The organism is Massilia sp. ST3 (genome assembly GCF_018119405.1).
GTDB lineage: Bacteria > Pseudomonadota > Gammaproteobacteria > Burkholderiales > Burkholderiaceae_D > Telluria.
In genome coordinates this window covers 1-55,681 of record NZ_JAGPWC010000008.1, presented here as the reverse complement: position 1 = coordinate 55,681, position 55,681 = coordinate 1, and the positions used below count along the sequence as shown (strand labels likewise).

General features: G+C 67.7%; 51 protein-coding genes and 1 pseudogene (1 of these 52 cut by a window edge). 28 read left to right on the top strand and 24 right to left on the bottom strand.

Annotated elements, in window-relative coordinates; all coding sequences use genetic code 11:
- From KBW98_RS04420 to glf, 3 genes are all read right to left on the bottom strand, one after another.
- Positions 1–277 carry the start of a hypothetical protein gene (locus KBW98_RS04420; RefSeq protein WP_211518919.1) on the bottom strand. Its footprint begins 458 nt before the window's first position, so the window shows 277 of its 735 coding nt (coding positions 1–277); its start codon is at positions 275–277; its stop codon lies beyond the left edge, outside the window.
- Positions 274–1,038 (bottom strand): hypothetical protein, encoded by a 765-nt coding sequence (locus KBW98_RS04415; RefSeq protein WP_211518918.1) that lies wholly within the window; start codon positions 1,036–1,038, stop codon positions 274–276. Before KBW98_RS04415 ends, KBW98_RS04420 begins: the two co-directional genes overlap by 4 nt.
- 142 nt (positions 1,039–1,180) lie before the next feature.
- Positions 1,181–2,335: a UDP-galactopyranose mutase gene (glf, locus tag KBW98_RS04410; RefSeq protein ID WP_211518917.1), complete on the bottom strand. Its 1,155-nt coding sequence runs from the start codon at positions 2,333–2,335 to the stop codon at positions 1,181–1,183.
- 196 nt (positions 2,336–2,531) lie between these two features.
- Between glf and KBW98_RS04405 the strand changes: the two genes are divergently transcribed.
- A complete protein-coding gene (locus KBW98_RS04405) occupies positions 2,532–3,215 on the top strand; it encodes an SOS response-associated peptidase (RefSeq protein ID WP_211518916.1) in 684 nt (227 codons plus the stop codon).
- Between the two features lie 3 nt (positions 3,216–3,218).
- Here KBW98_RS04405 and KBW98_RS04400 read toward each other — a convergent pair whose 3' ends face one another.
- Complete coding sequence (locus tag KBW98_RS04400; RefSeq protein ID WP_211518915.1) at positions 3,219–4,250, bottom strand: DUF4380 domain-containing protein; 1,032 nt, start codon at positions 4,248–4,250, stop codon at positions 3,219–3,221.
- A gap of 154 nt (positions 4,251–4,404) precedes the next feature.
- Here KBW98_RS04400 and KBW98_RS04395 point away from each other — a divergent pair, with 154 nt between their 5' ends.
- The 3 genes from KBW98_RS04395 to KBW98_RS04385 all read left to right on the top strand — a co-directional run bounded on the left by KBW98_RS04395 (position 4,405) and on the right by KBW98_RS04385 (position 7,054).
- Complete coding sequence (locus KBW98_RS04395; protein ID WP_229428970.1) at positions 4,405–5,064, top strand: zinc ribbon domain-containing protein; 660 nt, start codon at positions 4,405–4,407, stop codon at positions 5,062–5,064.
- Between the two features lie 50 nt (positions 5,065–5,114).
- On the top strand, positions 5,115–5,588 hold the full coding sequence (locus KBW98_RS04390) for a nuclear transport factor 2 family protein (protein ID WP_211518913.1): 474 nt from the start codon (positions 5,115–5,117) through the stop codon (positions 5,586–5,588).
- Positions 5,589–5,683: 95 nt separating this feature from the next.
- A complete protein-coding gene (locus tag KBW98_RS04385; RefSeq protein ID WP_229428969.1) occupies positions 5,684–7,054 on the top strand; it encodes a GDSL-type esterase/lipase family protein in 1,371 nt (456 codons plus the stop codon).
- Here the strand turns inward: KBW98_RS04385 and KBW98_RS04380 are convergent.
- Complete coding sequence (locus tag KBW98_RS04380) at positions 7,032–7,739, bottom strand: MOSC domain-containing protein (RefSeq protein WP_211518912.1); 708 nt, start codon at positions 7,737–7,739, stop codon at positions 7,032–7,034. The two genes, KBW98_RS04385 and KBW98_RS04380, sit on opposite strands and share 23 nt — an antisense overlap.
- A 27-nt stretch (positions 7,740–7,766) precedes the next feature.
- Here KBW98_RS04380 and KBW98_RS04375 point away from each other — a divergent pair, with 27 nt between their 5' ends.
- On the top strand, positions 7,767–8,927 hold the full coding sequence (locus KBW98_RS04375; RefSeq protein WP_211518948.1) for a Gfo/Idh/MocA family protein: 1,161 nt from the start codon (positions 7,767–7,769) through the stop codon (positions 8,925–8,927).
- Between the two features lie 3 nt (positions 8,928–8,930).
- On the opposite strand, the gene KBW98_RS04370 is transcribed toward KBW98_RS04375, so the two are convergent.
- Positions 8,931–10,373 carry a M28 family metallopeptidase gene (locus KBW98_RS04370; protein WP_211518911.1) on the bottom strand — a complete coding sequence of 481 codons (1,443 nt, stop codon included), beginning with the start codon at positions 10,371–10,373 and terminating at the stop codon, positions 8,931–8,933.
- 221 nt (positions 10,374–10,594) lie between these two features.
- Between KBW98_RS04370 and KBW98_RS04365 the strand changes: the two genes are divergently transcribed.
- Both KBW98_RS04365 and KBW98_RS04360 read left to right on the top strand, forming a co-directional pair.
- Positions 10,595–11,692: a sensor histidine kinase gene (locus KBW98_RS04365; RefSeq protein ID WP_211518910.1), complete on the top strand. Its 1,098-nt coding sequence runs from the start codon at positions 10,595–10,597 to the stop codon at positions 11,690–11,692.
- Positions 11,689–12,480, top strand: a complete 792-nt coding sequence (locus KBW98_RS04360) for a LytTR family DNA-binding domain-containing protein (protein ID WP_211518909.1) — start codon at positions 11,689–11,691, stop codon at positions 12,478–12,480. Before KBW98_RS04365 ends, KBW98_RS04360 begins: the two co-directional genes overlap by 4 nt.
- Positions 12,481–12,483: 3 nt before the next feature.
- Here KBW98_RS04360 and KBW98_RS04355 read toward each other — a convergent pair whose 3' ends face one another.
- The 3 genes from KBW98_RS04355 to KBW98_RS04345 all read right to left on the bottom strand — a co-directional run bounded on the left by KBW98_RS04355 (position 12,484) and on the right by KBW98_RS04345 (position 16,620).
- Complete coding sequence (locus KBW98_RS04355; protein ID WP_211518908.1) at positions 12,484–14,613, bottom strand: GGDEF and EAL domain-containing protein; 2,130 nt, start codon at positions 14,611–14,613, stop codon at positions 12,484–12,486.
- A 152-nt stretch (positions 14,614–14,765) separates the two neighbouring features.
- Complete coding sequence (locus KBW98_RS04350) at positions 14,766–15,617, bottom strand: flagellin (protein ID WP_211518907.1); 852 nt, start codon at positions 15,615–15,617, stop codon at positions 14,766–14,768.
- 298 nt (positions 15,618–15,915) lie between these two features.
- Positions 15,916–16,620 (bottom strand): hypothetical protein, encoded by a 705-nt coding sequence (locus KBW98_RS04345; protein ID WP_211518906.1) that lies wholly within the window; start codon positions 16,618–16,620, stop codon positions 15,916–15,918.
- A gap of 254 nt (positions 16,621–16,874) precedes the next feature.
- Here KBW98_RS04345 and KBW98_RS04340 point away from each other — a divergent pair, with 254 nt between their 5' ends.
- From KBW98_RS04340 to KBW98_RS04330, 3 genes are all read left to right on the top strand, one after another.
- On the top strand, positions 16,875–17,675 hold the full coding sequence (locus tag KBW98_RS04340) for a ferritin-like domain-containing protein (protein ID WP_211518905.1): 801 nt from the start codon (positions 16,875–16,877) through the stop codon (positions 17,673–17,675).
- The gene (locus tag KBW98_RS04335) at positions 17,675–20,056 is read left to right on the top strand and encodes a DNA polymerase II (RefSeq protein ID WP_211518904.1); all 2,382 of its coding nucleotides are present in this window, start codon (positions 17,675–17,677) and stop codon (positions 20,054–20,056) included. The genes KBW98_RS04340 and KBW98_RS04335 overlap by 1 nt, the downstream gene beginning before the upstream one ends.
- 403 nt (positions 20,057–20,459) lie before the next feature.
- Positions 20,460–21,419: a chemotaxis protein gene (locus KBW98_RS04330; protein WP_211518903.1), complete on the top strand. Its 960-nt coding sequence runs from the start codon at positions 20,460–20,462 to the stop codon at positions 21,417–21,419.
- 83 nt (positions 21,420–21,502) lie between these two features.
- Here the strand turns inward: KBW98_RS04330 and KBW98_RS04325 are convergent, their stop codons facing one another.
- The 10 genes from KBW98_RS04325 to purU form a co-directional block, all read right to left on the bottom strand.
- Positions 21,503–23,008, bottom strand: coding sequence for a tripartite tricarboxylate transporter permease (locus KBW98_RS04325; RefSeq protein WP_211518902.1), 1,506 nt, complete (start codon positions 23,006–23,008; stop codon positions 21,503–21,505).
- A gap of 16 nt (positions 23,009–23,024) precedes the next feature.
- Positions 23,025–23,486: a tripartite tricarboxylate transporter TctB family protein gene (locus KBW98_RS04320; RefSeq protein ID WP_211518901.1), complete on the bottom strand. Its 462-nt coding sequence runs from the start codon at positions 23,484–23,486 to the stop codon at positions 23,025–23,027.
- 89 nt (positions 23,487–23,575) lie between these two features.
- Positions 23,576–24,550 (bottom strand): tripartite tricarboxylate transporter substrate binding protein BugD, encoded by a 975-nt coding sequence (locus KBW98_RS04315; RefSeq protein ID WP_211518900.1) that lies wholly within the window; start codon positions 24,548–24,550, stop codon positions 23,576–23,578.
- 181 nt (positions 24,551–24,731) lie between these two features.
- On the bottom strand, positions 24,732–27,038 hold the full coding sequence (locus KBW98_RS04310) for a xanthine dehydrogenase family protein molybdopterin-binding subunit (RefSeq protein ID WP_211518899.1): 2,307 nt from the start codon (positions 27,036–27,038) through the stop codon (positions 24,732–24,734).
- A complete protein-coding gene (locus tag KBW98_RS04305; RefSeq protein WP_211518898.1) occupies positions 27,035–28,048 on the bottom strand; it encodes a xanthine dehydrogenase family protein subunit M in 1,014 nt (337 codons plus the stop codon). Before KBW98_RS04305 ends, KBW98_RS04310 begins: the two co-directional genes overlap by 4 nt.
- Positions 28,045–28,551: a (2Fe-2S)-binding protein gene (locus KBW98_RS04300; protein ID WP_211518897.1), complete on the bottom strand. Its 507-nt coding sequence runs from the start codon at positions 28,549–28,551 to the stop codon at positions 28,045–28,047. Before KBW98_RS04300 ends, KBW98_RS04305 begins: the two co-directional genes overlap by 4 nt.
- Before the next feature lie 158 nt (positions 28,552–28,709).
- Positions 28,710–29,591: a PEP-CTERM sorting domain-containing protein gene (locus KBW98_RS04295; protein ID WP_211518896.1), complete on the bottom strand. Its 882-nt coding sequence runs from the start codon at positions 29,589–29,591 to the stop codon at positions 28,710–28,712.
- 203 nt (positions 29,592–29,794) lie between these two features.
- Complete coding sequence (locus KBW98_RS04290; RefSeq protein WP_229428967.1) at positions 29,795–30,604, bottom strand: DUF2145 domain-containing protein; 810 nt, start codon at positions 30,602–30,604, stop codon at positions 29,795–29,797.
- A complete protein-coding gene (locus KBW98_RS04285) occupies positions 30,588–30,986 on the bottom strand; it encodes a hypothetical protein (RefSeq protein WP_211518895.1) in 399 nt (132 codons plus the stop codon). Before KBW98_RS04285 ends, KBW98_RS04290 begins: the two co-directional genes overlap by 17 nt.
- Before the next feature lie 137 nt (positions 30,987–31,123).
- Positions 31,124–32,011, bottom strand: a complete 888-nt coding sequence (gene purU, locus KBW98_RS04280; protein ID WP_211518894.1) for a formyltetrahydrofolate deformylase — start codon at positions 32,009–32,011, stop codon at positions 31,124–31,126.
- 270 nt (positions 32,012–32,281) lie between these two features.
- Between purU and KBW98_RS04275 the strand changes: the two genes are divergently transcribed.
- On the top strand, positions 32,282–32,803 hold the full coding sequence (locus tag KBW98_RS04275; protein ID WP_211518893.1) for a GNAT family N-acetyltransferase: 522 nt from the start codon (positions 32,282–32,284) through the stop codon (positions 32,801–32,803).
- An 11-nt stretch (positions 32,804–32,814) separates the two neighbouring features.
- On the opposite strand, the gene KBW98_RS04270 is transcribed toward KBW98_RS04275, so the two are convergent.
- On the bottom strand, positions 32,815–33,285 hold the full coding sequence (locus KBW98_RS04270; RefSeq protein ID WP_211518892.1) for a hypothetical protein: 471 nt from the start codon (positions 33,283–33,285) through the stop codon (positions 32,815–32,817).
- Between the two features lie 220 nt (positions 33,286–33,505).
- Between KBW98_RS04270 and KBW98_RS04265 the strand changes: the two genes are divergently transcribed.
- Positions 33,506–34,159, top strand: coding sequence for a PEP-CTERM sorting domain-containing protein (locus tag KBW98_RS04265; RefSeq protein ID WP_211518891.1), 654 nt, complete (start codon positions 33,506–33,508; stop codon positions 34,157–34,159).
- Between the two features lie 95 nt (positions 34,160–34,254).
- On the opposite strand, the gene KBW98_RS04260 is transcribed toward KBW98_RS04265, so the two are convergent.
- Positions 34,255–36,732: a TonB-dependent siderophore receptor gene (locus tag KBW98_RS04260; protein ID WP_211518890.1), complete on the bottom strand. Its 2,478-nt coding sequence runs from the start codon at positions 36,730–36,732 to the stop codon at positions 34,255–34,257.
- Positions 36,733–36,941: 209 nt separating this feature from the next.
- Between KBW98_RS04260 and KBW98_RS04255 the strand changes: the two genes are divergently transcribed.
- The 4 genes from KBW98_RS04255 to KBW98_RS04240 all read left to right on the top strand — a co-directional run bounded on the left by KBW98_RS04255 (position 36,942) and on the right by KBW98_RS04240 (position 42,286).
- Positions 36,942–37,952, top strand: a complete 1,011-nt coding sequence (locus KBW98_RS04255) for a LacI family DNA-binding transcriptional regulator (RefSeq protein WP_229428966.1) — start codon at positions 36,942–36,944, stop codon at positions 37,950–37,952.
- A gap of 74 nt (positions 37,953–38,026) precedes the next feature.
- Positions 38,027–40,339, top strand: a complete 2,313-nt coding sequence (locus KBW98_RS04250; protein ID WP_211518889.1) for a glycoside hydrolase family 65 protein — start codon at positions 38,027–38,029, stop codon at positions 40,337–40,339.
- On the top strand, positions 40,336–40,989 hold the full coding sequence (gene pgmB / locus KBW98_RS04245) for a beta-phosphoglucomutase (protein ID WP_211518888.1): 654 nt from the start codon (positions 40,336–40,338) through the stop codon (positions 40,987–40,989). Before KBW98_RS04250 ends, pgmB begins: the two co-directional genes overlap by 4 nt.
- 40 nt (positions 40,990–41,029) lie before the next feature.
- The gene (locus tag KBW98_RS04240) at positions 41,030–42,286 is read left to right on the top strand and encodes an MFS transporter (protein WP_211518887.1); all 1,257 of its coding nucleotides are present in this window, start codon (positions 41,030–41,032) and stop codon (positions 42,284–42,286) included.
- Positions 42,287–42,300: 14 nt separating this feature from the next.
- Here KBW98_RS04240 and KBW98_RS04235 read toward each other — a convergent pair whose 3' ends face one another.
- Complete coding sequence (locus KBW98_RS04235; protein WP_211518886.1) at positions 42,301–44,244, bottom strand: sensor domain-containing phosphodiesterase; 1,944 nt, start codon at positions 44,242–44,244, stop codon at positions 42,301–42,303.
- Between the two features lie 119 nt (positions 44,245–44,363).
- Positions 44,364–45,578: an MFS transporter gene (locus KBW98_RS04230; RefSeq protein ID WP_211518885.1), complete on the bottom strand. Its 1,215-nt coding sequence runs from the start codon at positions 45,576–45,578 to the stop codon at positions 44,364–44,366.
- 112 nt (positions 45,579–45,690) lie between these two features.
- Here KBW98_RS04230 and KBW98_RS04225 point away from each other — a divergent pair, with 112 nt between their 5' ends.
- The 3 genes from KBW98_RS04225 (at position 45,691) to KBW98_RS04215 (ending at position 47,914) form a co-directional block, all read left to right on the top strand.
- A complete protein-coding gene (locus tag KBW98_RS04225; RefSeq protein WP_211518884.1) occupies positions 45,691–46,623 on the top strand; it encodes a LysR family transcriptional regulator in 933 nt (310 codons plus the stop codon).
- A 146-nt stretch (positions 46,624–46,769) separates the two neighbouring features.
- Positions 46,770–47,471 (top strand): pirin family protein, encoded by a 702-nt coding sequence (locus tag KBW98_RS04220; RefSeq protein WP_211518883.1) that lies wholly within the window; start codon positions 46,770–46,772, stop codon positions 47,469–47,471.
- Positions 47,472–47,530: 59 nt separating this feature from the next.
- Positions 47,531–47,914, top strand: a complete 384-nt coding sequence (locus tag KBW98_RS04215) for an OsmC family protein (protein WP_211518882.1) — start codon at positions 47,531–47,533, stop codon at positions 47,912–47,914.
- A 10-nt stretch (positions 47,915–47,924) separates the two neighbouring features.
- Here KBW98_RS04215 and KBW98_RS04210 read toward each other — a convergent pair whose 3' ends face one another.
- Positions 47,925–48,863, bottom strand: coding sequence for a LysR substrate-binding domain-containing protein (locus KBW98_RS04210; protein ID WP_211518881.1), 939 nt, complete (start codon positions 48,861–48,863; stop codon positions 47,925–47,927).
- Between the two features lie 150 nt (positions 48,864–49,013).
- Here KBW98_RS04210 and KBW98_RS04205 point away from each other — a divergent pair, with 150 nt between their 5' ends.
- The 9 genes and pseudogenes from KBW98_RS04205 to KBW98_RS04165 form a co-directional block, all read left to right on the top strand.
- Positions 49,014–49,265, top strand: coding sequence for a XapX domain-containing protein (locus tag KBW98_RS04205; protein ID WP_211518880.1), 252 nt, complete (start codon positions 49,014–49,016; stop codon positions 49,263–49,265).
- A gap of 61 nt (positions 49,266–49,326) precedes the next feature.
- Positions 49,327–50,019 carry a hydrolase gene (locus tag KBW98_RS04200; RefSeq protein WP_211518879.1) on the top strand — a complete coding sequence of 231 codons (693 nt, stop codon included), beginning with the start codon at positions 49,327–49,329 and terminating at the stop codon, positions 50,017–50,019.
- A 102-nt stretch (positions 50,020–50,121) separates the two neighbouring features.
- Positions 50,122–52,005 (top strand): amidohydrolase, encoded by a 1,884-nt coding sequence (locus KBW98_RS04195; protein ID WP_211518878.1) that lies wholly within the window; start codon positions 50,122–50,124, stop codon positions 52,003–52,005.
- Between the two features lies 1 nt (position 52,006).
- Complete coding sequence (locus KBW98_RS04190) at positions 52,007–52,687, top strand: YoaK family protein (protein ID WP_211518877.1); 681 nt, start codon at positions 52,007–52,009, stop codon at positions 52,685–52,687.
- A complete protein-coding gene (locus tag KBW98_RS04185) occupies positions 52,684–53,250 on the top strand; it encodes a TMEM175 family protein (RefSeq protein ID WP_211518876.1) in 567 nt (188 codons plus the stop codon). Before KBW98_RS04190 ends, KBW98_RS04185 begins: the two co-directional genes overlap by 4 nt.
- 6 nt (positions 53,251–53,256) lie before the next feature.
- Entirely contained in the window at positions 53,257–53,883 is a 627-nt protein-coding gene (locus tag KBW98_RS04180; RefSeq protein ID WP_211518945.1) for a response regulator transcription factor, read from the top strand.
- A 136-nt stretch (positions 53,884–54,019) separates the two neighbouring features.
- Positions 54,020–54,451: an AraC family transcriptional regulator gene (locus KBW98_RS04175; RefSeq protein ID WP_211518875.1), complete on the top strand. Its 432-nt coding sequence runs from the start codon at positions 54,020–54,022 to the stop codon at positions 54,449–54,451.
- 98 nt (positions 54,452–54,549) lie between these two features.
- A complete protein-coding gene (locus tag KBW98_RS04170) occupies positions 54,550–55,152 on the top strand; it encodes a DedA family protein (RefSeq protein ID WP_211518874.1) in 603 nt (200 codons plus the stop codon).
- An 83-nt stretch (positions 55,153–55,235) separates the two neighbouring features.
- A pseudogene (locus KBW98_RS04165) lies at positions 55,236–55,681 on the top strand (hypothetical protein); the annotation flags it as partial.

Here is a 55,681-nt window from a genome sequence, read left to right as displayed (position 1 = left end):
CGGCGACCTGGACAAACGCGGTCTCGTGCCCGACCGATACGCCCGCTCCGGCCACTTCCTCGTCGAGGTCGAGCCGTTCTGCGTGTTCTCCGGTGGCGCTGTAGGCGCGCGCGCTCAGTGTCTGGCGCTGGCCGGACACCGCCAGGGGCAGCTCCATGCCATCCATCGAACGCAGGCTGACATGGACGTTGCTCAGGGTAAAGACGATGCCCGCATCCTGGCTCCATGCGCCGCTGCTGGCGGCCGCCAGCGCACATGCAGCGAGTGCGCGTTTCATGTCCGTCTCCCGTGCTGGCGCGTCCGCGACGCCGTTCTCAGCGCCAGGCCTGCGGCCAGCCCGGCGGCCAGCATGGCCGAGCCGGCGGGTTCGGGCACCGGCGTCACGCTGTAGGCGTTGGCGTACAGGTTCGAGTAATAGTAGAAGGTCGCGGCCTCGTCGAGGGGATTGAGGGCGGTGAGGAAGTACTGGCTGGTCGCGCGGGAGCCGTCCAGGATGAAGCGTTCCCCGGTGGCGCCTTCCGTGCCCGCGATCAGCCCGCGTTCGAAGGCGGCGTAGTTGCTGTCCCAAGCCGCCTCGCTGTCGATGCTGACCCAGGCGACCATGGTCAGGAAGGAGCGGGCGGGCAGGGTGAAGGTGGCGCCGCTGCCCCAGACGATGTCGTTGAAGCTGGCGTCCTTTGTGGTATCGGCGGCGACGGTCGCGCTCACGTCGCCGAAGATGTGCGCGATCTCGATGCGCGAGAAACCGTCGCCGTAGGATGCCTCGACGCTGACCGGCTTGCCCGGATCGGGATAGCTGTCGAGGTGCTCGCCTTCGTTGTCGCCGTAGGAGCGCACCAGCAGGTGCTGGCGCTGCTCGGACAATTGCAGCGGGAGTGCGCCGCCGTCGAGCGAGCGCAGGGTCAGCTGGCTGTTGGTGATCGAGAAGGAAAGCTGCGGTGTCGCCGTGGACTGCGCGGGTGGACTGGATTGCGCCCGGGAATCCGGTGCGGCCAGGCTGGAAAGCGTGAGGAGTATCGCGGCAAGCGCAGTCTTCATGGCAACCCCGGCAAGGAAGTGGTCCTTGCCCGATTGTCCGGCGAACGCGCGCGGCCTGGCGCACAGCTGCACCTGCTGGGTAGCGCCCGCGCCACAGCGCACAAGCCGCCGCGGCGCGGAGGACGGGCTCACGTCAGTGGCATCAGGCCAGCGGATCGATGGTGAAGGCCGGCATCGCGGCCTGCTCGCGCGCGCAGGCCAGGAATCTATCCGCCGTGACCAGCGCCTCGTTGATGGTCACGTCCATGTCGAGGTAGCGGTAGGTGCCGAGGCGGCCGACGAAGGTCACGTTCTGCTCCTGGCGCGCCAGGTTCACATACAGTTCCAGCTGCTGCTTGTCGCGCGCCAGGCGGATCGGATAATAGGGGATGTCCTTTTCCTCGCACTGGCGGCTGTATTCCTTGTAGCACACCGTGCCTTCATGGCTTTCCCAGGGCGAGAAGTGCTTGTGCTCGGTGATGCGGGTGTAGCGCTCGGCGTCGTCGCAGTAGTTGATCACGGCGTTGCCCTGGTAGTCGCCGGTATCGCGGAACACCTCGAAGTCCAGCGTGCGGTAGGGCAGGCGGCCTTCGGCGTGCTTGAACCAGGCGTCGATCGGACCGCTGTAGAACACGTGGGCGTAGTCGCCCTTCGAGGAAGGATCGAAGCGGGTATTCAGGTGCACGGTGATGCCGGGCACGTCGAGGATGCGCTCGACGAGCTCGGTGTAGCCGTTGGCCGGCATGCCCTGGTACTTGTGGGCGAAGTAGTTGTCGTCGTAGTTGAAACGCACCGGCAGGCGCTTGAGGATGCTGGCCGGCAGCTGGTTCGGATGCAGGCCCCACTGTTTCATGGTGTAGGTCTTGAAGAAGGCCTCGTACAGCTCGCGGCCGACGAAGCGCAGCGCCTGGTCCTCGAAGGTGGCCGGGTTCTCGATGCTCTTGTCGCCCAGCTCGCGCAGGAATTCCTCGGCCTCGGCCGGACGCAGGGTCTTGCCGAAGAACTGGTTGATGGTCAGCAGGTTGATCGGCAGGGTGTAGACCTTGCCGTTGGTGATAGCCTTGACGCGGTTCACGTAAGGCTTGAACTCGCTGAAGCGGTTCACGAATTCCCAGACGCGCTCGTTATCGGTGTGGAAGATGTGCGGGCCGTAGATGTGCACCATGACGCCGGTTTCGGCGTCGCGTTCCGAGTGGCAGTTGCCTGCGATATGGGGCCGCGCCTCGAAGATCTCGACCTGGTAACCCGCGTGTGCGAGCTGGTTCGCGATGACAGCCCCGGAGAATCCAGCGCCGACGATGGCGATATTCTTGTTCATGTTTCTTTCCTAAGGTTCAGTTGTTATCCGTTCTGCTGCAGTCGACGGCGTGATAGAAAATGCAATGCGGGGGGCAGTAGAAATGCTGACAAAAATATATCATTGAAGCTGCATTCCATATCGCACAATTGGCAGCGCCGGAAGGCGGGCGCCGCGCTGGTATCATTCCCGTTCCCTTAAAATATGTGACTCGATCATGTGCGTGAATTACCGCGCGCCCACGCCGGAGCAGTTCGGCAGCATCGGCGCCTTCAGCGAGCTGCCCGCCGACTGGCGCTGGCCCGACGAGATCTGGAAGGATTACGCGGCGCCGATCCTGCGTCTGGATGCCGAACGGCGTCCCGCGCCCGCGCTGGCCAGCTACGGCATGGTGCCGCGCCGGCACATCCCGCCGGGTGTGAAGGCGTTCGACACCATGAATGCGCGCGCCGAGACCCTGGGCGAGCGGCGCTCCTTCGCGCCTGCCTGGCGCCGCCTGCAGTTCTGCGCGGTGCCGATGAGCTGCTTCTACGAGCCGTGCTACGAAAGCGGACGCGCCGAGCGCTACGGCATCGGGATGGAAGACGACGCGCTGTTCTATGTGGCGGGCCTGTGGCGCGAGTGGAGCGAGGCGGACGGGCGCATCGAGGCTTCCTTCACCCAGATCACCATCAATGCCGATACGCACCCGCTGATGCGGCGCATGCACAAGCCGGACGACGAAAAGCGCTCGCTGGTGGTGCTGCGCCCCGAGGAAATCGGCGACTGGCTCGCCTGCCCGGACGTGGAAACGGCGCGCAGCTTCCTGCGCCACTACCCGGCGGAAGGCATGAAGGCCTGGCCCGCGCCGCGCACGGTGGCCAAGGCGGAAACGCCGTCGGCCAATCTCTCGTTGTTCTGAGGCTTACCAGCCCGTCAGGCCCAGCTGGCGCGCGTGCTGGCGCAGGAAGGCCAGGTGGGCTTCGCGCGTAGCCGGGCCCTGGTAGGGCAGCAGGGTCCAGTGCTCGGACGCGCGCATCGCCTTGCCCGGCGCCAGCCGCACATAGGGGGCGTGGACTTCCATCTCCAGTACGCCTTTGCCCGCCTCGCCAGGCTGGACTTCGTGATAGAGCTCGACCTGCCCCTGGTCGGGATGGATCGCAGCGCGCGGCTGGAGGCGGAACTGGATCACGAAAGCCTGCTTGCCGTGGAAGGCGGCCATCCAGCCACCCGCGGGCTGGATAAACAGCTTGCCCTTGCGCGCACCGCCGTCGGGCTGGTCGAGCGACAGGACGCCGTCGGCCAGGGTACTGCCCGGGGCTTCCTCCGGCGTCGCCGCTTCCAGCCGCACATCCTCTTTCGACGCCACCGGCACATAAACCCGGGTGTCGGGCCGTACCCGCGTGTTGAACCAGATGTCGCGCGCCACCGGCTGGTTGCGGCGGTTGGTGGCGCGCACGTCCAGCTGCAGGCTGTTCGGCCGGCCCTTGATCAGCGCGTAGCGCTTGCGCAGCTGGATACCCGTCACCAGGCTGGGCGGGCTGTCGACCACCAGTTCCGCCGGCGTGCGCTGCACCAGCGCGTACGGGGCCAGGCTCAGGTAAGGGTCGGGCGGCCAGGGCGCCCTGGCCTTGGCGCGGTCGGGATTCACGGTCTGGTCGGTCCACCATTCCTTTTGCGGTCCCACCCAGACCTCGTGGCCCAGATAGGGGACGTTATTGCTGAAGGCGTTGAAGCCGGCGTCGGGATTGCCCGCGTTCTCGTCGACCAGCAGGAAATTGGGCTGCCCCGCCAGTGCGAAGGACAGCAGGCGCCCGCCGGCGGCTTCGCTGGCCAGCACGGTGACCGTGCCATTGTCGATGCGGTGCGCGCGCAGCTGCGCGCTTGCGGGCGCCATCGCCAGCGTGCACGTGGCGGCGAGGATAGAGAGGAGGGGCGCGAGGCCTGGGCGCGGCATGGTGATCCTTGGTGGTGGGCTTCCGAGGATAGCAAAGAAACAAGCCTTTGGCATGACGCTTTTGCCACAGCCCGGTATTTACCGCTGTCTCCCTGTGATGACACGTTGTTATAATATCGATATCAAAAAACAAGGGATGCTGAGGAGCTACGCCATGTCGGAAATGCAGTTTTCCAATAACTACCGGGACCTGAGCAATTCGTCCGGCGTCGACGCCGGCTTCCAGTTCGAATTCTATTGCGAGCGCTGCAGCGACCGCTGGCGCACCATGTTCCAGCCTTACCGCAGCGGCCAGGCCTCCGGCTGGCTGCAAAAGGGGGCCAGCATGTTCGGCGGCCTGCTGGGCAATGCCAGCTCGGTACTGCACGGCATGGCCGAAGCGGGCTGGCACAGCGCGCGCGACGAAGCCTTCAAGGAGGCGGTGGCTGCGGGCAAGGCCCATTTCAACCGCTGCGGCAATTGCCATGACTACGTCTGCGGCCCCTGTTTCGATACCGCCAAGGGCCTGTGCTTCAACTGCGCGCCGAACGTCCAGGTGAAGATCACCCAGGCGCGCGCCGAGGGCGAGGTGTATACCGCGTCGGAACTGGCCTATGATGAGGGCAAGGCGCGTGGCGCCCGGCCCGAAGTGCGCGCGCAGGTGCGCCAGGACATGCAGCTGGTCTGCCCCCAATGCCGCGCCGAGACCCACGGGGCCAAGTTCTGTCCCGAGTGCGGTTTCAAGATGGTGCAGCAGGCGCCCTGTGCCAGCTGCTCGACGATGCTGCAGCCGGGCACGAAGTTCTGTACGGAGTGCGGCACCCGCCAGGCCTGAGGCCTGAGGCCTTTGGCCGAGGCGTGCGCACTGCCCGGAGTGGAGGAAGCGTGGTAAAGAGAAAGACAGGCCTGCGGCCCCTGCTGGCGTCGATGCTGTGCGCCAGCCTGTTGCAGGCGGCGTCCGCGGGCGCGAACGAGCACACCTTGCGCGCCACCCTGGCGCAGCTGGAGCGGGACCGGGCGGAAGCCATCGAGGAAGGCGATACCGACACACTGCAGCGGCTGATGGACCGCAGCTACCTGCACGTGGACAGCCGCGGAAGGGTGCGCAGCAAGACCGAGCTGCTGACCCGGCTGGAACGCCAGGAAATGCGCTTCCGCAGCTACGACCTCGAAGCGCCCCAGGTACAACTGGTCGACGGCGGCGCGGCCGCCATCGTCACCGGCATGTTCCGCTCCTCGATGGGGTCCGCAGGCGACCCCAGGCCCTTCCGCGGACGCTATGTTCGGGTCTGGGTACGCCAGCCCGACGGCTGGAAGAACACCTTCCACCAGGTGACCGAAATCCGTCCCCAGCCATGACACACGGGGCACCCCTCCCAAGCGAAGCATTGCGTTAGCGGTAACATTGCGTCATTATTGACTCATCCATCACAAGAAGAGTTCGAGGAGACACGATGAGCTTTGCAACCCGCCGCCCGGCCGGCCCTGCATTGAGCCCTGCCTTGCGCCTTGCATTTCCGCTCGCATTGTCGCTTGCCGCCGCGGGCTGCGCCGGCACCGCATCCATGCGCGCCGCATCCGGCGATCTGGCCCTGTACCAGGGGCGCGCGCCAGACGGCTACCAGGTGGTCGCGATCGATCCCGACCGCGAACATCCGATGACCGGACAGGCACTCGCGCTGGACAGCGTCCTGCAGGCGAAGCATCCGAACAGCGCCATCGAGCTCAGCCGCAGCGGAAAAGCGGCGGCCGACGACGCGCTCACCTTGCGCTGGAAGAATATCTGGAAGAGCGGCATGCGCATCCAGGGCGGACCAGCGGACCTGCGTCCCTACCTGGCGACCGGCAGCCTGGCTTTCGACCTGAAGGTGGCCGACCTGTCGAAGGGCGGCATCGCCGTCAAGTTGCATTGCGGTCCCGATTGCGAGCGCCAGGTTTCCTATGTGCTGCCCGGGCGCTCGGCCGAGGGCCAGGGCTGGCGGCATGTGGAACTGGCGCTGCAATGCTTCGCGCGCGAGGGCGACGACTTCAGCGCGGTTGCCAAACCCTTCACGATCGAAGGCACGGGCAGCGGCGAAGTCAGTATTGCGAACGTCACCCTCAAGCGCGGCGGCAAGCCGAACACCGCCTGTCCCGACTACCGCACCGTGGCCCTTACCCCCGACAAGCTGAACGAATCCTGGTCGATCTCCTGGTGGACGCCGCGCCACCTCAAGAAGCTGGACGACATCAAGGCGATGAAGGCCGCCGGACGCAGCCCGCAGCTGGTGTTCATCGGTGACTCGATCACCCAGGGCTGGGAAAAGGAGGGCGCGCCGGTCTGGGACCGCTACTACCAGCAGCACGACGCGATCGCGCTGGGTTTCGGCGGCGACCGCACCGAAAATGTGCTGTGGCGCCTGCAGCACGGGGAAGTGGACGGAATCGATCCCAAGGTGGCGGTGCTGATGTTCGGCACCAATAACACCGGCCACCGCCAGGACCTGCCGGCGCTCACCGTGCAAGGCATCCAGCGCAACATCGAGGAACTGCGGCGTCGCCTGCCGCGCACCCGCATCCTGCTGCTGGCGATCTTCCCGCGCGACGAAACGCCGGATGGCGCGCTGCGCCGCCTGAACGGGCGAATCAACGCGCTGCTGCCGTCGCTGGCCGACAATCGCCAGGTGCATTTCCTCGACATCAACCAGGCCTTCCTCCAGCCCGATGGACGCCTGCCGAAGGACGTGATGCCGGACCTGCTGCACCCGAACGAGAAAGGCTACGCGATCTGGGCCAAGGCGATGCAGCCGGAACTGGACCGTCTCATGTCCCTGCCGCGTCCCTGAAACCGGCACGGACCTCGTCCGCGAACAGGCCATCGCCGCGCCAGCGCGGCAGGCCGGACGGGGCCGAGGCCGGCACCGCCTTGCCGGCGTAGTCCGGGCCGAGCCTGGCGATCGCGCGCGGAAACGCGCGGCAATAGCCGGCGGCGACGCCGGCCAGGTGCGCCAGCTGGCGGTACTCGAGCACGTGGCCGGGCGGCAGCGCGTCGAGCACCATGCGCACGCGCTCGCGCCAGTCTTCCGGCCAGGCCGGCAGCAGCGGACCGAGTCCGGTCACGCGGTCGCCAGCCTGGATGCGGCCCCCCGCCAGCACGCGCGCCAGCATGCCGCGCCGCCCGCCGATGGCGCGTGACAGCCCGGGCTGGTGCCGGTCCAGGCTGCCGCAGGCTTCGCACTGGAACATCAGGCGCAGGGTGAACGTAGCGCCGATGCGCAACACGTCGCCCGAACGGAAGGACGCGGTATCGGCCTCCAGCAGCAGGTTTTCGCGCAGGGCCAGCGCAGGCAGGTCAAGGTCGGCATAGGCCAGCGCCCCGGCCAGCAACAGCTGGCGCGGCGATACCGGGTCGGCGTGCCGGTCGCCTTCCAGCCCGTGTCCGGCGAAGGCCTCCGCCTGCCGTACGCGCTGTGGCGCCGCGCCGGCGGGGCGGACCGCGATGCCGAGTAGGTGTCCGAGATCTTGCTCCATCCCCCATTCTAACGAGAGAGAATCATGATGAACAATCCGACTCACGCGCCACGCATCCGGCTCGGCATGGTTGGCGGCGGCGAAGGCGCCTTCATCGGCGCGGTGCACCGCATTGCGGCCCGCCTCGATGACCGCTATGAACTGGTTGCCGGCGCGTTGTCGTCCACGCCGGAGGCGTCGCGCCGTTCCGGCCTGGCCATCGGCCTGGCGCCGGAGCGCATCTACGACGACTATGCGGCGATGGCACGGGCCGAAGCCGCGCGCCCGGACGGTATCGAGGCGGTCAGCATCGTCACCCCCAATCACCTGCATGCGCCGATGGCGCGCGCCTTTCTCGAAGCCGGCATCCACGTCATCTGCGACAAGCCTGTCACGACCACTAGCCTGGACGCGCGCATGCTGCAGCAACTTGCCGCCGAGCAGGGCCTGGTCTTCGCGGTCACCCACAACTATTCGGCGTATGCGATGGTGCGCCACGCGCAGCAGATGGTGCGCATGGGCGAACTGGGCGAGGTGAGGGTGGTGCAGGTGCAGTACGCCCAGGACTGGCTGGCCGAGCCGATCGAGCAGGAGGGCCAGAAGCAGGCGGCCTGGCGCACCGACCCGGCCAGGTCGGGCGGCGGCGCGATCGGCGATATCGGCACCCACGCCTGGCAACTGGCCGACACCATTGTCGGCCAGCCCGTGGATGCGCTGGCGGCGGAGCTGAGTTCCTTCGTGCCGGGACGGGCGGTGGACGACGACGTGCAGGTGCTGCTGCGCTACCGGAACGGCGCGCGCGGCATGTTGTGGGCGAGCCAGGTGGCGACCGGGCACGCCAACGAGCTGCGCATCGGCGTCTATGGCAGCCGGGGCAGCATCCAGTGGCGCCAGGAGCAGCCGGACGAACTGCTCTGGACGCCATTGGGCGAACCGACCCGCATCCTCAAGCGCGGCACGCCGGCGGCCAATGCGGCGGCTGCGCGCCTGTCGCGCATCCCGGGCGGGCACCCGGAGGGCTACCTGGAGGGATTCGCTTCGCTATATGGCGAGATCGCCGCGCACCTGCTGGCGGCACGCGAAGGCCGGGCGGCGCCCGAAGAGGCCCAGTTCCCGACCATCGCAGACGGCCTGCGCGCGGTGGAATTCATCGAGGCGGTGCAGGCCTCGGCGCGCGCAGGGGGAAGCTGGGTCCAGCTCCCCGCTTGAGACTTACCTGGCGATGTTGAGCTTGCGCGAGGCGTCCAGGTACTTGGCCGCGTTCGGCACATTGGTCCAGGCCGGACGCACCGGATCGTTGGCGATGCCCAGCACCGCATGGGCGACCATGCGGTTGATGCGCGCCATGTTCTCGTAGTCGATCTTGTCCCAGGTGTCGTCCTTGCCGTGGTAGTCGGGGAAGCCGAAGGCCACCGCCAGGGTGTGGGCCGGCACGCCGAGGTCGGCCAGCGACTGGTTGTCGCTGTGGGCGAAATAGCGGTCGCTGTTGACCGGATGCTTCCACAGGCGGATGCCGGTCTGGGCGCCGGCCTTGCGCACCGCTTCGGTCACGGTCGAGTAGTCAAAGCCGGTGAGGGTGGCGGAGGCGACCTGCAGGCCCTCGCTGTCGTCGGTGCGGCCGAGCTGCTCCAGGTTGATGTTGGCCACCGTGTCCTTCACCGGGAACACCGGGTGGCGGCCGTAGTAGCGCGAGCCGAGCATGCCCAGTTCCTCCCCGAACAGGGCGATGAAGGCGATGCTGCGCTTCGGGCGCTCCTTCTGGGCCGCCAGGGCCGCGGCGATCTCGATCACCGATACGGTGCCGCTGCCGTCGTCATTGGCGCCGTTGTAGATCTCGCCGTTGCGGATGCCGACGTGGTCGTAGTGGGCCGACAGCAGGACGTAGGTCTGCTTGAGCTGCGGGTCGGACCCGCGCAGCAGGCCGACCACGTTGCGCAGCTTGACCGGGCGCACTTCCGGCGCACCGACCTTGGCCGCGACCGTGGCGCCGCCTTTTTCCAGCAGCGCGGCGGCGTCGGGCGCATGCAGCACCACCACCGGCACCGCCCCTTTGGCGACCGGTTTTTCCGGGTCGATCAGCCAGCCGCCGGGTGCGCCGTGGCGGCGTTCCTTGTCGATCATGACCACCAGCGCCGGCTTGGTTTTCAGCTGCTGCTGCAGGATGCCGGCCGCGCCGGGCACGGCCGCCGCCGGCACCACCAGCACCTTGCCGTTGGCCGCGCCGGGGTCGGCCAGCGCCGCTTTCCAGTCCATGTACACGGCAGGGGTCGCCGCCAGGCTGACCGGGTCGAGGAAGCCGGCGGTGGCGCCGCCCGCCGGCACGCTGAGCGAATTGCCGCCGGCGGTGATGGTGAAGGCGAAGTCGGCGTCCTTGCGCTGTGCGTACTGCCAGTTCGCGGTCTGGAAGTAGCCGTCGTCGCCCGCCGGTTCCAGGCCGGCGCGGCGGAACTGGGCGGCGATGTATTCGCTCGCCAGGTCGAGGCCGCGCGAGGGCGTGCCGCGGCCTTCCAGCAGGTCCGAGGACAGATACGAGAGGTGGCCGCGCAGCGAGTCCGGCGAGATCCGGCTCGATACGGCGTCCAGGGGCGCCTGGGCCAGGGCGGCGTTGGCGAGCAGGGCGAGGCCGAGGACGGAGGCGAGGGCGGTATGGCGCATGCGGTCGCTTTCTTCAAATAGTAAGAGTGGCAATATCGCATGGGAGCATTCTGTCGGTCAACACAGTGAATCCGTCCAGTATGTATGTCTGGAGCCGCGTTTCGGTGGAAGCGGGAACCGGTTGGCGCCATCGGCGGTCCGGTTCGTCGCACCCGCCTTGCTCCGGGGAGGGCGGCTGGGCACAATCGCCTCACTTGTTGCCACCTGATAAAGTAGAGCCCATGTCCCAAGCTATCCCCACTTCCCCGCCGCGACGCCCGCGCATGATGCGCCTGCTCGAGGACCTGCGCCTCGCGTTCGGCATCAGCGCCCTGGTCGCGGTCGTCATCACCCTGGTGGTCGGGAAGCCCGAGCTGCTGTACGAGCAGCTGGTCTTCTCGGTCTGTATCGGCATGCTGGCCTTCGCCGTGGTCGACGGCGCCCGGCTGCTGTGGTGGGACCGCGCCGACTGGAGCGCGCGCCAGTGGCTGCCCTTCATCGGCGTGATGCTGCTGGCGGCGCCGCTGGCCCACTATACCGGCATGCGCATCGGCTTCGCGGTCATGGGCTACACCATGCCGAGCCTGCGCGACTATCCCTCGGCGGGCCGGGTCAGCATGATCGTGCTGACCTTCGGCGTCATCACCTCGATGGTGGTCTTGATCCGCCACCGCGACCGCCTGCGCCGCATTCGCCAGGAACACGCCGACGCCCGCCTGCGCGCCGAAGTCATCGAGCGCCAGGCGCTCCAGGCCCAGCTGCGCCTGCTGCAGGCCCAGATCGAGCCGCACATGCTGTTCAATACCCTGGCCAACCTGCAGGGCCTGATCGCCCTCGACCCGGACCGCGCCAGCCGCATGCTCGACCAGCTGATCCAGTACCTGCGCGCCACCCTTGGCGCCTCGCGCAGCGAAAGCACCACCCTGGCCCAGGAATTCGCGGCCATGGAAGCCTACCTGGGGCTGATGGGGGTGCGCATGGGCGAGCGGCTAGCGAGCCGCCTGCAGCTGCCGGACGGCTTGCGCGACGTGCGCCTGCCGCCGATGCTGCTGCAGCCGCTGGTGGAGAACGCCATCATCCACGGCCTGGAGCCGAAGATCGAGGGCGGCGAGATAGCGATCGCCGCCGAGGCGCGCGACGGACTGCTCGAGATCACGGTGCGCGACACCGGCCTCGGCCTGAAGGACAAGCCCGAGACGCGCGGCGGCGGCGTCGGCGTGGCCACCACCCGCGAGCGCCTGCACGCCATCTACGGCGACGGCGCGGGCATCGTGCTTGCCCCGAACAAGCCGCAAGGCGCCATCGTACGACTGACCTTACCACTGGAGACCACAGCATGACCCGTGCACTGATTGCCGAAGACGAACCGATCCTCGCCGCCGTCCTGGCCAAGACCCTGCAGAAGCTCTGGCCGGGGCTCGAAATCGTGGCCACGGCGCCGAACGGCATGGCGGCCGTCGAGCAGGCCATGGCGCTGCGCCCGGAGGTGCTCTTCCTCGACATCAAGATGCCCGGCCAGAGCGGCCTGGAGGCGGCCGAGGAGCTGGCCGAGCGCTGGGAAGGTCCGGAACCTTTTCCGCAGGTGGTGTTCGTCACCGCCTACGACGAGTACGCGGTGCAGGCCTTCGAGCGCGCCGCCGCCGACTACGTGCTCAAGCCGGTGAGCGAGGAGCGCCTTGGGCGCACCGTGGAGCGACTGCGCGGCAGGCTGCAGGAGCGCGAGGAAACCCAGCCTGGGGACGGCGCCCTGGCCCAGCTGGTGGGGCAGCTGCAGGCCCTGCTGCCGCAGTCCGCCCAGAGCGAACGCCTGACCATGATCCGCGCCGCCGTGGGCAGCGTGGTGCGCATGATCCCGGTGTCCGAGGTGGTGCTGTTCCAGGCCGTCGACAAGTACGTGAACGTCGCCACCGCCGACAGCGAGGCCCTGATCCGCCTGCCGTTGAAGGACTTGCTGCCCCAGCTCGACCCGCAGGAATTCCAGCAGATCAACCGCGGCACCGTGGTCAACATGCGCTGCGTCGCCAGCGCCGGGCGCGATACCATGGGCAAGGTGGTGCTCAACCTGCGCAACCGCCCCGAAAAGCCGCGCGTCAGCCCGGTGTTCGCCCACTTGTTCCGCCAGATGTAGGCGTCAAGCGTGGCCGGCGCCGACGGCCTGGCCGTAGCGGCGTTCGAACTGGGCCACCGGCATCGGCGAGCCGAGCAGGTAGCCCTGGAGGGAGTCGCAGCCGCAGTGATCCAGGAAGCGGCGCTGGGCGTCCAGCTCGACGCCCTCGGCGACGATGTCCAGGCCGAGCTTGCGCGCCAGGGTGACGATGGCTTCGACGATGGCGGCCGCGCCGCGGTCGGCATGGGCGTCGTGCACGAAGGAGCGGTCGATCTTGAGCGCCGCCAGCGGAAAGCGGCGCAGGTAGGCAAGCGAGGAGTAGCCGGTGCCGAAATCGTCGAGCGAGAAGCGCACGCCCAGGGCGCGCAGCCGGTGCATGCGGTCGATCAGCTCCGGCAGGTTTTCCGCGAATACGCTCTCGGTGATCTCGAGGGTCAGGCATTGCGCCGGCGCGCCAGTGGCGGCCAGCACCTCGGCCACGGTGTCGGGGAAGTCGGGGTCGCGCATCTGGTGGACGCTGACGTTGACGGCCAGTTTCAAGCCTTCGAGCGCCGGGTCGGCCTGCCAGCGGGCCAGCAGGCGGCAACCCTGTTCCAGCACGTGGCGGCCGAGCGGCGCGATCAGGCCGGTGGCTTCGGCCAGGCCGATGAACTCGCCGGGCGGCACCATGCCCAGGTCGCCGCGGTCCCAGCGCACCAGGGCTTCGGCCCCGTTCAGCAAGCCGTCGCGGCCGAACTGCGGTTGACAGTAGAGCACGAATTCCTGTTCCGCCAGCCCGCTGCGCAGGCAGGTTTCCAGCGCCGCCTGGCGGTCGGCCGCCGACTGCATGCTGGTTTCGAAAAAACGCGCCGTGTTGCGGCCCTCGGCCTTGGCGCGGTACATGGCCAGGTCGGCCTGCTTGAGCAGGGTGTCGATGGCGGTCGGCTCGCCGTCATACATGGTGATGCCGATGCTGGGCGTGGTCGAGGCGGTGTGCGCGCCCAGGCGGAAGGGCCGGTCCAGGGCGTGCAGGATCTTGGTGGCCACGCTCTCCGTCTCGGCGGCCGCCTCGTCGGGACAGGAACCCAGGTCTTCCAGCACCACCACGAACTCGTCGCCTCCCAGGCGCGACAAGTGGTCGCTGGCGCGCAGGACGCCGCGCAGGCGCGCCGCCACCTGCTTGAGGAGCTGGTCGCCGACGTCGTGGCCCAGGGTGTCGTTGAGCAGCTTGAAATTGTCGAGGTCGATAAAGATCAGGGCGCCGTATTCGTCGAGCCGGCGGGCCCGCGCCAGGCTGGTGCCGAGCTGCTCGATCAGGTAGCGGCGGTTGGACAAGCCGGTGAGCGGGTCGAAGTAGGCCAGCTCGTAGATGCGCTGCTCGGCTGCCTTGCGTTCGGTCAGGTCGGTGTTGGTGCCGGACAGGCGCAGCGGCCTGCCGTCGGCGTCGCGCGTCACGAAGCCGCGCGCCAGCACGGGCACGTAATGGCCGTCCTTGTGACGCAGGCGGAATTCGATACTGTAGCGCTCGCGCGGCTCCTTGAGCAGCTGGGCGATAAAGGCGTGCATGCGCCCAAGATCTTCGGGATGGATCAACCCCATCGCCGTCTCTGGCGTGGATGGCAGGGAATCCGGCGCATGGCCCAGCATTTCCCACCAGCGCTCGGAGTAATAGACCTCGCCAGTGCGCAGGTCCCAGTCCCAGGATGCGTCGGTCGAGCCGCGCAGAACGAGTTGCATGCGTTCCTCGGATTTCTGGGCTTTGCGCTGGGCCCGCTTGAGAGCGGTGCAGTCGGTGAAGCAGACCACGACGCGGACGATGCGATCGTTGGCGTCGCGTTCCGGATAGGCGTTGCAGATCAGCCAACGGATGCTGGCGTGGCCTGCGCGGCGCATGCCGACCACGTGGTGCGACAGCGGTTTGCCGTCCTTGAGGATGAGATTGACCGGATACTCCGCCTCGGGCATGGGCGAGCCGTCGTCGCGGACGAAGGTCCATGCCGTGGTGGCGGATTCGGTGCCGACCAGCAAGGCGATACTGCGGTCGAGCAGCCGCGCGGCCATGCGGTTGGCGGACAGGATGCGCCCGTCCTCGCCGTGGACGACCACGCCCGCGGGAAGGTGTTCGAGCAGCTCGTCCAGGCGCTGCTGGACGTCGGGATGAGAGCGGGACAGCATGGCAAGCCGCCAGTCTTCTGGTCGCACGTCCTGACATGCTAGCAGCGACTGGCGGCGGGTGTCGCAGGCTTGCGCGGCCCCGAAAGCACAAGGCCAGCCCGAAGGCTGGCCCTGGCGAGACGGGGACGCGGGTCCCCGGCGGGATACTGCGATTATTGCAGGAGCGACATGACCATCGAGGACATGCTGTTCGACTGCTTGAGCATCGCGGTGCCGGCTTGCAGCAGCATCTGGCTGGAGGTCATGTTCGCGCTTTCGGTCGCGAAGTCGACGTCCATGATCAGGCCGGTGGCGGCCTTGCTGTTGGTGCTGATGTTCGACAGGTTGTTGTACACGTGCTCGAGGCGGTTGGCCGCGGCGCCCAGGCCCGAACGCACCTTGTTGACCGAGTTCAGCGCGGTTTCCAGCTTGGCGATCGATGCATTGGCGGTAGCGGTCAGCTCGGTACCGGTGGTGGCTGCGGTGTAGTTCGCGGTGGCGGCGGTCACATCGGTGACCATCGAGCCCATGTCGGCGCCCAGGTTGACGGCCATGGTCTCGCTCGACGAGGCGCCGATCTGGAAGGTCATCGACGAAGCGACGGTACCGCCGACCAGCAGCTTGGTGCCGGCGAAGGTGGTGTTTTGCAGGATGTTCTTCAGTTCCAGGCCCAGTGCGTCGTATTCCGACTGCATCGCGGTCTTGTCGCTGGCGGTCGACGAAGCGTCGGCTGCCTGGGTGGCCAGGTCCTTCATGCGGACCAGCATGTTGCCGACTTCGTCCAGCGCGCCTTCGGCGGTCTGCAGCATCGAGGTCGAGTTCTGGGTGTTGCGCATTGCCACGGTCATGCCCGAGGTCTGGGCCTTCAGGCGGCTGGCGATCTGCAGGCCGGCGGCGTCGTCCATTGCCGAGTTGACGCGGTAGCCGGTCGACAGGCGGGTCATCGAGGTCGACAGGTTGCTCTGGGTGCGGGAGATCGAGTTTTGTGCCGACAGGGCAGCGTTGTTGGTGTGCAGGCTCAGCATGATTAGGCTCTTTCCTAGTGAGTAGTTGGTGAGTGCGTTCACTCGCCCTCACCAGTACAAGGCGACCACTTTCCTTTGGGCATTAAGTGCCATGCAGAAATTTTTTTAAATATTTTTTCTTGTCGGTGACACAAGCTGCATTGATGCTCTTTTGACATCGGCGTAGGGTTGGCGGCTCCGCCGCCGACGCGGTGAAAGTTTGTAGCGAGATCATCCGGCACGAAAGCGGCGCCGGTAACGAGCACCGCGTCGGCGGCCAAGCCGCCGACCCTACCACCAATTCCCGATTGCTATATTGTCAAGCCGCCAGCGGCAGCGCCACTTCTTCCGTCCCGGCCCGGTACCAGCAGTCGAACATCCCTTCGAACACGTCGAACAGCTCGTTCACCAGCCCCACGGCCGTCTCGAACTCGCCGACCCGCAGCAGGTAGCCCGTCCCTTCCACGCCATCCTGGTCCTTGGCATGGTTCGCCTCGGCATGCTCGTGCACCTTGCCGAAGTAGTGCAGCTCCTCATACAGGCCGAGCTCGCCCACCAGGCGGTACATCGGCTCGTTGAAGCAGGCGAAGGTGGCTTCCAGGGCATCGATGATGGCCATGCGCAGGAAAGGCGTGCGGTGGGTCTTGGCCAGGAAGATGGCGTGATAGACCACCTCGCGGGTGGCGTAGTTGGTCGGCGCCCAGACTTCGGTAAAGGCCTGGGCCGGCGGCACACCCAGCAGGCGGCGCCCATGCTCGATGCGCGCCAGGTCTTCCAGGTACCACTGCCAGTGGAAGGCGTCCTCGTCGCAGTGCTGGTGCACGCTTTGTTGCAGGGGCGAGTCGTCGCGTTCGTCGCGCAGGGCGGCCAGCATGTCCTTGAAGCCCATCGTGAAGAACATCATGGCCGGAACGAAGGACAGGCGCTGGTAGGGAGGGATGGCGGCGTCGGCCAGGTAGGTGCACAGGGCGGATTTGCGAAGCTTCGCCTGGCGCGCTTCGATGACGGAATCGAGAATATCCATGAGAGTGTCCGGTAATGAGGGTTGCACGGGTGCTTGGCGCGGCCTGTCCGGCGCCGCGCATCGGATCGACGGCGGCGGCGGCAGGCTGGCAGGACGTAGTCTAGTCAGGGCGACCACGGATTTCTTCCCCCACCACGGGGGGGACTGTGGCGGCTTGCGGCAGCGGCGGCATGCATACGCGAAGCGCAACGACAGCGCTCGAACCCGGCGCGCGGATTTGGTAAACTGCATGGTTTTCCCGACCAGGTTTTCCCATGGAGCGCTCCATCGAGCTCCGCGCTTGCGCGCTGCACTGTTTGCTTGAGACCGACCCCGCCGCCAAGGCCGCCGGCGTGGCCGCCATGGCGCGCGCGCATGCCCAAGGCGCCGTGCGGATCGATAGCGCGGCAAGCCTGGGCCCCTCAGGTCCCGTGCCCGGACGCCCGGCGCGGCCGGAGCTGGTGCCGCCGCGGCTGGTGGGCCGCCGCTCGATGGTCACGGTCGAGGGGCGCGCCATGCTGGTGCACGCGCTGGCCCACATCGAATTCAATGCCATCAACCTGGCGCTGGACGCCGTGTGGCGCTTCCCGGGCATGCCGGACGACTATTACACCGACTGGCTGCGCGTCGCCCACGAGGAGTCGCTGCATTTCCTGATGCTGGACGCCCACCTGGCCACTCTTGGCTACCGCTACGGCGATTTCACCGGCCACGACAGCCTGTGGGAAATGGTCGGCAAGACCAGCGGCGACGTGCTGGCGCGCATGGCGCTGGTGCCGCGCACCATGGAGGCGCGCGGCCTGGACGCGATCCCGCCACTGCGCGCCAAGCTGGCCCAGGCCGGCGACGCCGCGGCCGCGGCCATCCTGGACCGCCTGCTGGCGGACGAGGTCGGACACGTCGAGATCGGCAACCGCTGGTATTTCTACCTGTGCGCGGAGCGCGGACTCGACCCGCTGCCCACCTACGACGAGCTCACCGTGCGCTACAAGGCACCGGTGCTGAAGGGGCCGTTCAACCTCGAGGCGCGCCGCCAGGCCGGCTTCAGCGAGGCCGAACTGCGGCGCTACACCTGATGGAGGCCGCACCCAGCCCCGGCTTGCGGCAGGGCTTCCTGCTGACCCGCCACTGGCGCGACGCCGACGCCGGCTGCGAAGTCGAGTTCTGGCTGGCCACCGACGACGGTCCATGCCGCGTGCGCCTGCCGGCCCAGACCCCGGTCGCCTTCGTGGCGGCCGAGCTGGGCGGCGCGGTGGAGCAGCTGCTGGCAAGGGAAACAGGCTGGCAGCTGCGGCCACTGGCGCTGACCGACTTCCAGCACCGTTCCGTGCTGGGCCTGTACTGCCGCCACTACCGCCAGCTGCTGCGCCTGGAAAAGCGCCTGCGCGAGCACGGCATCGCGCTTTACGAGGCCGACGTCCGTCCGCCCGAGCGCTACCTGATGGAGCGCTTCATCACGGCGCCCGTCGCCTTCGCTGGCCGGGAGAGTGACGATGCGCGGCTGGTGCTGGACGCCCAGCTCAAGCCGGCGCCCGGCTACCGTCCGCAGCTGCGCACCGTCTCGCTCGACATCGAAACCACCTTCCAGGGCGACCTGTATTCGATCGCACTGGAGGGCTGCGGCCAGCGCCAGGTCTACATGCTGGGGCCTCCCAATGGGGACGCCTCCGGTGTCGACTTCGCGCTCGAATACTGCGCCACGCGCCCCGAGCTGCTCGACCGGCTGGAAGCCTGGTTCGCGCGCCACGATCCCGACGCCCTGATCGGCTGGAACGTGGTCCAGTTCGACCTGCGCGTGCTGCAGAAGCACGCCGACCGCTTCAACCGGCCGCTCAGGCTGGGCCGCGACGGCAGCGCCCTCGAATGGCGCGAAGACCGTGGCGGCCACGAGCACTACTTCGTCGGCATCGCCGGACGCCTGGTCATCGACGGCATCGAGGCCTTGCGCTCGGCTACCTGGAGTTTTCCCTCCTTCAGCCTGGAGAGCGTGTCGCAGTCGCTGCTCGGCGAGGGCAAGGCGATCGACAATCCTTTCGACCGGATGGACGAGATCGACCGCATGTTCGCCGAGGACAAGCCGAAGCTGGCGCGCTACAACCTGAAGGACTGCGAACTGGTCACGCGCATCTTCGCCAGGACCGGGGTCATGGCCTTCCTGCTGGAGCGCGCCAGCGTGACCGGGCTGGCTGCCGATCGTAGCGGCGGCTCGGTGGCGGCCTTCGAGCACCTCTACATGCCGGTCATGCACCGCCAGGGCCACGTGGCGCCAAACATCGGCGACGTGCCGGGCGCCGACAGCCCGGGCGGCTTCGTGATGGATTCCCGCTCCGGCCTGTACGACTCGGTGCTGGTGCTTGACTACAAGAGCTTGTACCCGTCGATCATCCGCACCTTCCTGATCGACCCCGTGGGCCTGGTCGAAGGCTTGCGCGAACCCGAGGAAGCGACCGTGCCAGGCTTTCGCGGCGGGCGCTTCTCGCGCACCCGGCACTGCCTGCCGGGGATCGTGACCCAGGTCTGGGCCGGACGCGAGGCCGCCAAGCGCGAAGGCAACGCGCCGCTGTCGCAGGCCCTGAAGATCATCATGAACGCCTTCTATGGCGTGCTGGGCACCACCGGCTGCCGCTTCTTCGACCCGCGCCTGGCCTCGTCCATCACGATGCGCGGGCACGAGATCATGCACCGCACCCGCGCCCTGATCGAGGAGCAGGGCTACCAGGTGATCTACGGCGACACCGATTCCACCTTCGTCTGGCTGGGCCGCGCCCACACCGACCATGACGCCGAGCGCATCGGCCGCGCGCTGGTGGAGCACGTCAACGCCTGGTGGCGCAGCCACTTGCGCGAGGAGCTGGGGCTGGAAAGCGCGCTGGAGCTGGAGTACGACGTGCACTTCCGGCGCTTCCTGATGCCGACCGTGCGCGGCTCGGACGAGGGCAGCAAGAAGCGCTACGCAGGCCTGGCCACCGGCGCGGACGGCGCCGACGAGATGGTCTACCGGGGCCTGGAAGCCGTGCGCACCGACTGGACCCCGCTGGCCCAGCAGTTCCAGCAGGGGCTCTACGAGCGCATCTTCAAGCGCCAGCCCTACGAGGACTACGTGCGCGAGTACGTGGCGGCGACCCTGCGCGGCGAGCACGACGCGCTGCTGGTCTACCGCAAGCGCCTGCGCCGCCCGCTCGAGGAATACCAGCGCAACGTGCCGCCCCACGTGCGCGCCGCGCGCATGGCCGACGAGCACCACCTGCGCCAGGGCCGTCCGGCCATCTACCGCAGGGGCGGCTGGATCCGCTACGTGATGACCACGGCCGGCCCCGAGCCGCTCGAGACCCTGCATTCGCCGGTCGACTACGAGCACTACCTGAGCCGCCAGCTGGAACCGGTGGCCGACGCGATCCTGCCTTTCCTGGGCGAGCGCTTCGGGCGCCTGACCAGCCGCCAGGGCGCGCTGTTTTAAATGTCTTCTTAATTGCCGGCGCGATTGTAGGGTGGACGTTTGCGCAGAGATCATCCGGCACGAAAGCGGAGCCTCTATCTATCACCGCGTGGACGGCAAAGCCGTCCACCCTACGGAAAACCGATTCCGGCGCGGACTCGGTCGGATGGCCCTTGCCGCGCCGGACCGGCTTCCCAGGCGCCGCGCCCTCGCATAGCGGGTGGGTGTGGATTTTCTGATCATCATGCCCGGATCATGGACCGCGGTCTTTTGCCTCTTGTACAAGACCCTGTGATATTTCGTGGTTTTTTGGGAACGCTTGGTCCCGAGTTTGTGCCGGATTTGCGCCCGTATTGACCCAAGCGTGCGCGACCCGTCTAGAATGCTTTCCCGAAGGCATCACAATTTCACAATCGGGAAACTCATGAAATCGGTTCAACAAGAAGTCGACGAGCGCAGTAATCTGACGGGGACCAACAAGTTCGAGCTGCTGCTGTTCCGCCTCGGCGGCGACGACAACGGCGATCATAGCGAGCTGTTCGGCATCAACGTCTTCAAGATCCGCGAGATCGTGGCCATGCCGTCGATCACCTCGGTCGCAGGCGCGCCGCCGCACGTGCTGGGCGTGGTCAACCTGCGCGGCCAGATCATCCAGGTGCTCGACCTGCCGGCCATCGCCGGGGTCAAGCCGAAGACCGGCCTGAACATCATGCTGGTGACCGAGTTCGCCCGCACCACCCAGGCCTTCGCGGTCGAGAGCGTGGAAGAGATCGTGCGCCTGGACTGGAGCCAGGTGATGTCGGCCGAGCAGAGCGCCGGCAGCGGCATGGTGACCAGCATCGCGCGCCTCGATGCGGCCGGCGGCGAGCCGGGCCGCCTGGCCCAGGTGCTGGACGTCGAGACCATCCTGCGCAAGCTCAATCCCGACCAGGAACCGGAAAACATCCAGCAGGCGGTCGGCGCCAAGATCCAGATCAAGCCGGGCAGCGTGATCCTGGTGGCCGACGACTCGGTGGTCGCGCGCGCCCTGATCGAACAGGGCCTGGACGCCATGGGCCTGCCGTTCGTGATGACCAAGAGCGGCAAGGAAGCCTGGGACCAGCTCAATGTCATCGCCAACGCGGCCGAAGCCGAGGGCCGCACGGTCTACGACCGCATCGCGATGGTGCTGACCGACCTCGAGATGCCGGAGATGGACGGCTTCACCCTGTGCCGCAACATCAAGTCGACCAACCGCTTCGGCAACATGCCGGTGGTGATCCACTCCTCGCTGTCGGGCACCACCAACGAGGAGCACGTCAAGAACGTGCGCGCCGACGCCTACGTGGCCAAGTTCTCGGCCGAAGACCTGTCGCGCACCCTGCGCAAGGTCCTGAACCAGTAAGGCTCGCCGCTCCCCCAACGCAAAAAGCCCGCGCAGCGATGCGCGGGCTTTTTTCATTGGCGGCGGGGCCGGGGCCCCGGGTTTTACTCTTCCTCGTGGAAGGCTTCCTCGCGCTTCTTGCGCAGCGAGGGCAGCAGCACCACCGACATCGCGATCACGGCCAGGACCAGCATGGTGGCGCTGATCGGACGCTCCACGAACACCATCGGGTCGCCGCGCGACAGCAGCAGGGCGCGGCGCAGGTATTCCTCCATCATCGGGCCGATGATGAAGCCCAGCAGCATCGGCGCCGGCTCGGCGCCCAGCTTGGCGCAGAAGTAGCCGAGCAGGCCGAACACCGCCATCAGGCCGACGTCGAACTCGCTGTTGTTCAGGCTGAACACGCCGATCGCGCAGAACATCAGGATCGCCGGATACAGGAAGTGGTAGGGCACCATGATCATGCGCACCCACAGGCCGATCATCGGCAGGTTCAGCACCACCAGGAACAGGTTGCCGATCCACATCGAGACGATCAGGCCCCAGAACAGGGCCGGCTGCTCGGTCATCACGGCCGGACCGGGCTGGATGCCCTGGATGATCATGGCGCCGATCATCAGCGCCATCACCGGGTTCGACGGGATACCCAGGGTCAGCATCGGGATGAAGGAGGTCTGGGCGCCGGCGTTGTTGGCCGCTTCGGGCGCCGCCACGCCTTCGATCGCGCCCTTGCCGAAGTTGCGGGCGTTGGGCGAGACCTTCTTCTCGATCGAGTACGAGGCGAACGAGGCCAGCATGGCGCCGCCGCCCGGCAGGATGCCCAGCAGGGAGCCGAGGCCGGTGGCGCGCAGCACCGGGCCGATGATGCGCTTGAAGTCCTCCTTGTTGAGCATCAGGCCCTTGACCTTTTTCATGACCAGGTTGCGGGTCTCGTCGTGCTCGAGGTTGCGCACGATTTCGCCGATGCCGAACATGCCCATCGCGACGATCACGAAGTTGATGCCGTCGGCCAGCTGCGGCAGGTCGAAGGTGTAGCGCGCGGCGCCCGAGTTGACGTCGGTGCCGACCATGCCGAGCAGCAGGCCGAGCACCACCATGCCGATCGCGTTCAGCAGCGAGCCGCTGGCCAGCACCACCGAGGCCACCAGGCCCAGCGCCATCAGCGAGAAGTATTCGGCCGGGCCGAACTTGAGGGCCAGGTCGGCCAGCGGCGGCGCCGCAAGGGCCAGCAGGATGGTGGCCACGGTGCCGGCGAAGAAGGAGGCGATGGCGGCGGTAGCCAGGGCCTTGCCGGCATTGCCGTTGCGCGCCATCTGGTAGCCGTCGATGGCCGTCACCACCGAGGACGACTCTCCCGGCAGGTTGACCAGGATCGCCGTGGTCGAGCCGCCGTACTGGGCGCCGTAGTAGATACCGGCCAGCATGATCAGCGCCGAGATCGGCGGCAGGCCGAAGGTGGCCGGCAGCAGCATGGCGATGGTCGCCACCGGGCCCAGGCCGGGCAGCACGCCGACCGCGGTGCCGACGAACACGCCGATCAGGCAGTACATCAGGTTGGTGAGGGTGAAGGCCGTCTCGAGGCCCAGACCGAGGTTGCTGAGGATTTCCATGTTGTTCTTCTTTTAGTTAGCCGCCGAACCAGGCGCCGAGGATGGGCATCGGCAGGCCGAGGAGTTTGACGAACAGCACCACGGCGAACAGCGCCAGGCCGACGGCCAGGGCGATGGTCTTGCCAAGGTGGAATTTTGGGCTGGCGAAGGCGCTGACCATGATCAGGACGATGGCCGCGGGCACCAGGCCGGCATTGCGCACCAGGTAGCCGAACAGCAGCACGGCCGCCAGGATCAGCACCAGTTCCTTGACGTGGATGCGGCCGATCGCTTCGCCGTGGCGGATGAAGGAGCGGATCACGCCGATGACGCCGATGAGCGCCAGCAGGCCCCCGAGCACGACCGGGAAATAGGCCGGGCCCATGCGGCCGGCGGTGCCCATGCCGTAGTCCTGGCCGATGACGACGGCGCACAGGCCGAAGAAGATGAAGATGATGCCGATCCAGAAATTCTTCGGATGGCGGATGAAGGCAGGCACGTGGGGTCCCCTTTTATGCTTATCGAATTGCTATTCTAACGGCACATCCCGGGCCGGGCCGGCGGCCGGCCCGGGATGTGCCGCGGGTCTTAGTCGGCGTAGGTGCCGGCTTTCTTGATGATCGGGCTCCAGCGGTCGATCTCGGCCTTCAGGTGGGTGCGCAGGGCCTCCGGACGGGCGCGTTCGTCGGCCACCGGTTCGGTGCCCAGGTCGGCGAAGCGCTGCTTGACGACGGGATCCTTGAGCGCGGCGCGCAGGGCGTTCGACAGGGTGTCGACCACGGCCTTCGGGGTGCCCTTCGGCGCGTACAGGCCGTGCCACACGGCGACCTCGAAGTTCGGCAGGCCGGCGCTGGCGAGCGTCGGCACGCCCGGCAGGGCCGCCAGCGGGGCCTTGGTGGTGACGCCATAGGCCTTGATCTTGCCGCCCTTGATCTGGCTGGTGGTGTTGGTGGTCTGGTCGCACATCAGGTCCACCTGGCCGCCCAGCAGGTCGTTCATGGCCGGGCCGGTACCCTTGTAGGCGACCGTGGTCAGGTCGACGCCGATGGCGGTCTGGAGCAGCATGCCGCACAGGTGCGATGCCGCGCCCAGGCCGGCGTGGGCGTAGGTGACCTTGTCCTTGTTGGCCTTCACGTAGGCCAGCATTTCCTTGAAGTCCTTGGCCGGGAAGTCCTTGCGCGCCACCAGGGTCATGGGCACGTCGGTGACCAGGCCGACCGGCTCGAAATCGGTGACCGCGTTGTAGCTCAGCTTGCGGTACAGCGACGGCGCGGTGGAGTGGCCGATGTGGTGCAGGAACAGGGTGTAGCCGTCCGGGGCGGCCTTGGCGGCGCGCGCCGCGCCGATGGTGCCGCCGGCGCCGCCCACGTTCTCGATGATGATCTGCTGCTTCAGGGTGTTGCCCATCGACTGGGCCACCAGGCGCGCCACCGTGTCGGTCGGGCCGCCGGCCGCGAAGGGCACGATCATGGTGATGGTCTTGGTCGGGTAGGTTTGGGCCTGGGCCAGGCCAGCGCCGAACAGCGCCATGCACGCGACGGTGCACATCGTTTTGAATTTCATGGTGTCGTCCTCTGATCTCGGTATTGTTGATTTGGCAGCGCGTAGGTACGCAGGACGGTTGTACCAGAGTGTATATGCTTATGCAACTAGGGGAAACTACGGATGGCGCATCGCCAGGGATGTAGAGAAATTGATAAGGGCCGGCGCGGACGGGCCCGGCCGTCCGCGCCGGCCCGTGTCTTCAGCGCGCGGCCGGCAGGAAGGGCTCGCCGAGCAGCAGCTTGTCGGGCGTGAGCGGCGTGCTGCGCAGGCGCTTGCCGGTGGCGTGGAAGATCGCGTTCGACACCGCCGCGGCCACCCCGACGATGCCGATCTCGCCCACGCCCTTGGCGCCCAGCTGCTTGCTGACCACCCGGTCGTCCTCTTCGGCGAACAGGACCTCGATGTCGTGGATATCGGCATTCACGGCTACGTGGTACTCGGCGTAGTTGTGGTTCATGAAGCGGCCGAAGCGGTGGTCGGTGTGGGTTTCCTCGTGCAGGGCCTGGCTGATGCCCCAGACCACGCCCCCGCTGACCTGGCTGGCCGCCGTCTTCGCATTGATGATGCGCCCGGCCGCCACCGCGCTCACCACGCGCGTGACCCGCACCATGCCGAGGGCTTCGTTGACCCTGACCTCGCAGAACACCGCCGAGTGCACCGCGCGGGTGTACTTGCGCTGCTTGAGCATTTGCGGTGTCATCAGGTATTTTTCCTCGACGCGGTCCAGCTTCGAGGCCGCCAGCAGCTCCGCCAGGTCGAGGCGGCGCGCCGGATCCTTGCGCAGCACCATGGCGCCGTCGTCGAAGTCGACGTCGCGCAGGCGCGCCCTGGCGAAGGGCGAATCGGGCAGGGCCTGGGCCAGGCGCAGCAGGCGGCGTTTGAGCTTGTCGCAGGCGCCCACCACGCCGCCGCCGACCGTGGTCACGTGCGAGGACCCGCCCTCGACCGGCGCCAGCGGCAGGGTCGAGTCGCCCAGCTGGAAGGTGACGCGCTCGAGCGGCAGGCCCATGGCTTCGGCCGCGATCATGGCCATCACGGTATAGGTGCCGGTGCCGATGTCCGAGGCCGCGCTCGACACCACCAGGCGGCCGTCGGCGCGCAGCTCGGCCGAGACGCGCGCCACCATCACCAGCGAATCCCAGACGCCGGTGGCCATGCCCCAGCCGACCAGCTCGTCGCCTTCGCGCGTGCTGCGCGGCGCCAGGGGCCGCTTCTCCCAGCCGAAGCGCTCGGCGCCCAGGCGGTAGCACTCGCGCAGCGCCTTGGTGGAGAAGGGCTTGCCCTCGATCGGCGCGACGTCGGCATAGTTCTTCAGGCGCAGCGCCAGCGGGTCCATCTTCAGCGCCCAGGCCAGTTCGTCCATCGCCACCTCGAGCGCGTGCACGCCGTGGGCCGCGCCCGGCGCGCGCATGTCGATCGGCGAGTGGCGGTCGTGGGCCACCAGCTTGTAGCCGAGCGCGATGTTCTCGCAGGCGTAGAGCTGGCCCGACCAGTTGACCACCACCTCGACGTAGTCCTCGAGGCGCGAGGTCTCCTGGATCGCCTCGTGCAGGATGGCCTGCAGGCGCCCGTCGCGGTCGGCCGCCAGGCGCACCCGCTGCCAGGTCTCGGGACGGTGGCCGAAGCTGAACATCTGCTGGCGGGTCAGCACCACCCGCACCGAGCGCTTGAGCTTGAGCGCGGCCATCACGGCCAGCGGCAGCTGGTACTGGGGGCGCAGGCCGGAACCGAAGGCGCCGCCCACGTAGGGGTTGCGCACCGTGACCTTGTTCTTCGACAGGCCGAACACGTGCGAGACATACCAGCGGCAGTTCTGCGAGCTTTGGGTCTTGTCGTAGATGGTCAGGTGGCCGCCCTCGTCGCGCACCACGGTCGAGGCATGCATTTCCATCGGATTGTGGTGCTCGACCCCGGCGTAGTATTCGGCGTCGATCTTCACCGGCGCGGCTTCGAAGGCCTGGGCGGCGTCGCCCGTGGAGCCCGGGGGCGTAAAGCCCGCCTTCATCGGGCGTGGCTCGTAGGCCTGGCCGAGCGAGGCCAGCAGGTCGGTCTGGTGCTCCTCGGTCTCGTAGGTGACGCGCACCAGCGCCGCGGCATGGCGCGCCGCCTCGAAGCTGCTGGCCACCACCAGCGCCACCGGCTGGCCGCTGTAGAAGATGCGGTCGCTGTACAGGGGGCGGAAGGGCGAACCGCCGGGGGCCGTCATGTCCTTGTAGGCCAGGTCGGCGCCGCGCATCTTCGGCCGGTTCTCGTGCGTGAGGATGGCGATCACGCCATGGGCCGTGAGGGCGTCGACCAGGTCGATGCGCAGGATCCGGCCGCGCGCGATGGTGCTGTTGACGGCCACCCCGTAGCACAAGTCCGGTGCGGGATGTTCGGCGGCGTAGCGGGCGGCGCCGGTGACCTTGTCGCGCCCGTCGACGCGCGCGACCGCCATGCCGGCCCGTACCCGCCCGGTTCCCTCGGGAGCGGTCGGTGTGCGCAGTTCTGGAATCAGGTCGGTCATTGCGCTTCTCCCTCGGGCTGACAGGCCGTGCCGCGCGCGGCGCGGGCGAGGGCCTGGACGATGGCGTTGCGCGCCAGCGTAATCTTGAAATCGTTCTGGCCATGGCCCTGGGCGCCGCGCAGGATCAGGTCGGCCGCGGCCCCGAAAGCGTCCTCGCCGGCTTCCTTGCCCTCGAGCGCCGCCTCGGCTTCCTCCACCCGCCAGGGCTTGTGGGCGACGCCGCCGAGGGCAATGCGGGCGGCGCGGATGCGCCGGCCCGGCGCCAGGTCGAGGGCGGCCGCCACCGACACCAGCGCGAAGGCATAGGACAGGCGGTCGCGCACCTTGAGGTAGTACGCGTGGCCGGCGAAGCGGTCGGCCTCGGGCAGGGTCAGGTGGGTGATCAGCTCGCCCGGCTCCAGGGTGTTGTCGAGCTCGGGCCGGTCGCCCGGCAGGCGGTGGAAGTCGGCGAAGGCGATGCTGCGGGTGCCGCGCTGCGAGCGCACGTGCACCGTCGCGTCCAGGGCGCGCAGCGCGACGCACATGTCCGAGGGATGGGTGGCGATGCAGTGCTCGCTGGTTCCCAGGATGGCGTGCTGGCGGTTCAGGCCCTCGCGCGCCGGACAGCCGCTGCCCGGTTCGCGCTTGTTGCAGGGCGTGCCGACGTCGTAGAAGTAGACGCAGCGGGTGCGCTGCATCAGGTTGCCGCCGTCGCTTGCCATGTTGCGCAGCTGGGGCGAGGCGCCGGCCAGGATCGCGGCGCCGAGCAGCGGGTAGCGCTTGCGCACCAGCGGGTGGTAGGCGGTGTCGGCGTTGCGCGCCAGGGCGCCCAGGCGCAGGCCGCCCTCGGCCGAGGTCTCGATGGCGTCCAGGCCGAGGCCATTGATGTCGACCAGCCCGGGCGGCGCCATGACGCCTTCCTTCATCAGGTCGAGCAGGTTGGTGCCGCCCGCGACCGGGCGCGCGCCGGCCGCGAGGGCCGCCAGGGCGCCGTCCAGGTCGCGCGGCTGCGTGAAGGCGAAGGGCTTCATGGCGCCGCCTTCGCGCCCGCTGGCGCCTGGGCAAGGCCGAGCACCTCGCAGACCGCGTCCGCGATCTGGGGATAGGCGCCGCAGCGGCACAGGTTGCCGCTCATGAGTTCGCGCACCTCGTCGCGGTTGCCGGCCTGGCCTTCGGCGATCAGCCCGGCGGCCGAGCACAGCTGCCCCGGGGTGCAGTAGCCGCACTGGAAGGCGTCGTGGTCGATGAAGGCCCGCTGCAGGGGATGAAGGCGCTCGCCGTCGGCCAGGCCCTCGACCGTGGTGACCTCGTGGCCGTCGTGCATGACGGCCAGGGTCAGGCAGGAATTGATGCGTTTGCCGCCGACCAGTACCGTGCAGGCGCCACATTGGCCGTGGTCGCAGCCTTTCTTGGTGCCGGTCAGTCCCGCGCGTTCGCGCAGCAGGTCGAGCAGGCTGACCCAGGACTGGACGTCGAAGCTGCGATCCTGGCCGTTGATGCGCAGCCGGACCGGGTACTGCTGGTGAAGTTCCATGGCCATCCCCCATTGAATGAAGGGCAACCTTACACTGGCCGGTTGGTCGGCTCGGTTAAGTCACGCACCGAATGTAGGCCAGCCACCTTTTTCGCAGCCGTAAACGGGAAAAGGCCCCGAGGGGCCTTTTCTTGCAGCGTTCGCGCAGTGCGGGCTGATTAAGCCTGCTTCTGGCGGCGGCGCAGGACGGCGCCCATGCCGACCATGGCCAGGCCCATCAGCGACAGCGCGCCCGGTTCCGGCAGAGCGTATGCCTGGCCCGGATCGTCGACGCGTGCGCCCAGGATGTTGGCGCCGTTGCTCCAGTTCGGGTTGTAGTTGTAGCTGTTCTTGAAGCGCAGGTCGCGCAGGCCCAGATAGTTGCTGAAGTAGTCCGAGTTCAGTTGATCGGTCCACAGGCCCTTCACGCTGGTGTCGACCGACGCGTACGAGTCAGCCTGGCCCGAGAAGCCGTTGCTGCTCGGGGTCGAGCTGCCGACGATGGTGTTGGTCGGGTTGCCGATGTCCATGCCGGTGTCGAAGAACAGGCGGCCCAGGAAGGTGCCCTGGGTGTAGCCGTTGGCGCAGTCGAAACCGCAACGCACGCCGGCGGCCGAACCGGCCAGGGTGGTCTTGGTCATGGTGTTCAGGTCGCGCCAGTACAGGTCCATGTAGCCCTTGGTGGCCGGGAACGGGTTCAGCGACTGGCCGGTCTGCGGGTTGATGCCCGACGGAGTGCCCGCTTCGATGCCGTAGAACATGCCGGTGATCTGGCCGCCCTTGTCCGCGCCGTTCTTCTGGCCGCTGACGAAGAAGATGTCGCCGGTCGGATCGATCTGGTCGTGCGGGGTGTTGACGCTGCCGACTTCCAGGGTCGAGACGAGGAACACGCCCCAGTTGATTTCCTTGGTGCCAGCGTAGGTGGTGGCGCCGTTCACAGCGATTTGTTCCTGGCCCGAGAACTTCAGGTAGATCGGACCCGGTGGGAGGGACGTTGCCGGGGCTGCCGAAGCGCCGAAGCTGAGGGCCGCGCCCATTGCGGCAGCGAGAATCTTTTTCATGCTTACTCCTGGGTTAAAGAAATTGAATTCGTATAACGTAAAGCAAGCGGCGTGCCAGGTATTTGATGGGTAACGCTAAGGCATTGATCGGAATAATATTTTTCCTAAAAGAATGAAAACATGTCGACTTTGCAAATGTGTTGATCTTGCTCACTGTAAAAATTTCCGACACGAAATCATGCATATGGCATCGGGCGCCGGGCCTACTCGACCACCATTACCCGGGCCTCCGGATCGCCGGCCAGCACGAAGCGGACGATGGATTCCACGGTGACCGTATCGATCCGGCCGGCCATGCGCCGCTCGAAAGGGTGGTCGTCGAAGGCCACGTTGGCGCGCGTCAGTCGCGCTCCCAGCCGAGTGACGGCAGGGATCTCGACCGTGATGGGAACAAATCCCGCCGAGCGCAGCCATTGCTGGGCCTGCGGGCGGCTGGCGACCTGCTGCGGCGCGGCCGCGGCGGCCCAGGTCTCCAGGACCCACTGGTTGGAATTCTGGTAGCGCGTCGAATACGCATAGGACAGCATGTTATAGCGCGGCGCGTGCAGGGCCGGGGGCAGGGCGGGCTGCTGGGCGAACAGGCGCGCCAGCGCCGCCTGGGCGGACGGGCCCGGCAACAGCAGCTGGCCCTCGTAGCGGAACAGCTCGGTCAGGAAGAAATTGCCCATGCCTTCGTTGTACAGCATGGAACGGTCCGACCCGCAATCGTTCAAGGCGTGCACCACGGTCCAGCGCCCGGCCGGGTGCTCGCGTACGGCGATCCCCATGTGCGAATAGCGCAGCCCGTACCTGCGCAAGTCCTGGCCCGCGCGCGCAACCAGCGCCACGCTGGCCCCGCTGCGTTCGAGCGCATCCACCGTGCGCTGCGCCAGTTCGATCGAGCGCAGCGCTTCCCGGGCGGACAAAGGCGCTTCCTCGCAGCCCTGGCCGGCGCGGGCGGCGGTGGACAGGACGAGCAAGGCGGCCAGCAGCCACGCCATCGATAGGCGGCGCATCTCAATAGGCCCGTTCATGGTGGAGCAGGGCCTTGCCGGCCTCGTTCGGAATGAAGGCGATCGCCTTGCCGGACAGGACCAGCAACTGGCCGGCCGAGGAAGACAGCACCTCGATGACGGTCCCGGCGCCGAGCGAGAGGGCGCCGGCGGCCTTGCTGGAGAGGCGCACCGTGGCGACGCTGGCGTCGGCCGCATTGCGCAGCACCAGGTCGACGCCGTCGCCGGAGGCGCGCACGCTCTCGACCACGAGGCTGCCGCCGGCGGCAGCCAGCAGGACCGAACCGCCGACTACCGAGGCGGATACTTCGCCGATGGTGCGCGAGGGCTGCGAGGAATCCGGCGCGGCATGGGCCGCCGCACAGGCGAGGCCGAGCAGGGTGGTAACTCCGAGGTGTTTCATGCGTGCCCCCTTTGGGTCTGTGTCAAGGATGGACGCATGATGGGCGCGGCCGGCGGCCGCGGCAAGCCGCTTGCGGGGCGGTGGCGCGGCGCGCTACGCGGCGTAGCGGCCGGCGATACCGGGGGCGCGCCAGGCGCTTAGTTGCCGCGGAAGACCACGGTCTTGTTCCCGTCGACGAAGACGCGTCGTTCGATGTGGAACTTGACGGCGGCGGCCAGCGCCATGCATTCGTTGTCGCGGCCCACCCGCGCCAGGTGGGCGGGAGTGAAGGTATGGTCGACCCGGGTCAGGACCTGCTCGATGATCGGGCCTTCGTCGAGATCCGGGGTGGCGTAGTGGGCGGTGGCGCCGATCAGCTTGACCCCGCGGTCGAAGGCCTGGTGATAGGGCTTGGCGCCCTTGAAGCCGGGCAGGAAGGAGTGATGGATATTGATGCAGCGGCCCGCCAGGCGGCGCGCCAGTTCGTCCGAAAGGATCTGCATGTAGCGCGCCAGGATCACCAGCTCGGCCCCGGTCTCCTCGACGATCTCCAGCAGGCGCGCCTCCTGCTGCGCCTTGTTCTCCTTGCTCACCGGCAGGAAGACGTAGCGGATCCCTTCGCGTTCGACCATCGGGCGCAGGTCGAGGTGGTTCGACACCACCGCCGTGATCGACATGTTGAGTTCGCCGTTGCGGCGGCGGTAGAGCAGGTCGTCGATGCAGTGGTCGTACTTCGACACCAGGATCACGGTCTTGACCGGTTCGCGCGGGTCGTGGATCTTCCATTGCATCTGCAGGCGGGCCCCGACGGCGGCGCCGAACTCCTCGCGGATGGCCTCGATTGACGGCGAGCCGTCCTGCAGGCGGAACACCAGGCGCATGAAGAAGCGCTCGGTCGAGTCGTCGTCGAACTGCTCGAGCGCGCAGATATAGCAGTCGCGCTCGGCCAGGAAGCTGGCCACGGCGGCCACGATGCCCGTGCCGGCCGTGCAGCTGGCGGTCAGTATGTATTCGATGCGGGCTGGCGCGGCGTGGTCCTGGTTCATGGTGCTTGTCCTGTGTTGGCGTACGAAGAAGTCTCGGGCGCCGCCATGGGGTGGGCGGGCGGCCCGAACGGGTTCATCCGTGACGCGGTTCGACAGGATGGGTCAGCCGCTACGGGATCGCCGCCGGCGCGGATAGGCGCGGGAGGACGTGTTGTCAGAGTGAGAGCATCGCCGATGAGCCTTGCGGCGTCAAGCGTGCGCCTGCATGAGGGGGTGTGCATGCTACCATCGGCGGTTTTTCGCGTGTTTGATGCTGCTGACTTGCCTCCGATGAGTACCCTTCCGAATCCTTGCGACATCCGTCCCATGCGCGAGGCCGACCTGTCCGCCGTGCTGGGCGTGCAGGCCGCGTGCTATCCCGAGGCCATGCAGGAGCCGGGCGCGGTCGTGCTGGCGCGGCTGCGCGCCGCGCCGGCAACCTGCGTGGTGGCCTGCGAGGCCGGCGGCGCCGTCTGCGGCTACCTGTTCGCCTATCCGTCGGTGCTGGGCGCGGTAACCGACCTGGGCGCGGCCTTCGCGCCGGCTGCGCGGGCCGACACCCTCTACCTGCACGACCTCGCGGTGGCGCCCCGGGCGCTGGGCCGCGGCCTGGCGCGCGCCTTGGCCGGCCATCTGCTGGCGCTGGGACAGGCGCAGGGCCTGGCCTGGTCGGCGCTGGTGTCGGTGCAGGACAGCGCGGGATTCTGGGAGGGCCTCGGCTACCGGGCCGCGCCGGCCGCGGATTGCGCGCCGGGGCGGGGACTGGCTTCCTACCCGGCGGACGCGCTCTATATGCTGCGCGCGCTCGCCTAGATGGTCGCGGCTTACTGGACCCGGCGCACCTTGGCCGAACTGTTGCTGCCTTCGATCTTCAGGAACAGGGTGCCGAACACGTTGCGCTCGATCTTCACCTTCGGGTTGCGCATGCGGGGCAGCACGGCCTCGCTGCCGTCGACGATGCGCCATACCTGGCCGTTGGCGAGGCGGATCTGCGAACCCGGTCCCCAGCCTTCGAACTCGCCGGCGATGCTGCTCTCGATCGCGTTCGGCTGCGCTTCCTTCTGCTTGACCGCTTCCATGCCGAAGTTCTGCTCCGCACTACGCGCCGGCGCGGCCGCCGCGGCCTGGGCCGGCGGCTGGGCGGGGCGGGCGGCGCCGACCTGGATGGCGTCGTAGCAGGCCAGGCGCACCGCGGTGTCGGCCTGGGCGCGGCACTTCAGGATCGCATCGTCGGCCGGGTCGGCAAAGGCGGCGCCGGAGGCGCACAGCAGGAGGGCAAGGGTCAGGGCTTTCATCGGGGTCTTCCAGGTAAGTGAACATGCTGCCATCTGCATGGCTGCGGGAATTATAGAGGCAATGCAAGCCCGGGCTGCCGCTGTCGGAAAATTTAACACTTGCAAGGCGCAGCGCAAGCGTAAGATGTAAAGACATGTGTTAAATCAGGGGCCTGCCCGCTGTCCAGGTTTGGGCGCGTTCCTTGCTTCCATCCGTTCTTAGATTTTGTTGGAGTATCTGATGTTGCGTATCTCGTCGTATTTCTTGCCGTTGTTGCTCGTCGCCACCCTGTCCCAGCCGGCTGGCGCGGAAGTCATCTACACCTGGCGCCAGGCGCAGGCCGCGCCAAGTATGCCCCCGGGCCTGAATGTCGAACTGGTGTTTTCCGACGCCGCGGTCGCCAAGGGCGGCCTGTACCTGGAGTTCGAGAACCTGTGCATGGGCGAGGAACCCTGCCTCGATCCCCAGGACAGCCTGCTGTCGCTGCGCTACTGGTATGACGGCATGTGGCCGGACGGCAGCCAGGCGGAGTGGAACCTGATCCACTACGACTACCGCGGCTATCCGCGCTACTGGAGCGACTACATCTTCATGGACATCGTGTTCCGGCCCGACGGACGGCTGGACGGGACGATCCGCGCGAACGACAGCAACTCGGATTTCCTGATGCAGAGCAGCGGCGGCCTGTTCACGATGCTGGAAGCCCACAGCGACGAGTACTTCGGCTGCGGCGAGGTGTATCCCGAATGCCACGGTTCGCGCGGCCTGCTGCTGGACGCACGCATCGACACGCCGGTGACGGAGCCGCCGTTGATGGCGCTCGGTGCTATCGGCATGCTGGGCGCCTGGTTCGCGCGCCGCCGGCCGCGCTCCAGGTCCGCTTCCCGGCGCTGACCGCGCCATAAAAAAGGCGGAACCGAGGTTCCGCCGAAAGAGGGGTGGAGATTGCATGCGCGCCCGGCGCGCGGCCGGACGCGGTGATGCTCAGGTCAGAAGCGGTAGGTCAGCGACGCTTCCACGGCGCGGCCGAACAACGGACGCGCGTTGATCGGGCCGCTGGCGTTGCCACTGGTAAGGCGCGAGTTGCCTTCGGTCAGGCCCAGTTCGTTGGTCAGGTTGGTCGCGCTGACGCGGAACTCGAGCTTGTCCGACAGCTCGGCCAGCACGCCCAGGTCCACGGTCTCGTACGAAGGCAGGAACTGGGTGTTGGCCTGGTCCGCCCAGCGGCTGCCGACGCGCGAGAAGGTGCCGTACACGCGCACCGCCTGGTCGCCCAGCGGGATGCGGTAGCTCGGCGAGAAGCGGAACTGGAACTTCGGCTGGCGCTGCACCGTGTTGCCCTCGATCGCCGGGTTGTCGCGGTACTCGGAATCCTGCCAGTTGCCGGTCAGCTGGAGCTGCAGGCCGGCCAGCGGACGCACCGCCAATTCGAATTCCGCACCCTTGCCCTTGGAACCGCTCACCGAGTACAACACGCCGCTGGTGGTGATCTGCTGGAAGGAGATGCCGGTGAAGTCGGTGAAGAAGGCGTTCACGTAGGCGCTGTACAGCGGGGTCGCGGTCTTGAAGCCCACTTCCAGCTGCTTGACTTTCGGGGTCGGCACGCGCGAGCGGTCGTCCAGCACCGCCTGGCTGCCGGCGTTGCGCATGTCGTCGAAGTAGATGAAGGTGTGGCCCTGGTTGGCGCGCACGAACACGCTGCTGTCCTTGCCCAGCTTGTACAGGCCGCCGACGGTGAAGGAATTCACCGAGTCGTCGCGCGACAGGCCGGTGAAGCTGCCATCCGGGGTCGAGGTGCCGTTGTTGTAAAGGGTCAGCGGGTTGCCGTCCGGGTCGACCGTGGTCAGGTTCGAGATGGTGGCGTTGAGGCGCTGCTTCTCGCGGCGCATGCCGGCGTCGAGCTTCAGGCGGTCGCTGACGCGCCATTCGTCGGCGATGAAGAAGGCGGTGTTGTCGCCGTCGTAGGACGCGACCGGCGCGTAGAAGATATTGCCTTCCTTGCCCTTGTTCGAGACCACCGCGCCATTGTCCAGGCGCACGTCGATCAGGCGCGCGTTCGGGGTGGCCGTCATCAGGTGGCTGTTACCCAGGAACCAGGTGTCCTTCGACGAGTAGTTGGCGACGTAGCCGCCGGCGGTCAGGGTGTGGTTGGCGCCGATGTCGCGGCTGACGCGGAATTCGTCGGTGAAGGAGCGCAGCTTCTTCTCGACCGCCCACAGGCCGGCCTGCACCACCTGCTGGTTAGGATCCACCACGCCGCCGCCGCTGGCATAGGTCATGGCGCCGCCGGTGGCCGGGCGGCCGGCCGCGGCGACGGCCGCGGCATTGCCGTTGGCCGAAGCGATGGCGCCGCTCAGGTAGTCGCCCGCGCGCAGCGGGTTGTTACCCGTGAACATGGCGATCGTATTCAGATCGGCGTTGAAATAGTTCAGCTTGTTCGACACCTGCCAGCCGTTCAGGTTTTGCTGGAACTCGGCGCCGAACACGTTGGACTTCAGGCCGCGGCCGTCGCCCAGGTCGTAGTTCAGGGTGCGGCCGGGCGCGGCCTCCACCGTGAACAGGCGCATTTCGTTGCTCATCAGGGTGCCGGTGAGCGGATCGAAGCCCGGGAATTCGCTGATGGTGCGCCCTTCGTTGGCCGACATCAGCGGCACGCCGGTGTAGAAGGCGTTCTTGTCGTTGGTCGAGCGCATGTACAGGTTCAGCTCGCCCTGGTCCAGCTTGCGGGTCAGGGCGGCGGACAGCTGGCCGCCGTCGTCGGCCGGGAAGCCGGACTTGCGCACGCCGTCGGTCACGCGGTAGAAGCCGCCGATCATGCCGTACCAGCCTTCGGCGATCTTGCCGCTGTAGACGCCGTCGACGCGGCGCAGGTTGCCGGTGCCGCCGGTGACGCGGATCGAGCCTTCCGGCGTGTCGGTGCCTTTCTTCATGATGAAGTTCATGGTGGCGCCCGGCTGGCCGGCGGAATAGATGGTGCTCGGGCCGCCGCGCAGCACTTCGACGCGGTCGATGGTGTCGTCCAGGCGGAAGGAGGACGAGCCTTCGAAGAAGGACAGGACCGGCACCGGATAGATCGGGTTGCCGTTCATCTGCACCGAGACGAAGGGCGAATCGCTGCCCGAGGGGAAGCCGCGCACCTGGATGTTGGCGCCCGACTGGCCGCCGGTGGATTCGGCGTAGGCGCCCGGCACGATCTTCATGATGTCGGCGGTGCTGATCGGGGCGGCGGCCTTGAGCTGCTCCTCGCTGGCGGTGGTGATGCTGAAGGCGGCGTCGATCTTGCGGGTGCCGGCCGCCGACGCGGTGCCGGTAACGACCACCTGCTGGATCTCTTTCTGGACTGCGGAAGGCGTTGCTGGAGCATCGGCCGTCCCGGTTTCCTGGGCCATGGCCTGGCAGTGCGCGCCCAGTGCAAGGACGGCGAGGGCGATGGCGGACAGCTGCGGGAACTTCGTCGTGGTTGTCATGATTGTTAGCTCTCTGTTGTATGAAAATCGTGCCGGCGGGGCGTCTCCTCCCTGCCTGTCCCTTCCTGATCAATGATCTGTCGGGAAAGTCGTGCCATTGAATCATCGAATGTTATCGATGTCAACGGGATTGTTATCGATGTCATTTGATGTCGACAAAACAAAAAGTTCTGTCATAATGCATGCCGTATTGAAGCACTCGACAAGACATGGCACCGGCAAAGCAAAACAAGGTAAAGGGCGACGCGCTCCCGACGATGGAAGACCTGGCGAAGATCGCCGGCGTCTCGACCATCACGGTGTCGCGCGCCCTGCGCGACAGCCCACTGGTGACCGAGAAGACCCGCGAGAAGATCCGCCAGCTGGCGGTCGAGCAGGGTTACCGCTTCAACATCAGCGCGCGCAACCTGCGCATGCGCCGCTCGTATTCGGTGGCGGTGGTGGTCGAGATGACGCCGGTGAAAGGGCGTCCGATGTCCGATCCCTATCCGCTCGAACTGCTGGGCGGCATCACCCAGGAGCTGACCACGGCCGGCTACAGCGTGGTGCTGACCTCCAAGCAGCTGCTCGACACCGCTCCAGTGCAGGGCGCCGACGGCCTGATCCTGCTGGGCCAGGGCTCGCACGGGGAGGCGGTGCGCACCCTGCAGCAGACCAAGCTGCCGCTGGTGGTGTGGGGCGCGCCCGAGCGCGGCGGCGACTACGTGGTGGTCGGCAGCGACAACCGCAAGGGCGGCGCCAGCGCGGCGGAGCGCTTCATCGACCAGGGGCGGCGCAAGCTGATCTTCCTGGGCGACGTCGACCATGCCGAGGTGCAGGAGCGCTGCGCCGGCTTCATCGACACGCTCGCCAGCCGCGCCACCGTCCATATCCTGCGGCCCAAGGCCTTTACCTTCGAAGCGGGCTTCGACTCGGTGCAGACCCTGCTCAAGAAGAAGCCGGGCATCGTCTTCGACGGCTTGTTCGCCGCCAGCGACCTGCTGGCCATGGGTGCGATCCGCGCCCTCACCGAGGCCAGCCTGCGGGTGCCGGACGATATCTCCGTCATCGGTTACGACGATACGCCGGGAGCGGCCAGCTTCGTGCCGCCGCTGACCAGCGTGCACCAGTACCTGCGCGACGGTGGGGTACTGCTGGCCAAGAAAATGCTGGCCATGATCGAAGGCCAGCCGAGCGAATCCGAAATGCTGCCCACAACACTGATCGTGCGGCAAACCTAAGCCTCTTTTACCAAGAACCCAGCACCACCGAGCAAGCAATGCCGCGATGAGGCGGCCTAGACGAGGAAACCGAAGTGAACCATGTTATCGATGTCATCGACGCTGTCCCCGCCGAGCCCTGGCAGATCCGCGAGACCGCGCCCCTGGGGCCGCGCGCCTTCCTGCACGAAACCCTGTTTGCGCTCGGGAACGGCTACATCGGCCTGCGCGGCACCCACGAGGAGGGCGGGGCGGCCGGCCTGGAAGGCAGCTACCTGAACGGCTTCCACGAGACCGAGGCCATTCACTATCCGGAGAACGCTTACGGCCTGGCGCGCACCAACGAATTCATGCTGAACGTCCCGAACGCCAAATGCATCGCCCTGACGGTCGAGGGCGAGCGCTTCGTGTTCGACGCCGGCAAGCTGCTGGCCTACGAGCGCCGCCTCGACTTCCGCAAGGGCGTGCTGGAGCGCACCGTGGAATGGGAAAGCCCGCTGGGCCACCGGGTACGCATCGATAGCCGGCGCGTGGTGTGCTTCGGCCGCAAGCACTTGGCGGCGATCGAATACCGGGTCACGGCCCTGAACTTCGCCGGCCGCGTGGAGATCGCCTCGCGCATCGACAGCGAAGTGAGCAACCTGCAGGCGGGCGACGATCCGCGTGTCGGCTCGGCGGTGACCGGCCCGGCGCTGTCGGTGGCCGGCCGCGAGCAGGATGCGGACGGCGAGCTGCTGCTGCAGCGCACCCGCAACAGCGGCTTCCTGCTGGCGACCGGCATCCGCCATGCGGCGAGCGGCGCGACGGATGCCGGCCTGCGCGAGGGCGCCCACGTCGTCAAGGCCCGGCTGGCCGAGGGCGAGGCGCTCACCCTGCACAAGTTCATCGCCTACGCCAGCTCGCGCGACGTGGCCGAAGCCGACGTGGCGCGCCTGGCCAGGGAGGAACTGGCGCGCGCCGCCCAGGACGGCTTCGCCCACCTGGTGGCCGAGCAGGGCGTCTACCTGGAACGCTTCTGGCGCGAGGCCGACGTGGCCATCGCCGGCGACGACGCGCTCCAGCAGGGCGTGCGCTTCAACCAGTACCACCTGCTGCAGTCGGTGGGCCGCGACGGCCGCACCAACATCGCCGCCAAGGGCGTCACCGGCGAAGGCTACGAAGGCCACTATTTCTGGGACACCGAGATCTACGTCTTCCCCTTCTTCCTGTTCTCGCGCCCGGAAATCGCGCGCGCGCTGCTGCAGTACCGCTACAACGGCCTGCCCAAGGCGCGCGAGCGGGCGCGCCAGATGTCGCACGCGACCGGGGCCCTGTACCCGTGGCGCACCATTGGCGGCGAGGAATGCTCGGCCTATTACCCGGCCGGCACCGCGCAGTACCACATCAACGCCGACGTCGCCTATTCGATCCGGCTCTACCTGCTGGCTACCGGCGACTTCGACTTCATCGCCGAGTACGGCGCCGAGATCGTGCTGGAGACAGCGCGCATCTGGAGCGGGATCGGCGGCTACGACCGCGCAGGGCGCTTCTGCATCAACGAAGTGACCGGCCCGGACGAATACACGGCCCTGGTCAACAACAACTACTACACCAACGCCATGGCGCGCATGCACATGACGTTCGCCGCCGACATGGCCGAACGCCTGCGCGCCGAGCGTCCGCAAGACTACGCGCGCGTGCTTGCGGCGATCGGGCTGGAGGAGGGCGAGATCGCCGCCTGGCGCGCGGCCAGCGCCGCGATGCGCCTGCCCTATGATACGGCCCTGGGCATCCACGAGCAGGACGACAGCTTCCTGTCCAAGAAACCCTGGGACTTCGCGAATACGCCCAAGGACAAGTATCCGCTGCTGCTGCACTACCACCCGCTGGTGATCTACCGCCACCAGGTGTGCAAGCAGGCCGACGTGGTGCTGGCCCTGCTGCTGCTGTCCGACGAATTCACGCTGGACGACAAGCGCCGCGACTTCGATTTTTATGAAGGAGTGACCACCCACGATTCCTCGCTGTCCTCGTGCATCTTCAGCATGGTCGCCAGCGAAGTCGGGTATGCCGACAAGGCCTACCACTACTTCATGGAGACCGCGCGCCTGGACCTGGACAATACCCACGCCAATACCGAATACGGCGTGCACACCGCCGCCATGGCCGGCACCTGGCTGGGCGTGGCCTACGGCTTCGGCGGCATGCGCCTTACCGGCAGCGGCCTGCGCTTCGCGCCAACCCTGCCGGCCAAGTGGACCAGCTACCGCTTCCAGGTGCATGTGCAGGGCGCGCTGCTGGCAGTGACAGTCGACACCAGGGGTGTCCACTATCGCCTGGCAGATGGCGAATCGCTCGCGTTCACCCACCACGGAACCCCCGTCGCGCTGACGGGTTCCAATCCCGACATCCGCATGGAGGCAGCATGAGCCGCACCGCAGGCCGCTACAAGGCCGTGATTTTCGACCTGGACGGCGTCATTACCGACACCGCGCATTATCATTACCTGGCATGGAAGCGGACCGCCGATTCGGTCGGCGCGCCCTTCGACGAGGAGTTCAATGAGCAGCTCAAGGGTGTTGACCGGATGGGATCGCTCGCACTGATCCTGGCGCGCGCACCGCGCAGCTTCTCGAACGAGGAAAAACTGGCCCTGGCCGACGCCAAGAACCGTCACTACCAGGAACTGATCGCGACCATGACCCCCGGCGACCTGCTGCCCGGTGCCCTGGACGCGCTGGAGGCGGTGCGCGCCGCCGGCCTCAAGACCGGGCTGGCCTCGGTCAGCAAGAACGCCTTCACGGTGCTGGACCGGCTGGGCATCCGCGACCGCTTCGACACCGTGGTCGATGCGGCCCAGATCGCCAACAGCAAGCCGCACCCGGAGATCTTCCTGACCGCGGCGGCCCAGCTGGGGCTAGCCCCGGTAGACTGCCTGGGAGTCGAGGATGCGGTAGCGGGCGTCGCCTCGATCAAGGACGCCGGGATGGTGGCGGTCGGGGTCGGCAAGCCGGAGGTGTTGACCCAGGCCGACCGGGTGATCCCTTCGATGCTGGAATTCCGGCTGGAAGACTACTGAACGAGACAGCACGCGATAATAACCACTACTAGGAGACAGCGTGAACCAACGCCGCATACTGCTCGCACTTTTCCTGATCTACTTCGTGTTCGCCATCCTGCTCAACAGCGTGGGCACGGTGATCCTGCAGGTGATCAACAACTACGGGGTCGACAAGTCCTCGGCCAGCGTGCTGGAAGGCTTCAAGGACTTGCCGATCGCGATCGTGTCCTTCCTGGTCGCCTCCAGCCTGCCGCGCTTCGGCTACAAGAAGGCGATGCTGCTGGCCCTGGCGATTGTCGCAGTCGCCTGCCTGGCCATGCCGCTGCTGCCCGCCTTCGGCACCGCCAAGCTGCTGTTCCTGTGCGTGGGCGTGGCCTTCGCCCTGGTCAAGGTGTCGGTCTACACCACCGTGGGCCTGGTGGCCCAGGACCGCAAGCAGCACGCGGGCATCATGAACACCCTCGAAGGCTTCTTCATGGTCGGCGTGCTGTCGGCCTACTGGATCTTCGGCTGGTTCATCGATTCGGCGAACCCGGCCTCGACCAGCTGGCTGAACGTCTACTGGGTGCTGTCCGCCCTGTGCGCGCTGACCTTCGTGCTGGTGCTGTTCACCCGCTTCGACGAGCGCGAGGCGGCGCCGCCCGCCAGCCGCGGCCCGGTCCACGACTTCATGGAGATGCTGCGCCTGTTCTTTCGGCCGCTGGTCTGCGTGTTCGTGCTGACCGCCTTCCTCTACGTGCTGATCGAGCAGAGCGTGGGCACCTGGCTGCCGACTTTCAACAACGAGATCCTCAAGCTGCCGGCAGCGATGAGCGTGCAGGTGACCAGCATCTACGCCTTCTGCCTGGCGGTCGGGCGCCTGTCGGCCGGCTTCATCATGCGCCGCCTGAACTGGTTCCCGGTGATGGTGGGCTGCGTGCTGGCGATGGGCGCGGTCGTGCTGCTGGCGCTGCCGCTCAGCCACGGCGTGGCGCATGACCCGAACGTGAGCTGGGCCAGCGCGCCGCTGGCGGCCTTCGTGTTCCCGCTGATCGGCCTGTTCATGGCGCCGATCTACCCGGGCATCAACTCGGTGATGCTCAGCTCCCTGCCCAAGCACCAGCATGCGCCGATGACCGGGCTGCTGGTGATCTTCTCGGCGCTGGGCGGCACCACCGGCTCGATGGTGACGGGCTATGTGTTCGGGCGCTACGACGGCCAGTTCGCCTTCTACCTGACCCTGGTCCCGATCGCGCTGGTGCTGGTGGGCCTGTTCTTCTTCCGGCGCCAGGTCGAGCGCAGCGCCGCCGGCGTGGCCGGCCCGCAGGTGGCCTGAGAGGCCCAAAGGGCTCAGGCCGCCGCCGCGTCCTTGTGCTCCCGCGCGGCGGGCGCGGGCGCGGCGCCCTGGGTACGGATATAGGCCGCGGTATCGGCGGCGCGCAAGGCGCGCGAATAGTAATAGCCCTGGATCTGGTCGCACTCGGCCTTGCGCAGGGCCGCCACCTGGTCCGCCGTTTCCACCCCTTCGGCCACCACCACCAGGTGCAGGCGGTGGGCCATGGCCACGATGGCCTGCACGATGGCCAGCGACTCAGCGCTCTGCGTCATGTCGGTGATGAAGGACTTGTCGATCTTGAGCTTGTCGATCGGCAGGCGCTTGAGGTAAGAGAAGCTCGAGTAGCCGGTGCCGAAGTCGTCGATGCTGAGGGTGACGCCCAGTTCGCGCAGGCGCCGCATGATGGAGGCGCTCGCCCCCGGGTCGGTCATCGATACCGATTCCGTCAGCTCCAACTCCAGGGTGCGCGGCTCCACCGTGGACGCACGCAGCAGCTCGTCCACCAGGGTCACCACGTCGGTCTGCAGGAACTGGCGCGCCGACAGGTTGACGGCCACGGGGATCGGCGGCAGGCCTTCCTCGCGCCAGGCCGCCAGCTGGGACACGGCGGTGCGCAGCGCCCATTCGCCGATGGCCACGATCAGGCCGGTTTCCTCGGCGATCGGGATGAATTCGTCGGGCCGGATCAGGCCATATTCCGGATGCTGCCAGCAGACCAGGGCCTCGAAGCCGGCGATGCCGCTGCTGCGCAGGCAGATCTTGGGCTGGTAGGTCAAATAGAGCTCATTGTGCTCGGCGGCGCGGCGCAGGTGGCTCTCCAAGGTCAGGCGGCGGCCCTGTTCGCGCCGCAGCGCGTTCGAGAACTGGTGGATGGCCCCGCCGCCCAGCGATTTCGCGTAGCGCATCGCCAGCGCCGCACTGGTGAGCAGGGCGTCGGCGTCCTCGCCGTTGTCCGGATAGCGCGCGTAGCCGATGCTGCAGGTCAGGGCGATCTCGTTCCCGCCCGAGATGATCTGCCGGTTCACCGCGTTCAGCAGGCGCTCCAGCAGGGCGCGCGCCCGGGTGTCCTCGCCCGCGCTGTTGTCCGCGCTGTTGCCCGGATTGTCGGCCACATCGCCCAGCAGCACGATGAATTCGTCGCTGCCCGCGCGCGCCAGCATGTCGCCGTCGCGCAGGTTGTCCTGCAGGCTGCGGGTGATCGCGACAAGCGCCTCGTCGCCGGCGCGGTGGCCGAGCAGCTCGTTGAGGCGCTTGAAGCGGTCCAGGTTGATGCAGGCGACGATGGCGTGCTCGCCGCGCTCGCGCCAGCCCGCGATGCCGTTCTGGATCGCCCGTACCAGGGCCGGGCGGTTGGCCAGGCCGGTCAGCATGTCGTGGTTCAGCAAATAGGCGACCTGGCCCGCCGCCGGCAAGTTCATCCCGGCCGGGCCGGCCTCCAGCTCCTGCTGCAGGGCCTGGGCCGCTTGCGCCAGCTGGCGGTGGTAGATCTGCTGTTCCACCAGGTGGGCCAGCTCGCGCAGGTCTTCCAGCTCCTCGCCGCTCAGGGTGCGCGGCTTGTGGTCCATGATGCACAGGGTGCCGAGTTTCATGCGGTCGACCGAATGCAGCTGCACCCCGGCATAGAAACGGATGCCGGGACCGCCGACCACCAGCGGGTTATCCGAGAAACGGGGGTCAATGGCGGCGTCGGGCACCACCAGCGGTTCGTCGGTCAGGATCGCATGGCCGCAGAACGAGACGTCGCGCGGGGTCTGCTGCAGATCCGTGCCAGTGCGGGACTTGAACCACTGGGTGTCCTTGCCGACCAGCGAGATGACGGCCATCGGCACCATCAGCAGGCGCGCGGTGAGGCGGGTGATGCGGTCGAAGGCTTCCTCGGGACCGGTCCCGAGCAGGCTGGTCGCGTGGAGCGACGCAATGCGGTGGGCTTCTTCTGGCGGAATACGCGGTTTTTCCATGAGGTAATTCCATGCCGCCCGTCCAGCGGGCATTGGACGCATTACGCCAGATGTGCCGGACATTTGCAAACGCCGTCCTGCTGTGCGCGCCCCTGGCGCCGGCGGTCCGGCCGCCGGGCTCACGCCGCCTGGCGCGCGGCGCCATGGCGCAGGTACTCGCCCACCCAGGCCGCGAGTCCGGCCAGCGGCAAGGCCATGCCGGCCATCAGGGCCGCATGCCAGCCATGGCGCGCGTACAGCCAGCCGCCCGCGCCGGAACCCAGCGCGCCGCCGAGGAAGAACAGGGCGAAGTACAGGCCGTTGAGGCGGCTGCGCAGGTCGGCGCCCAGGGCGAACAGGACGCGCTGGCCGAGCACCAGGTTGGCGGCGACGGCGGCGTCGAGCACGATCGCGGCCATGGCCAGCAGCCCCAGCGCCAGCCAGTGCGGCAGGGAGGCGGGCGCCAGCAGGGGCAAGGCGAAGCTGGCGGCGCCGAGCGCCAGTGCCGCGCCGGTGGCCGGCAGGGTGTGTCCGGCGTCAGCCAGGCGGCCGGCGATGGGCGATGCCACGGCGCCCGCCATGCCGACCAGGGCGAACACGGCGATCCCTGCCTGGCTCAGGCCGAATGCGGGGCCGGCCAGCGCCAGCGGGGCCACGGTCCAGAACAGGCTGAAGGCGCCGAACAGGCCGGCGTGGTAGAGCGCACGGCGGCGCAGCACCGGGGTCGTGCGCAGCACGGTCCAGAGCGAGGCGATCAGGGCGCGGTAGGGCAGCGTCGCGGCCGGCCGGCGTTCGGGCAGCCTGGCGCGCAGCACGGCGGCCAGCAGCAGCACCAGCACGGCGGCGATGCCGAACACGGACTGCCAGCCGGCCACGCCAGCCAGCAGGCTGGCGGCGGGGCGGGCGACCATGATCCCGAGCAGCAGGCCGCTGACGACCTGGCCGACAACGCGGCCGCGCACGGCTTCTGGCGCCAGGTGGGCCGCGAAGGGCACCAGTACCTGGGCCACCACGGCGCCCAACCCGATGCCGAGGGCCGCCAGCAGGAACTGCCAAGCGCTTCCGGCGGTGGCGGCCAGCACCAGCGCCGCGCCCGTAGCCAGCAGGCCGCACACGACCAGGCGGCGGTTCTCCAGCAGGTCGCCCAGCGGCACCACGAACAGCAGGCCGAAGGCATAGCCGGCCTGGGTCAGGGTGACGACCAGGCCGGCGGCGGACGCCGGCATGCCGATGGCGGCGCTGATCAGGCCAACCAGCGGCTGGGCGTAATAAAGGTTGGCGACGATGATGCCGGCGGCGCCGGCCAGCAGGAAGACCATGGCGCGCGTGGGCGTTTCGGGCGTGGTTGAAGACATGCGGGGCTCCAGTTCGTATGGGTGCGTGACGGTATGGGCCATTGTAGGGAGGGATGAGGTAAAGATAATCTGGGCATAATGCATCCATACATGTCATTTTTTCTGAACAATCATGGACAAAGTCAAGGCGATGCAGGCCTTCGTGCGGATCGTCGAGGCCAACAGCTTCTCGAAAGCCGCCGAGACCCTGAACCTCCCGCGCGCCGCCCTCAGCGCCGCGATCAAGAACCTGGAAGGCTACCTGGGCGCCCAGCTGCTGCAGCGGACCACGCGCCGCCTGTCGCTGACGCCCGAAGGCGAGCGCTACTATCGCCAGTGCGCCGACATCCTGGCCGCGATCGAGGCGGCCGAAGCCGACTTCCTGGGCGAATCGGCGCGCCCGCTGCATGGCAAGCTGCGCATCGACCTGCCGGGCAGCCTGGGGCGCGCCCTCGTCCTGCCGCGCATCGCCGCCTTCCGCGCGGCCTATCCGGAGCTCGCACTCAGCATCAGCCTGAGCGACCGCCTGGTCGACCTGACCCAGGAGGGCATCGATTGCGCGGTTCGCGTGGGCGCGCTGCAGGACTCCGCGCTCATTGCCCGGCCGCTGGGCTGCATGCGCTTCGTGCTGGCGGCCGCCCCCGGCTATCTGGCGCGGCGCGGCAAGCCGGCCGGGGTGGAAGACCTGGCGGCTCACGAAGGCATCGTGCATTTCTCGGGCCGCACCGGCCGCCCCTTCGACTGGGAGCTGGATACGCCGGACGGCACGCGCAAGGTGGCGGTCGGCGGCGCGCTGGCCATCAACGACGCCGAGGCCAACCTGTGCTGCGCGCTGCAGGGCCTGGGCCTGGCCCAGCTGGGGCGCTACCAGGCGCGCCGCCACCTCGAGAGCGGAGAGCTGGTCGAGGTGCTGCCGGGTGTACGGCCGACCTCGATGCCAGTCTCGCTGCTGTATCCGCGCGGCCGCATGGCCAGTCCGCGCCTGCAAGTCTTCGCCCACTGGCTTGCGGGGCTGTTCGCCGAGGACCGGGATCTTGCCTTGGAGGATGATCGAAAATTTCGATGATAGGGCGGCAAATTATCCGTTTTTTATCCTGGTGGCGGACGCGCATAATGACTCCATCGCATCGAACACGACGCGGCGAAGCGCAGTAAAACACAGTGCCTACCGTCGAAGCGTTTGATGATTCCCAATCACGAAAGGAGCACACCATGTTGGACGTACGTAAAAGCAACGATCGCGGCGCCGCAAGCTTCGGCTGGCTGAAATCCCGTCACACCTTCTCTTTCGGTCACTACCACGACCCAAAGCACATGGGTTTCGGCCCGCTGCGGGTGATCAATGAAGACCACGTGCAGCCCGGCCGCGGCTTCGATTCCCATGGCCACCGCAACATGGAGATCATCTCCTATGTGCTGGATGGCGCCCTGGAGCACAAGGACAGCATGGGCAACGGGTCGGTGCTGCGCTACGGCGACGTCCAGCGCATGAGCGCGGGCAGCGGGGTGGTGCACAGCGAGTACAACCACTCGAAAACCGAAGGGGTGCATTTCCTGCAGATCTGGATCGAGCCGAATACGGTCGGCGAAGCGCCCGGCTACGAAGAGAAGCATTTCGATACGGCGTCGAAGACCGGCCGCCTGCGCCTGATCGCATCGGCCGACGGCCGCGAAGGCTCGGTCTCGATGCGCCAGGACGCATCGATCTACGCCACCATCCTGAACGGCGCCGATGCGGTCAGCCACCAGCTGGCCGCGGGACGCCAGGCCTACGTCCATGTGGTGCGCGGCAGCGTCACCGCCAACGGCGTGGCGCTCAATGGCGGCGACGCCCTGAAAGTGACCGCGGAAGACCTGGTCACCCTGGAGCAGGCCGAAGCCGCCGAAGTGCTGGTGTTCGACCTGCCGCAGTAAGCCACGTGCCGCCCCCGACGGGGCGGCCTTCACCTCAGCAACAGAACAGGGAGCAAGCCATGCAAGTGACAGCCGCACGCGGTAAGGGAAAGATGCAGCACGTGATCCAGATCGGGAGGCACCAGCTGCTGACCGACATCCCCGAGGCGCTCGGGGGGGAAGACAGCGGCCCGGAACCGCACGACATCCTGGCCGCCGCGCTGGCCGCCTGCACCGCGCTCACCGTCAAGCTGTACGCGGCGCGCAAAGGCATGGCGCTCGACGACATCCGGGTGCGCATCGACCACGGCCAGCAGGACGGCGCCTACCTGTTCAAGCGCCACATCGAGTACGTGGGCGCCCTGGGCGACGAAGACAAGCAGCGCCTGACCGACATCGCCAACAAATGCCCGGTGCACAAGACCTTGTCGGGCGTGATCCGCATCGAGACCGAGGCGGTGTGAGATGTGCCGCTCAGCCCAGCCCGGTGAGCGTGGCCCCGCAGGGTTCGGCGATCATGCGGGCGAAGGGCGAGCTGCTGCGCACCCGGTCGATCCACCACCTGAGCGCGGCGCCGTCCTCGCCGCTGCGCCAGGCCAGGTAGAAGGTTTCCTCGGCCTTGGGTTCGACCACCTGTTTCTCGACCAGCAGTCCTTTGCCGATGGCGGGCCGGGCCCAGGCCTCGGGCAGGAAGCCGAAGCCGAGGCCGCGCACCTGGAATTCGTACTTGGTGATCATGTCGGGCACGGCCAGGGTGTCCTGGCCGAACAGCAGGCCGACGGTGCGTGCGCCCAGCAGGCGCGCCGAGTCCGACACCGAGACCGCGCGGTGCGGCAGCAGGTCGGCCTTGTCGAGCGGACCGTCGGCCGAGGCCAGCGGGTGGCAGGGCGCGACGGCGAACACGAAGCGGCTGCTGCCGATCGGTTCGAGGGTGTAGCCGCCGCCGGAAGGGCCTTCGCCGGCGGCGCCGACCAGCAGGTCGACGCGGCGGTCGAGCAGGGCGTCCCAGGTGCCCGACAGGGACTCGCGCACGATGCGCAGCCGGGTCTGGTCGGCCACCCCGTAGAAGGCGGCGATGTCGGGCTCCAGGCCGGCGGCCGAGAGCATCGAGTCCATGCCCAGCGCGATCTCGGTTTCCCAGCCCGAGGCCACGCGCCGCACGCGGGATTCGAGGTCGCCCGCCGCCTTGAGCAGGTAGCGGCCTTCCTTGAGCAGTTCGCGGCCGGCCGGCGTCAGGGCCACCTTGGGGCCGAAGCGGTCGAACAGGCGCACGCCCAGGTCGTCCTCGAGCTTGGACACGGTGTAGGAAATGGTCGAGGGCACGCGGAACAGTTCCTTGGCCGCGCTGGCGAAGGAGCCCTTGCGGGCAATGGTTTCGATGATCTGGAGGGCGTCGAGGCTGAGCTTGAGCAAGGGGCTGTCCTGTGGTGGCGGTCCCGACATGGTAGCGGCTTTGGCCGGCCGGCGAAAAGAGCAATCTGATTCTAGCGCCGGGACGTCCGGGTGACGATACTGGTAACAGGTGGCGCCGGCCTGCGGCGCCGACAAGCAAAGGAGCGGACGATGTACCTGATTTCATTAGGCGCCGGCATCCTCGCCGGCCTCCTGTACGGTTTTCTCAACGTGCGCTCGCCGGCGCCGCCCGCCATTGCCCTGGTCGGCCTGCTGGGCATGCTGATCGGCGAGCAGGTGGTGCCGGTGGCCAAGCGCCTGATCGAGGGCGCGCCGCTGAGCGCAGCCTGGTTCGCCCAGGAATGCCAGCCGAAGATCACCGGTGTTACGCCGAAGGCCGACGAGCCGCAGCAGCATAGCTGAACCCTATTTCCCACGGCCGCGGTCACGCCCCGGCCCTTACTTGACCAGAAGGAGAGACATCATGAGCAATCCAAAACTCGAAGTCCTGACCCCGCAGAACTCGCAGCTGATCATCATCGACCACCAGCCGCAGATGGCCTTCGGCGTGCAGTCGATCGACCGCCAGACCCTGAAGAACAACGTGGTCGGCCTGGCCAAGGCGGCCAAGGCCTTCAACATCCCGACCGTGATCACCACGGTCGAAACCGATTCGTTCTCGGGCAAGACCTATCCGGAGATCCTGGACGTGTTCCCGGATCATAAAATCCTGGAACGCAGCTCGATGAATTCCTGGGACGACCAGAAGGTCCGCGACGCACTGAAGGAGAACGGCCGCAAGAAGGTGATCGTGGCCGGCCTGTGGACCGAAGTCTGCAACACCACCTTCGCCCTGTGCGCCATGCTGGAAGGCGACTACGAAATCTACATGGTGGCCGACGCCTCGGGCGGCACCTCGAAGGATGCGCACGACTTCGCCATGCAGCGCATGGTGCAGGCCGGCGCCGTGCCGGTGACCTGGCAGCAGGTGCTGCTCGAATGGCAGCGCGACTGGGCGCACCGCGACACCTACGAGGCCGTGATGAAGATCGTCACCGAGCACTCGGGCGCCTACGGCATGGGCGTGGACTACGCCTACACCATGGTGCACAAGGCCGCGGCCCGCAACCAGGGCCGGAACGAAGTACTGGCTCCGGTCCCCGCACCGGTGCGCTGAGCGCCGCAGCCTGAACCCGGCCCGCGCCAGGCGCGCGGGCCGGCACGCATCAACCCGCCGGCGCCAGCCCATGGCGTCCGGCGCCTCCAGGAGTACAAGATCATGCCAACACAGCCGACCCAGGGCCAGGACACCTCGCCCGCGCTCATCCTCTTCAACGGTTGCTTCCACACGGTGGACAAGAGCCAGCCCCAGGCCAGCGCGGTCGCGATCCGCGACGGCCGTTTCCTGGCCGTGGGCGATACCGACGACGTCATGCGCCACCGCAGCGAAGGCAGCCAGGTCATCGACCTGAACGGCCGCACCGTGATCCCGGGCCTGAACGACTCGCACCTGCACCTGATCCGCGGCGGCCTGAACTACAACCTGGAGCTGCGCTGGGAAGGCGTGCCGTCGCTGGCCGATGCGCTGCGCATGCTGAAGGACCAGGCTGCGCGCACCCCGCATCCCCAGTGGGTGCGCGTGGTGGGCGGCTGGAACGAATTCCAGTTCGCCGAACGCCGCATGCCGACCCTGGACGAAATCAACGCCGCCGCGCCGGATACCCCGGTCTTCATCCTGCACCTGTACGACCGCGCGCTGCTCAACCGCGCGGCCCTGCGTGCGGTGGGCTACACCAGGGACACCCCGAATCCGCCGGGCGGCGAGATCCAGGTTGATGCCGCTGGCAACCCCACCGGCATGCTGATCGCCCGTCCCAACGCGATGATCCTGTACGCCACCCTGGCCAAGGGCCCGACCCTGCCGCGCGAGCTGCAGGTGAACTCGACCCGCCAGTTCATGCGCGAGCTGAACCGCCTGGGCCTGACCAGCGCGATCGACGCCGGCGGCGGCTTCCAGAACTATCCCGAGGACTATGCCGTCATCGAGGAGCTGGAGAGCGCCAACCAGCTCACCATCCGCATCGCCTACAACCTGTTCACCCAGAACAAGGGCAAGGAGCTGGAAGACTTCCAGCGCTGGACCGGCATGGTCACGCCGGGGCAGGGCAGCGACTTCTACCGCCACAACGGCGCCGGCGAGATGCTGGTGTTCTCGGCCGCCGACTTCGAGGACTTCCTCGAGCCGCGTCCCGACCTGGCCGCCGGCATGGAGGACGAACTGGAAAAGGTGGTGCGCCACCTGGTCGCCAACCGCTGGCCCTTCCGCCTGCACGCCACTTATGACGAATCGATCTCGCGCATGCTGGACGTGTTCGAGAAGGTCGACCGCGACATTCCCTTCGACGGCCTGTACTGGATGTTCGACCATTGCGAGACCATCACGCCGCGCAACATCGACCGCGTGAAGGCGCTCGGCGGCGGCATCGCGATCCAGCACCGCATGGCCTTCCAGGGCGAATACTTCGTGGACCGCTACGGCGCCGAGGCCGCGCGCGCCACCCCGCCGGTCAAACGCATGCTGGAAACCGGCGTCCCGGTGGGCGCCGGCACCGACGCCACCCGCGTGGCCAGCTACAACCCCTGGACCGCGCTGTACTGGCTGGTGTCCGGACGCACCGTGGGCGGGCTGCCCCTGTACGGCAGCGCCGGCCACCTGCCGCGCAGCGTCGCGCTCGAACTCTGGACCACGGGCAGCGCCTGGTTCTCGAACGAACAGGGCAAGAAAGGCAAGATCCAGGAAGGCATGCTGGCCGACCTGGCCGTGCTCTCGGCAGACTTCTTCAGCGTGGACGAGGAGGAGATCAAGTCGATCGAATCGGTGCTGACCGTGGTGGGCGGCAAGATCGTGTACGGTGCGGCCGAATTCACGGCGCTCGGGCCGCCGCCGCTGCCGGTGCTGCCGGAATGGTCGCCGGTGCAGAAGGTGCCTGGTCATTACCGCAAACCGGCGCCCCAGCCTGCCGTCGCCAGCCTGGCCCACCAATGCCGCGGCGCCTGCGGCGTGCACGCCCACGAGCACGACCGGGCGCGGCGCTCGAATATGCCGGTGTCGGACTTCGGCGGCTTCTGGGGCGCGCTGGGCTGCAGCTGCTTCGCGTTCTGACATGCGGGCCGCCTCCTTCCAGCGCCTGCAGGGCGTGAGCATGGGCCTGCTGGCGGGCTATGTCGACACCCTCGGCTTCATCGCCCTGTTCGGCCTGTTCACCGCCCACGTGACCGGCAACTTCGTCCTGATCGCGGTCTCGCTGGCCGAGCCGGCGCAGACGCCTTCCTTGCTCAAGCTGCTGGCCTTCCCGGCCTTCATCCTGGGCGTGGCGGCGGCGCGCCTGCTGGTGGCAGGCTGCGAGCGGCGCGGCGTGTCGGCGGTCAAGCCGACCTATGCGCTGCAGCTGGTGCTGCTGCTGGGCTTCATGGCCTGCGGCATGCTGGCCGAGCCGGTCGGGAACAGCGCCGGCCCCCTGGCGATGGCGGCCGGCCTGCTGGGCACCCTGGCGATGGGCGCGCACAGCGCGGCCAGCAAGCTGCTGCTCACCCACCTGGCGCCGACCTCGATGATGACCGGGAACGTCACCCAGCTGGTGATCGACGGCGTCGACTGGCTGCGCGGCGCGGGCGACGCCGCCACCCGTGCGCGCTGCGGCAAGTTCTTCTGGCCGGTGGCGGCCTTCGCCCTGGGCTGCGCCATGGCGGCCTTCGCCTACCTGGCGGTGGGCTTCGTGGCGCTGGCGGTGCCGGTTGCGTTACTATGCCTGCATCTGTGGCTACCCGAACCAAGCGCTCCATGAACAAGAACCGGCTCGAGGCCTTCAGCGACGGCGTGATCGCCATCATCATCACGATCATGGTGCTGGAGCTGAAGCCTCCGCACTCGGCCGACCTGCACCACGTGGCCGAAGTGCTGCCGGGCTGGCTGCGCTACGCCCTCAGCTACGTCTACGTGGGCATCTACTGGGTCAACCACCACGCGCTGTTCGAGCGCGTGGCGCGGGTCGACGGGCGGGTCCTGTGGGCCAACCTGCACCTGCTGTTCTGGATGTCGCTGATCCCCTTCGTCACGGCATGGGCAGGCGAGAATCCGATGGCCTCGGGCCCCGTGGCCCTGTACGGCGTGGTCCTGCTGCTGTGCTCGGTCTCGTTCACCTTGCTGTCCTGGACCCTGGAGGCCGGCGGGGGCAGGGGCGTCGTGCGGGCCCTGTCCTGGCGGAGCGGCAAGAGCCGCCTGTCGATCGCCCTGTATGCGCTGGCGGTGCTGCTGTCGCTGGTGTACGCGCCGCTGGGCGCCGTGATCCACGTGCTGCTGGCCATCCTGTGGCTGGCGCCGGCGCGGTCGGAAGGAAAGGAAGCATAAGTGAAGATGAACGACAAACCGATCCGCGTACTGGTCGCCGACGACCACCCCTTGATGCGCGAAGGGATCGCCGCCGTGATCGGCAGCCAGGCCGACATGGAAGTGGTCGGCGAGGCGGCCGACGGCCAGGAGGCGGTGATCCTGCACCGGAGCCTGCGGCCGGACGTGACCCTGGTCGACCTGCAGATGCCCCGGCTCAACGGCATGGAAACCATCCAGGCGATCCGCGCCGAGTCGCCCCAGGCCTGCCTGGCGATCCTCACCACCTTCCGCGGCGACGCCCGCGCCATGCAGGCGATCAAGGCCGGGGCCCAGGGCTACCTGCTGAAAAGCGCGCTGCGCAAGGAGTTGACGGACGCGGTGCGCCAGCTGGCGGCCGGCCACCGGTATTTTCCGCCCCAGATCGCGGCCGAGCTGGCCGAGCACCTGGGCCAGGAAGCGCTGACGGTGCGCGAACTGCAGGTGCTGGAGCTGATCGCGCGCGGCCACGCCAACAAGCAGATCGGCGCAGGACTGGGCCTGTCGGAAGACACGGTCAAGGGCCACATGCGCAGCATCATGGACAAGCTGGGCGCGAACAACCGCACCCATGCGGTAACGATCGGCATCGAGCGCGGCTTCATCGAGATCTGAGGCGCGACCCAAGAGGAAGAGCGCGAACCCCCACTTTCGTGGGGGATGGGGCTGCCCCGATCTTGTCTGTTCACGAAAGCCCCCGGGCATCAACATTGTGTCTTGAACGCGCCGTTCAGACACACCGGAGATACCCGTGCAGCTTGCCCCGTCGACCCCGTCCTCCACCCCCTTCGCGCCGACGCGCCCGATCGGCCTGCGCTTGCCGCGCCAGCCCGCGGGCGGCCTGTCCGACTGGCAGGTGCGGCGGGTCACCGCCCACATCGACGCCAACCTCGGCGCCACCCTGCGCACCGGCACCCTGGCCGCGCTGCTCGGCCTGAGCGTCAGCCATTTCACGCGCGCCTTCAAGCACAGCGTGGGCGTGCCGCCCCGTGTCTACGTCATCCGGCGCCGCCTGGCGGCGGCCTGCGAGGCGATGCTGGTCTCGAGCGAACCGCTGACCGTGATCGCCCACCACCACGGCTTCTGCGACCAGTCGCACTTCACCCGCACCTTCCACGAGGTGATCGGCGTCGCGCCGCAGGCCTGGCGCCGGCGCCAGGGGTGGGCGCTCGAAGCCGCCTAGAGAAGCGGCCCAGGGAGGTGGGCGGGGCATGGCGAACGGTCGCATGCGTGCATTTTTGGTATGGTAGCGGCTGCCATCCAAACCAGGAGTGCCACCCGATGTTCGATTTCATCACCAAATTCCTCGAATCCAGCGGCTATCTCGGCGTCTTCGCCCTGATGGCGCTGGAGAACGTGTTCCCGCCCATCCCTTCCGAGCTGATCATGCCCTTCGCCGGCTTCGTCGCCGCCCGCGGCGACCTCCACGTGGCCGGCGTGCTGATCGCGGGGACTGCGGGATCGATCGCGGGTGCCTTGCCCTGGTATTACGCGGCCAGGATCTACGGCAAGGAGCGCCTGGAAAAGTTTGCCGATAAGCATGCCCGCTGGATGACGGTGACCCACGGCGAGATCGACCATGCACTGGAGGCCTTCGAGCGCCACGGCCGCAAGGTGGTGCTGTTCGGCCGCCTGATCCCGGCGATCCGCACCCTGATCTCGGTGCCGGCCGGGCTGGCCTGCATGCCGATGGGGCAGTTCCTGCTGTACTCGACCATCGGTTCGCTCATCTGGACGGCGATCCTGACAAGCGCCGGTTTCCTGCTCGAGAGCCAGTACGAGCGCGTGGCCGACTATGTCGACCCGGTGTCGAAAGGCATCCTGGTCCTGCTGCTGGCCTGGTACGTCTACCGCGTCATCACCTGGAAGCCGGCCAAGGCCTGAGCGGGCCAGCGCGGCGCGGGCATTTTCCGGGTTTGGCTACAATCGGCATGTTCGCATGCGGATGTTGGTAGATGAAGAACCAGTTGTTGGAAGATATCGGCGACGCCCAGCCGGCCTTGCCACCCAGATCGCGCAGCAGTGCGCCGCCGCCTACGCGGCCCGCGCCCGGTAGCGCCGCGCGTCCGCAGGTATGGCGCGGCCGCCGCCCGCCTGTCGAGCAGCCCGCCCGGCCGCCGCTGCCGCCGGCGCCGCCGCCGGACCTGACGGTTCCGTCGTCCGAGCCGCCGCCAGATCTTTTCTCTTTTGCAAGTCAGCAGCCGGACCTGTCGATCCAGTTGCCCGACGAACCAGTCCCGTGGATGGAGCGCTGGGGCCGCAAGGCATTCGGGTGGACGCTCGCCGCCGTTGCAGTGGCGGGCCTGGCCGGCGCCGGGCTGTGGCTGTACGGCGAGACCCAGGTCGAATCGACCCTTGCCCTGGTGGCGGACCAGACGCCGCCGGCCGCGCCCGCGCCGCCGCCCGCCATGCC

What these genes read in the sequence shown, in the direction of transcription:
- KBW98_RS04235 (WP_211518886.1), bottom strand. Translation starts at nt 44,244, where the DNA reads ATGGAAAAACCGCGTATTCCGCCAGAAGAAGCCCACCGCATTGCGTCG.
- KBW98_RS04340 (WP_211518905.1), top strand. Translation starts at nt 16,875, where the DNA reads ATGGAGCGCTCCATCGAGCTCCGCGCTTGCGCGCTGCACTGTTTGCTT.
- KBW98_RS04190 (WP_211518877.1), top strand. Translation starts at nt 52,007, where the DNA reads ATGCGGGCCGCCTCCTTCCAGCGCCTGCAGGGCGTGAGCATGGGCCTG.
- KBW98_RS04305 (WP_211518898.1), bottom strand. Translation starts at nt 28,048, where the DNA reads ATGAAGCCCTTCGCCTTCACGCAGCCGCGCGACCTGGACGGCGCCCTG.
- KBW98_RS04325 (WP_211518902.1), bottom strand. Translation starts at nt 23,008, where the DNA reads ATGGAAATCCTCAGCAACCTCGGTCTGGGCCTCGAGACGGCCTTCACC.
- KBW98_RS04355 (WP_211518908.1), bottom strand. Translation starts at nt 14,613, where the DNA reads ATGCTGTCCCGCTCTCATCCCGACGTCCAGCAGCGCCTGGACGAGCTG.
- KBW98_RS04405 (WP_211518916.1), top strand. Translation starts at nt 2,532, where the DNA reads ATGTGCGTGAATTACCGCGCGCCCACGCCGGAGCAGTTCGGCAGCATC.
- KBW98_RS04200 (WP_211518879.1), top strand. Translation starts at nt 49,327, where the DNA reads ATGAGCAATCCAAAACTCGAAGTCCTGACCCCGCAGAACTCGCAGCTG.
- KBW98_RS04310 (WP_211518899.1), bottom strand. Translation starts at nt 27,038, where the DNA reads ATGACCGACCTGATTCCAGAACTGCGCACACCGACCGCTCCCGAGGGA.
- KBW98_RS04370 (WP_211518911.1), bottom strand. Translation starts at nt 10,373, where the DNA reads ATGCGCCATACCGCCCTCGCCTCCGTCCTCGGCCTCGCCCTGCTCGCC.
- KBW98_RS04265 (WP_211518891.1), top strand. Translation starts at nt 33,506, where the DNA reads ATGTTGCGTATCTCGTCGTATTTCTTGCCGTTGTTGCTCGTCGCCACC.
- KBW98_RS04285 (WP_211518895.1), bottom strand. Translation starts at nt 30,986, where the DNA reads ATGAAACACCTCGGAGTTACCACCCTGCTCGGCCTCGCCTGTGCGGCG.
- KBW98_RS04335 (WP_211518904.1), top strand. Translation starts at nt 17,675, where the DNA reads ATGGAGGCCGCACCCAGCCCCGGCTTGCGGCAGGGCTTCCTGCTGACC.
- KBW98_RS04400 (WP_211518915.1), bottom strand. Translation starts at nt 4,250, where the DNA reads ATGCCGCGCCCAGGCCTCGCGCCCCTCCTCTCTATCCTCGCCGCCACG.
- KBW98_RS04230 (WP_211518885.1), bottom strand. Translation starts at nt 45,578, where the DNA reads ATGTCTTCAACCACGCCCGAAACGCCCACGCGCGCCATGGTCTTCCTG.
- KBW98_RS04180 (WP_211518945.1), top strand. Translation starts at nt 53,257, where the DNA reads ATGAACGACAAACCGATCCGCGTACTGGTCGCCGACGACCACCCCTTG.
- KBW98_RS04255 (WP_229428966.1), top strand. Translation starts at nt 36,942, where the DNA reads ATGGCACCGGCAAAGCAAAACAAGGTAAAGGGCGACGCGCTCCCGACG.
- KBW98_RS04365 (WP_211518910.1), top strand. Translation starts at nt 10,595, where the DNA reads ATGTCCCAAGCTATCCCCACTTCCCCGCCGCGACGCCCGCGCATGATG.
- KBW98_RS04215 (WP_211518882.1), top strand. Translation starts at nt 47,531, where the DNA reads ATGCAAGTGACAGCCGCACGCGGTAAGGGAAAGATGCAGCACGTGATC.
- pgmB (WP_211518888.1), top strand. Translation starts at nt 40,336, where the DNA reads ATGAGCCGCACCGCAGGCCGCTACAAGGCCGTGATTTTCGACCTGGAC.
- KBW98_RS04185 (WP_211518876.1), top strand. Translation starts at nt 52,684, where the DNA reads ATGAACAAGAACCGGCTCGAGGCCTTCAGCGACGGCGTGATCGCCATC.
- KBW98_RS04275 (WP_211518893.1), top strand. Translation starts at nt 32,282, where the DNA reads ATGAGTACCCTTCCGAATCCTTGCGACATCCGTCCCATGCGCGAGGCC.
- glf (WP_211518917.1), bottom strand. Translation starts at nt 2,335, where the DNA reads ATGAACAAGAATATCGCCATCGTCGGCGCTGGATTCTCCGGGGCTGTC.
- KBW98_RS04300 (WP_211518897.1), bottom strand. Translation starts at nt 28,551, where the DNA reads ATGGAACTTCACCAGCAGTACCCGGTCCGGCTGCGCATCAACGGCCAG.
- KBW98_RS04295 (WP_211518896.1), bottom strand. Translation starts at nt 29,591, where the DNA reads ATGAAAAAGATTCTCGCTGCCGCAATGGGCGCGGCCCTCAGCTTCGGC.
- KBW98_RS04380 (WP_211518912.1), bottom strand. Translation starts at nt 7,739, where the DNA reads ATGGAGCAAGATCTCGGACACCTACTCGGCATCGCGGTCCGCCCCGCC.
- KBW98_RS04205 (WP_211518880.1), top strand. Translation starts at nt 49,014, where the DNA reads ATGTACCTGATTTCATTAGGCGCCGGCATCCTCGCCGGCCTCCTGTAC.
- KBW98_RS04270 (WP_211518892.1), bottom strand. Translation starts at nt 33,285, where the DNA reads ATGAAAGCCCTGACCCTTGCCCTCCTGCTGTGCGCCTCCGGCGCCGCC.
- KBW98_RS04360 (WP_211518909.1), top strand. Translation starts at nt 11,689, where the DNA reads ATGACCCGTGCACTGATTGCCGAAGACGAACCGATCCTCGCCGCCGTC.
- KBW98_RS04350 (WP_211518907.1), bottom strand. Translation starts at nt 15,617, where the DNA reads ATGCTGAGCCTGCACACCAACAACGCTGCCCTGTCGGCACAAAACTCG.
- KBW98_RS04195 (WP_211518878.1), top strand. Translation starts at nt 50,122, where the DNA reads ATGCCAACACAGCCGACCCAGGGCCAGGACACCTCGCCCGCGCTCATC.
- KBW98_RS04260 (WP_211518890.1), bottom strand. Translation starts at nt 36,732, where the DNA reads ATGACAACCACGACGAAGTTCCCGCAGCTGTCCGCCATCGCCCTCGCC.
- KBW98_RS04375 (WP_211518948.1), top strand. Translation starts at nt 7,767, where the DNA reads ATGAACAATCCGACTCACGCGCCACGCATCCGGCTCGGCATGGTTGGC.
- KBW98_RS04220 (WP_211518883.1), top strand. Translation starts at nt 46,770, where the DNA reads ATGTTGGACGTACGTAAAAGCAACGATCGCGGCGCCGCAAGCTTCGGC.
- KBW98_RS04345 (WP_211518906.1), bottom strand. Translation starts at nt 16,620, where the DNA reads ATGGATATTCTCGATTCCGTCATCGAAGCGCGCCAGGCGAAGCTTCGC.
- purU (WP_211518894.1), bottom strand. Translation starts at nt 32,011, where the DNA reads ATGAACCAGGACCACGCCGCGCCAGCCCGCATCGAATACATACTGACC.
- KBW98_RS04395 (WP_229428970.1), top strand. Translation starts at nt 4,405, where the DNA reads ATGTCGGAAATGCAGTTTTCCAATAACTACCGGGACCTGAGCAATTCG.
- KBW98_RS04290 (WP_229428967.1), bottom strand. Translation starts at nt 30,604, where the DNA reads ATGAACGGGCCTATTGAGATGCGCCGCCTATCGATGGCGTGGCTGCTG.
- KBW98_RS04315 (WP_211518900.1), bottom strand. Translation starts at nt 24,550, where the DNA reads ATGAAATTCAAAACGATGTGCACCGTCGCGTGCATGGCGCTGTTCGGC.
- KBW98_RS04225 (WP_211518884.1), top strand. Translation starts at nt 45,691, where the DNA reads ATGGACAAAGTCAAGGCGATGCAGGCCTTCGTGCGGATCGTCGAGGCC.
- KBW98_RS04385 (WP_229428969.1), top strand. Translation starts at nt 5,684, where the DNA reads ATGAGCTTTGCAACCCGCCGCCCGGCCGGCCCTGCATTGAGCCCTGCC.
- KBW98_RS04330 (WP_211518903.1), top strand. Translation starts at nt 20,460, where the DNA reads ATGAAATCGGTTCAACAAGAAGTCGACGAGCGCAGTAATCTGACGGGG.
- KBW98_RS04170 (WP_211518874.1), top strand. Translation starts at nt 54,550, where the DNA reads ATGTTCGATTTCATCACCAAATTCCTCGAATCCAGCGGCTATCTCGGC.
- KBW98_RS04415 (WP_211518918.1), bottom strand. Translation starts at nt 1,038, where the DNA reads ATGAAGACTGCGCTTGCCGCGATACTCCTCACGCTTTCCAGCCTGGCC.